68 protein-coding genes, 4 tRNA genes and 1 pseudogene (2 of these 73 only partly in view) are annotated in these 55,018 nt (G+C 30.4%); 54 read left to right on the top strand and 19 right to left on the bottom strand.

Annotated elements, in window-relative coordinates; all coding sequences use genetic code 11:
• The 8 genes from SR62_RS01920 to SR62_RS01885 form a co-directional block, all read right to left on the bottom strand.
• Positions 1 to 186, bottom strand: partial view of an NADH-quinone oxidoreductase subunit C gene (locus SR62_RS01920; RefSeq protein WP_072227233.1) — the 5' portion only. The gene continues 609 nt to the left of window position 1, outside the view; only the first 186 of its 795 coding nucleotides appear in the window; the start codon lies at positions 184 to 186; its stop codon lies beyond the left edge, outside the window.
• Positions 183 to 686 carry a NuoB/complex I 20 kDa subunit family protein gene (locus SR62_RS01915; protein WP_002824974.1) on the bottom strand — a complete coding sequence of 168 codons (504 nt, stop codon included), beginning with the start codon at positions 684 to 686 and terminating at the stop codon, positions 183 to 185. Before SR62_RS01915 ends, SR62_RS01920 begins: the two co-directional genes overlap by 4 nt.
• Positions 668 to 1,057, bottom strand: a complete 390-nt coding sequence (locus SR62_RS01910) for an NAD(P)H-quinone oxidoreductase subunit 3 (RefSeq protein ID WP_002824972.1) — start codon at positions 1,055 to 1,057, stop codon at positions 668 to 670. Before SR62_RS01910 ends, SR62_RS01915 begins: the two co-directional genes overlap by 19 nt.
• Positions 1,058 to 1,169: 112 nt before the next feature.
• A complete protein-coding gene (locus SR62_RS01905) occupies positions 1,170 to 1,835 on the bottom strand; it encodes an ATP-binding cassette domain-containing protein (RefSeq protein WP_038816634.1) in 666 nt (221 codons plus the stop codon).
• Entirely contained in the window at positions 1,828 to 2,538 is a 711-nt protein-coding gene (locus tag SR62_RS01900; protein WP_011050003.1) for an ATP-binding cassette domain-containing protein, read from the bottom strand. The genes SR62_RS01905 and SR62_RS01900 overlap by 8 nt, the downstream gene beginning before the upstream one ends.
• A complete protein-coding gene (locus tag SR62_RS01895; RefSeq protein ID WP_002858931.1) occupies positions 2,535 to 3,329 on the bottom strand; it encodes an ABC transporter permease in 795 nt (264 codons plus the stop codon). The genes SR62_RS01900 and SR62_RS01895 overlap by 4 nt, the downstream gene beginning before the upstream one ends.
• Positions 3,316 to 4,260, bottom strand: coding sequence for an ABC transporter permease (locus tag SR62_RS01890; RefSeq protein ID WP_002873028.1), 945 nt, complete (start codon positions 4,258 to 4,260; stop codon positions 3,316 to 3,318). The genes SR62_RS01895 and SR62_RS01890 overlap by 14 nt, the downstream gene beginning before the upstream one ends.
• A complete protein-coding gene (locus SR62_RS01885; RefSeq protein WP_032603997.1) occupies positions 4,260 to 5,795 on the bottom strand; it encodes an ABC transporter substrate-binding protein in 1,536 nt (511 codons plus the stop codon). Before SR62_RS01885 ends, SR62_RS01890 begins: the two co-directional genes overlap by 1 nt.
• 297 nt (positions 5,796 to 6,092) lie before the next feature.
• Between SR62_RS01885 and SR62_RS09465 the strand changes: the two genes are divergently transcribed.
• The 10 genes and pseudogenes from SR62_RS09465 (at position 6,093) to cgb (ending at position 10,984) form a co-directional block, all read left to right on the top strand.
• Positions 6,093 to 7,157: a molybdopterin-dependent oxidoreductase gene (locus SR62_RS09465; RefSeq protein WP_050552405.1), complete on the top strand. Its 1,065-nt coding sequence runs from the start codon at positions 6,093 to 6,095 to the stop codon at positions 7,155 to 7,157.
• Between the two features lie 12 nt (positions 7,158 to 7,169).
• Positions 7,170 to 7,799, top strand: a pseudogene (locus tag SR62_RS09460) (molybdopterin-dependent oxidoreductase); the annotation flags it as partial.
• Positions 7,800 to 7,821: 22 nt separating this feature from the next.
• Positions 7,822 to 8,169: a hypothetical protein gene (locus tag SR62_RS09295; RefSeq protein ID WP_050552407.1), complete on the top strand. Its 348-nt coding sequence runs from the start codon at positions 7,822 to 7,824 to the stop codon at positions 8,167 to 8,169.
• Positions 8,073 to 8,432 (top strand): molybdopterin dinucleotide binding domain-containing protein, encoded by a 360-nt coding sequence (locus SR62_RS09290; protein ID WP_230099882.1) that lies wholly within the window; start codon positions 8,073 to 8,075, stop codon positions 8,430 to 8,432. The genes SR62_RS09295 and SR62_RS09290 overlap by 97 nt, the downstream gene beginning before the upstream one ends.
• A 10-nt stretch (positions 8,433 to 8,442) precedes the next feature.
• Complete coding sequence (locus SR62_RS01875; protein ID WP_002892187.1) at positions 8,443 to 9,099, top strand: DMSO/selenate family reductase complex B subunit; 657 nt, start codon at positions 8,443 to 8,445, stop codon at positions 9,097 to 9,099.
• The gene (locus SR62_RS09125) at positions 9,086 to 9,250 is read left to right on the top strand and encodes a hypothetical protein (protein ID WP_171823040.1); all 165 of its coding nucleotides are present in this window, start codon (positions 9,086 to 9,088) and stop codon (positions 9,248 to 9,250) included. Before SR62_RS01875 ends, SR62_RS09125 begins: the two co-directional genes overlap by 14 nt.
• Positions 9,247 to 9,576: a hypothetical protein gene (locus SR62_RS09120; protein WP_187106211.1), complete on the top strand. Its 330-nt coding sequence runs from the start codon at positions 9,247 to 9,249 to the stop codon at positions 9,574 to 9,576. The genes SR62_RS09125 and SR62_RS09120 overlap by 4 nt, the downstream gene beginning before the upstream one ends.
• A complete protein-coding gene (locus SR62_RS09115) occupies positions 9,504 to 9,980 on the top strand; it encodes a DmsC/YnfH family molybdoenzyme membrane anchor subunit (protein ID WP_176692461.1) in 477 nt (158 codons plus the stop codon). The genes SR62_RS09120 and SR62_RS09115 overlap by 73 nt, the downstream gene beginning before the upstream one ends.
• 56 nt (positions 9,981 to 10,036) lie before the next feature.
• Positions 10,037 to 10,495: a molecular chaperone gene (locus SR62_RS01865; protein WP_002892190.1), complete on the top strand. Its 459-nt coding sequence runs from the start codon at positions 10,037 to 10,039 to the stop codon at positions 10,493 to 10,495.
• A 66-nt stretch (positions 10,496 to 10,561) separates the two neighbouring features.
• Positions 10,562 to 10,984: a single-domain globin Cgb gene (gene cgb / locus SR62_RS01860; RefSeq protein WP_002858935.1), complete on the top strand. Its 423-nt coding sequence runs from the start codon at positions 10,562 to 10,564 to the stop codon at positions 10,982 to 10,984.
• Positions 10,985 to 11,003: 19 nt separating this feature from the next.
• Here cgb and SR62_RS01855 read toward each other — a convergent pair whose 3' ends face one another.
• Entirely contained in the window at positions 11,004 to 12,635 is a 1,632-nt protein-coding gene (locus SR62_RS01855; RefSeq protein WP_147502236.1) for a multidrug ABC transporter permease/ATP-binding protein, read from the bottom strand.
• Positions 12,636 to 12,681: 46 nt separating this feature from the next.
• Entirely contained in the window at positions 12,682 to 13,989 is a 1,308-nt protein-coding gene (locus SR62_RS01850) for an MFS transporter (RefSeq protein ID WP_002786517.1), read from the bottom strand.
• A gap of 314 nt (positions 13,990 to 14,303) precedes the next feature.
• Here SR62_RS01850 and SR62_RS01845 point away from each other — a divergent pair, with 314 nt between their 5' ends.
• From SR62_RS01845 to hisIE, 23 genes are all read left to right on the top strand, one after another.
• Positions 14,304 to 14,519, top strand: a complete 216-nt coding sequence (locus tag SR62_RS01845) for a hypothetical protein (protein WP_002779554.1) — start codon at positions 14,304 to 14,306, stop codon at positions 14,517 to 14,519.
• Complete coding sequence (locus SR62_RS01840) at positions 14,516 to 14,950, top strand: hypothetical protein (protein WP_002779553.1); 435 nt, start codon at positions 14,516 to 14,518, stop codon at positions 14,948 to 14,950. The genes SR62_RS01845 and SR62_RS01840 overlap by 4 nt, the downstream gene beginning before the upstream one ends.
• 9 nt (positions 14,951 to 14,959) lie before the next feature.
• Positions 14,960 to 15,370: a hypothetical protein gene (locus SR62_RS09285; protein ID WP_002779552.1), complete on the top strand. Its 411-nt coding sequence runs from the start codon at positions 14,960 to 14,962 to the stop codon at positions 15,368 to 15,370.
• A gap of 74 nt (positions 15,371 to 15,444) precedes the next feature.
• Positions 15,445 to 17,214: a DUF3944 domain-containing protein gene (locus SR62_RS01830; RefSeq protein ID WP_052783426.1), complete on the top strand. Its 1,770-nt coding sequence runs from the start codon at positions 15,445 to 15,447 to the stop codon at positions 17,212 to 17,214.
• Complete coding sequence (locus SR62_RS01825) at positions 17,214 to 17,516, top strand: hypothetical protein (protein ID WP_002779550.1); 303 nt, start codon at positions 17,214 to 17,216, stop codon at positions 17,514 to 17,516. The genes SR62_RS01830 and SR62_RS01825 overlap by 1 nt, the downstream gene beginning before the upstream one ends.
• Before the next feature lies 1 nt (position 17,517).
• Positions 17,518 to 18,624 carry an HP0729 family protein gene (locus tag SR62_RS01820; protein WP_002781440.1) on the top strand — a complete coding sequence of 369 codons (1,107 nt, stop codon included), beginning with the start codon at positions 17,518 to 17,520 and terminating at the stop codon, positions 18,622 to 18,624.
• Positions 18,625 to 18,626: 2 nt separating this feature from the next.
• Positions 18,627 to 18,797 (top strand): hypothetical protein, encoded by a 171-nt coding sequence (locus tag SR62_RS09105; RefSeq protein ID WP_002789744.1) that lies wholly within the window; start codon positions 18,627 to 18,629, stop codon positions 18,795 to 18,797.
• 1 nt (position 18,798) lies between these two features.
• Positions 18,799 to 19,659: a helix-turn-helix transcriptional regulator gene (locus SR62_RS01815; protein ID WP_002779547.1), complete on the top strand. Its 861-nt coding sequence runs from the start codon at positions 18,799 to 18,801 to the stop codon at positions 19,657 to 19,659.
• A gap of 65 nt (positions 19,660 to 19,724) precedes the next feature.
• Positions 19,725 to 19,943: a translation initiation factor IF-1 gene (infA, locus tag SR62_RS01810; RefSeq protein WP_002781436.1), complete on the top strand. Its 219-nt coding sequence runs from the start codon at positions 19,725 to 19,727 to the stop codon at positions 19,941 to 19,943.
• Between the two features lie 170 nt (positions 19,944 to 20,113).
• Positions 20,114 to 20,227 carry a 50S ribosomal protein L36 gene (gene rpmJ, locus SR62_RS01805; protein ID WP_002781429.1) on the top strand — a complete coding sequence of 38 codons (114 nt, stop codon included), beginning with the start codon at positions 20,114 to 20,116 and terminating at the stop codon, positions 20,225 to 20,227.
• A gap of 2 nt (positions 20,228 to 20,229) precedes the next feature.
• A complete protein-coding gene (rpsM, locus tag SR62_RS01800; RefSeq protein ID WP_002779545.1) occupies positions 20,230 to 20,595 on the top strand; it encodes a 30S ribosomal protein S13 in 366 nt (121 codons plus the stop codon).
• Between the two features lie 9 nt (positions 20,596 to 20,604).
• Complete coding sequence (gene rpsK / locus SR62_RS01795; RefSeq protein WP_002779544.1) at positions 20,605 to 20,997, top strand: 30S ribosomal protein S11; 393 nt, start codon at positions 20,605 to 20,607, stop codon at positions 20,995 to 20,997.
• 27 nt (positions 20,998 to 21,024) lie between these two features.
• Positions 21,025 to 21,651: a 30S ribosomal protein S4 gene (gene rpsD / locus SR62_RS01790; protein ID WP_002856574.1), complete on the top strand. Its 627-nt coding sequence runs from the start codon at positions 21,025 to 21,027 to the stop codon at positions 21,649 to 21,651.
• Positions 21,652 to 21,663: 12 nt separating this feature from the next.
• Complete coding sequence (locus SR62_RS01785; RefSeq protein ID WP_002855748.1) at positions 21,664 to 22,677, top strand: DNA-directed RNA polymerase subunit alpha; 1,014 nt, start codon at positions 21,664 to 21,666, stop codon at positions 22,675 to 22,677.
• A 3-nt stretch (positions 22,678 to 22,680) separates the two neighbouring features.
• Entirely contained in the window at positions 22,681 to 23,034 is a 354-nt protein-coding gene (gene rplQ / locus SR62_RS01780) for a 50S ribosomal protein L17 (protein ID WP_002851332.1), read from the top strand.
• A 172-nt stretch (positions 23,035 to 23,206) separates the two neighbouring features.
• Positions 23,207 to 24,106, top strand: a complete 900-nt coding sequence (hisG, locus tag SR62_RS01775; protein ID WP_002858407.1) for an ATP phosphoribosyltransferase — start codon at positions 23,207 to 23,209, stop codon at positions 24,104 to 24,106.
• A gap of 7 nt (positions 24,107 to 24,113) precedes the next feature.
• A complete protein-coding gene (gene hisD / locus SR62_RS01770; RefSeq protein WP_147502235.1) occupies positions 24,114 to 25,400 on the top strand; it encodes a histidinol dehydrogenase in 1,287 nt (428 codons plus the stop codon).
• Positions 25,397 to 26,455 (top strand): bifunctional histidinol-phosphatase/imidazoleglycerol-phosphate dehydratase HisB, encoded by a 1,059-nt coding sequence (gene hisB, locus SR62_RS01765; protein ID WP_002892618.1) that lies wholly within the window; start codon positions 25,397 to 25,399, stop codon positions 26,453 to 26,455. Before hisD ends, hisB begins: the two co-directional genes overlap by 4 nt.
• The gene (gene hisH / locus SR62_RS01760; RefSeq protein WP_002892617.1) at positions 26,452 to 27,039 is read left to right on the top strand and encodes an imidazole glycerol phosphate synthase subunit HisH; all 588 of its coding nucleotides are present in this window, start codon (positions 26,452 to 26,454) and stop codon (positions 27,037 to 27,039) included. Before hisB ends, hisH begins: the two co-directional genes overlap by 4 nt.
• Entirely contained in the window at positions 27,036 to 27,767 is a 732-nt protein-coding gene (hisA, locus tag SR62_RS01755) for a 1-(5-phosphoribosyl)-5-[(5-phosphoribosylamino)methylideneamino]imidazole-4-carboxamide isomerase (protein ID WP_002892616.1), read from the top strand. The genes hisH and hisA overlap by 4 nt, the downstream gene beginning before the upstream one ends.
• A complete protein-coding gene (locus tag SR62_RS01750; protein ID WP_147502234.1) occupies positions 27,752 to 28,708 on the top strand; it encodes a COG2958 family protein in 957 nt (318 codons plus the stop codon). Before hisA ends, SR62_RS01750 begins: the two co-directional genes overlap by 16 nt.
• The gene (gene hisF, locus SR62_RS01745; protein WP_002892612.1) at positions 28,709 to 29,476 is read left to right on the top strand and encodes an imidazole glycerol phosphate synthase subunit HisF; all 768 of its coding nucleotides are present in this window, start codon (positions 28,709 to 28,711) and stop codon (positions 29,474 to 29,476) included.
• A 1-nt stretch (position 29,477) separates the two neighbouring features.
• Positions 29,478 to 30,101, top strand: a complete 624-nt coding sequence (gene hisIE, locus SR62_RS01740; protein WP_002892611.1) for a bifunctional phosphoribosyl-AMP cyclohydrolase/phosphoribosyl-ATP diphosphatase HisIE — start codon at positions 29,478 to 29,480, stop codon at positions 30,099 to 30,101.
• Positions 30,102 to 30,124: 23 nt separating this feature from the next.
• Here the strand turns inward: hisIE and SR62_RS01735 are convergent, their stop codons facing one another.
• The gene (locus SR62_RS01735) at positions 30,125 to 31,285 is read right to left on the bottom strand and encodes a tetrahydrodipicolinate N-succinyltransferase N-terminal domain-containing protein (RefSeq protein ID WP_052798318.1); all 1,161 of its coding nucleotides are present in this window, start codon (positions 31,283 to 31,285) and stop codon (positions 30,125 to 30,127) included.
• Between the two features lie 25 nt (positions 31,286 to 31,310).
• The gene (locus SR62_RS01730; RefSeq protein WP_002869767.1) at positions 31,311 to 32,417 is read right to left on the bottom strand and encodes an Mrp/NBP35 family ATP-binding protein; all 1,107 of its coding nucleotides are present in this window, start codon (positions 32,415 to 32,417) and stop codon (positions 31,311 to 31,313) included.
• A 122-nt stretch (positions 32,418 to 32,539) separates the two neighbouring features.
• On the opposite strand from SR62_RS01730, the gene SR62_RS01725 reads away from it, so the two are divergent.
• From SR62_RS01725 to prfA, 6 genes are all read left to right on the top strand, one after another.
• Entirely contained in the window at positions 32,540 to 33,655 is a 1,116-nt protein-coding gene (locus SR62_RS01725; RefSeq protein WP_002851397.1) for a bifunctional 2-C-methyl-D-erythritol 4-phosphate cytidylyltransferase/2-C-methyl-D-erythritol 2,4-cyclodiphosphate synthase, read from the top strand.
• Entirely contained in the window at positions 33,652 to 34,539 is an 888-nt protein-coding gene (locus tag SR62_RS01720; protein ID WP_044261724.1) for a response regulator, read from the top strand. Before SR62_RS01725 ends, SR62_RS01720 begins: the two co-directional genes overlap by 4 nt.
• Complete coding sequence (locus SR62_RS01715; protein WP_002868300.1) at positions 34,517 to 35,677, top strand: sulfate adenylyltransferase; 1,161 nt, start codon at positions 34,517 to 34,519, stop codon at positions 35,675 to 35,677. Before SR62_RS01720 ends, SR62_RS01715 begins: the two co-directional genes overlap by 23 nt.
• Positions 35,678 to 35,681: 4 nt before the next feature.
• On the top strand, positions 35,682 to 36,182 hold the full coding sequence (locus SR62_RS01710; RefSeq protein ID WP_002851418.1) for a phosphatidylglycerophosphatase A: 501 nt from the start codon (positions 35,682 to 35,684) through the stop codon (positions 36,180 to 36,182).
• 78 nt (positions 36,183 to 36,260) lie between these two features.
• Entirely contained in the window at positions 36,261 to 36,524 is a 264-nt protein-coding gene (rpsT, locus tag SR62_RS01705) for a 30S ribosomal protein S20 (RefSeq protein ID WP_002856547.1), read from the top strand.
• 18 nt (positions 36,525 to 36,542) lie between these two features.
• A complete protein-coding gene (gene prfA, locus SR62_RS01700; protein ID WP_002892605.1) occupies positions 36,543 to 37,610 on the top strand; it encodes a peptide chain release factor 1 in 1,068 nt (355 codons plus the stop codon).
• A gap of 13 nt (positions 37,611 to 37,623) precedes the next feature.
• On the opposite strand, the gene SR62_RS01695 is transcribed toward prfA, so the two are convergent.
• Positions 37,624 to 38,379 carry a HugZ family heme oxygenase gene (locus SR62_RS01695; RefSeq protein WP_002892604.1) on the bottom strand — a complete coding sequence of 252 codons (756 nt, stop codon included), beginning with the start codon at positions 38,377 to 38,379 and terminating at the stop codon, positions 37,624 to 37,626.
• Between the two features lie 193 nt (positions 38,380 to 38,572).
• Between SR62_RS01695 and SR62_RS01690 the strand changes: the two genes are divergently transcribed.
• From SR62_RS01690 to SR62_RS01675, 4 genes are read left to right on the top strand one after another with little or no spacing between them, the layout of a single operon-like run.
• Positions 38,573 to 40,696, top strand: a complete 2,124-nt coding sequence (locus SR62_RS01690) for a TonB-dependent receptor (protein WP_002892603.1) — start codon at positions 38,573 to 38,575, stop codon at positions 40,694 to 40,696.
• Positions 40,671 to 41,657 carry a FecCD family ABC transporter permease gene (locus SR62_RS01685; protein ID WP_002856526.1) on the top strand — a complete coding sequence of 329 codons (987 nt, stop codon included), beginning with the start codon at positions 40,671 to 40,673 and terminating at the stop codon, positions 41,655 to 41,657. The genes SR62_RS01690 and SR62_RS01685 overlap by 26 nt, the downstream gene beginning before the upstream one ends.
• Positions 41,657 to 42,433, top strand: coding sequence for an ABC transporter ATP-binding protein (locus SR62_RS01680; protein WP_002873236.1), 777 nt, complete (start codon positions 41,657 to 41,659; stop codon positions 42,431 to 42,433). The genes SR62_RS01685 and SR62_RS01680 overlap by 1 nt, the downstream gene beginning before the upstream one ends.
• The gene (locus SR62_RS01675) at positions 42,430 to 43,236 is read left to right on the top strand and encodes an ABC transporter substrate-binding protein (protein WP_070306354.1); all 807 of its coding nucleotides are present in this window, start codon (positions 42,430 to 42,432) and stop codon (positions 43,234 to 43,236) included. The genes SR62_RS01680 and SR62_RS01675 overlap by 4 nt, the downstream gene beginning before the upstream one ends.
• Here SR62_RS01675 and SR62_RS01670 read toward each other — a convergent pair.
• Positions 43,233 to 44,090 carry a radical SAM/SPASM domain-containing protein gene (locus SR62_RS01670; RefSeq protein WP_002855782.1) on the bottom strand — a complete coding sequence of 286 codons (858 nt, stop codon included), beginning with the start codon at positions 44,088 to 44,090 and terminating at the stop codon, positions 43,233 to 43,235. The genes SR62_RS01675 and SR62_RS01670 overlap by 4 nt on opposite strands.
• 165 nt (positions 44,091 to 44,255) lie before the next feature.
• On the opposite strand from SR62_RS01670, the gene SR62_RS01665 reads away from it, so the two are divergent.
• Positions 44,256 to 45,515 carry an MFS transporter gene (locus SR62_RS01665; RefSeq protein WP_002851199.1) on the top strand — a complete coding sequence of 420 codons (1,260 nt, stop codon included), beginning with the start codon at positions 44,256 to 44,258 and terminating at the stop codon, positions 45,513 to 45,515.
• Here SR62_RS01665 and mutY read toward each other — a convergent pair.
• A complete protein-coding gene (gene mutY, locus SR62_RS01660; RefSeq protein ID WP_002892600.1) occupies positions 45,501 to 46,520 on the bottom strand; it encodes an A/G-specific adenine glycosylase in 1,020 nt (339 codons plus the stop codon). The genes SR62_RS01665 and mutY overlap by 15 nt on opposite strands.
• A gap of 72 nt (positions 46,521 to 46,592) precedes the next feature.
• Between mutY and SR62_RS01655 the strand changes: the two genes are divergently transcribed.
• The 7 genes from SR62_RS01655 to SR62_RS01625 all read left to right on the top strand — a co-directional run bounded on the left by SR62_RS01655 (position 46,593) and on the right by SR62_RS01625 (position 49,507).
• On the top strand, positions 46,593 to 47,345 hold the full coding sequence (locus SR62_RS01655; protein ID WP_070312584.1) for a hypothetical protein: 753 nt from the start codon (positions 46,593 to 46,595) through the stop codon (positions 47,343 to 47,345).
• Between the two features lie 71 nt (positions 47,346 to 47,416).
• Positions 47,417 to 47,491 (top strand) — tRNA-Gly (locus SR62_RS01650).
• A gap of 9 nt (positions 47,492 to 47,500) precedes the next feature.
• Positions 47,501 to 47,589 (top strand) — tRNA-Leu (locus SR62_RS01645).
• A gap of 18 nt (positions 47,590 to 47,607) precedes the next feature.
• Positions 47,608 to 47,681: transfer RNA gene (locus tag SR62_RS01640), tRNA-Cys, on the top strand.
• Positions 47,682 to 47,702: 21 nt separating this feature from the next.
• A tRNA-Ser gene (locus SR62_RS01635) sits at positions 47,703 to 47,790 on the top strand.
• A gap of 234 nt (positions 47,791 to 48,024) precedes the next feature.
• Positions 48,025 to 49,005, top strand: a complete 981-nt coding sequence (gene ribD, locus SR62_RS01630; protein ID WP_070306352.1) for a bifunctional diaminohydroxyphosphoribosylaminopyrimidine deaminase/5-amino-6-(5-phosphoribosylamino)uracil reductase RibD — start codon at positions 48,025 to 48,027, stop codon at positions 49,003 to 49,005.
• Positions 48,986 to 49,507: a hypothetical protein gene (locus tag SR62_RS01625; RefSeq protein ID WP_002938629.1), complete on the top strand. Its 522-nt coding sequence runs from the start codon at positions 48,986 to 48,988 to the stop codon at positions 49,505 to 49,507. Before ribD ends, SR62_RS01625 begins: the two co-directional genes overlap by 20 nt.
• A 7-nt stretch (positions 49,508 to 49,514) precedes the next feature.
• Here SR62_RS01625 and SR62_RS01620 read toward each other — a convergent pair whose 3' ends face one another.
• The 4 genes from SR62_RS01620 to SR62_RS01605 form a co-directional block, all read right to left on the bottom strand.
• Complete coding sequence (locus SR62_RS01620; protein WP_002892094.1) at positions 49,515 to 50,879, bottom strand: L-serine ammonia-lyase; 1,365 nt, start codon at positions 50,877 to 50,879, stop codon at positions 49,515 to 49,517.
• A 14-nt stretch (positions 50,880 to 50,893) separates the two neighbouring features.
• Complete coding sequence (locus tag SR62_RS01615; protein WP_002856631.1) at positions 50,894 to 52,144, bottom strand: aromatic amino acid transport family protein; 1,251 nt, start codon at positions 52,142 to 52,144, stop codon at positions 50,894 to 50,896.
• A gap of 264 nt (positions 52,145 to 52,408) precedes the next feature.
• Positions 52,409 to 52,825: a PepSY-like domain-containing protein gene (locus SR62_RS01610; protein WP_002856602.1), complete on the bottom strand. Its 417-nt coding sequence runs from the start codon at positions 52,823 to 52,825 to the stop codon at positions 52,409 to 52,411.
• Positions 52,826 to 52,889: 64 nt separating this feature from the next.
• Positions 52,890 to 53,633: a DUF4261 domain-containing protein gene (locus SR62_RS01605; protein WP_002866602.1), complete on the bottom strand. Its 744-nt coding sequence runs from the start codon at positions 53,631 to 53,633 to the stop codon at positions 52,890 to 52,892.
• Positions 53,634 to 53,790: 157 nt separating this feature from the next.
• Here SR62_RS01605 and exbB point away from each other — a divergent pair, with 157 nt between their 5' ends.
• The 3 genes in view from exbB to SR62_RS01590 are tightly spaced (each overlapping or abutting the next) and all read left to right on the top strand, a layout consistent with a single transcriptional unit that may run on beyond the window.
• Complete coding sequence (gene exbB / locus SR62_RS01600) at positions 53,791 to 54,216, top strand: TonB-system energizer ExbB (RefSeq protein WP_002851166.1); 426 nt, start codon at positions 53,791 to 53,793, stop codon at positions 54,214 to 54,216.
• On the top strand, positions 54,209 to 54,598 hold the full coding sequence (exbD, locus tag SR62_RS01595) for a TonB system transport protein ExbD (protein WP_002851470.1): 390 nt from the start codon (positions 54,209 to 54,211) through the stop codon (positions 54,596 to 54,598). The genes exbB and exbD overlap by 8 nt, the downstream gene beginning before the upstream one ends.
• Positions 54,595 to 55,018, top strand: the 5' portion of a protein-coding gene (locus tag SR62_RS01590) for an energy transducer TonB (protein WP_002892093.1). The gene runs 260 nt beyond the window's last position; the window shows 424 of its 684 coding nt (coding positions 1-424); it begins with the start codon at positions 54,595 to 54,597; its stop codon lies beyond the right edge, outside the window. Before exbD ends, SR62_RS01590 begins: the two co-directional genes overlap by 4 nt.

Genomic DNA, 55,018 nt, shown 5'->3' with positions numbered 1-55,018 from the left:
TATTACCCAAAAATCAAGTTCTACAAAGGAATTTAAAATTTCTACTTGAGTTTTTAAAACTTCAAAATCCTCTTTAAAAACACTTTCATTAACATCAGATTTTACAGTGTGTGGCGCGTGATAAAATCTATCTTTGTAGTAATTTTGAGTTTGAGCATTTTTTTTATCGCTATACTTTCTCATTATACCAACCTTTTAGGTGCGATTTTACGACTTGCTTTTTCTTTGCGGATCTTTTTTTGCAAAATCATCAAAGCAAACTGAAAACTTTCGGGGCGTGGAGCACAGCCTGGCACATAAATATCTACAGGTATAATTCTATCCACTCCTTGAACAGTAGAATAAGTATTAAACATACCGCCTGTATTGGCACAACTTCCCATAGAAATCACCCATTTAGGATCAGGCATTTGATCATAAAGTCTTCTTGTAAATTCAGCATGCTTTTTACATAAAGTTCCTGCAATAATCATTACTTCACTATGGCGTGGCGAAGCTCTAAAAATCGTTCCAAATCTATCAAAATCATATCTTGAACCCCCAGCCGCCATCATCTCAATCGCACAACAGGCAAGTCCATAAGATAAAGCCCATAAAGAATTACTCCTACCCCATTGAACTAGTTTATCAACACTAGTTAAAACTACGGGTAAACCACTTGCATAATTTATTTGATGCTCTGCCATGCAAACGCTCCTTTTTTATAAGCATATAAAAATCCAACTCCTAAAAGTACGATAAAAACAAAAACTTCTAAAAGTCCAAACCAACCTAAATCTTTAAAAATCAAAGCCCAAGGAAATAAAAACACAACTTCTATATCCAAAAGTATGAAGATTAAGGCGATGATGAAAAATTGAGAGTTAATCTTGTTAGCTTGTTTAACAGGAATAGGACCACATTCATAAATTCCAAGTCCTAATTTTTTGCGATTTTTTGCGGCAAAATTATTACCGATTTTTGAAGCTAAAAAAACCAGTCCGAAAAAAATAACACTAGCAAGTACTAGCATTAAAAAAATACCAAAATAAGGATGCGAAGCATCTATATGAGACATTTATTCTCCTTTTTTAAAGCACTTTAATCACTCCACAACAAAAATTAAATTTACACTTTTCTTTATTTTACTCTAAACTTTCTATATTGAAACTTATATTAAAAAATATTTTTTAAAGTTTTAATTTTTTATGATTAAATTTATAAAAAAGATCACTTTGATGGGTTATAAATATATAAGAAATATTATTTTTTTGCTGATAGTCATATAAAAAAGTTAAAATTTCTTTAGAAGTTTTAATATCAAGTGCTGAAGTAATTTCATCTAAAATCAACAATTTAGGATTTAAAACCAAAGCACGGATAAGACCTACACGCGTGGCTTCTCCTCCACTTAACTCATAGGGTTTTTGTTTTAAAATTTGCTTTTTTAGACTAAAAAAATCAAAAAATTCTAAAATCAAGTCATCATTCTTTTGTAAATTAAAATTTTCCAAACCATCTTGTATAAGATTTTTGATTTTTTTATAAGGGTTTAAAGCCATTTTTTGATCTTGAAAGCAATACTGAATTTGCTTTCTTAAAAGTCTTTGTTTGTTTTTATCAAGCTTGTGCAAGTTAAGATTTTCATACCATACCTCACCTTCACTTGGATCTTCTAAAAAACAAAGAATTCTAGCTAATGTGCTTTTACCTGCACCACTTTTACCTAAAATTATTAAATTGTCATTTTCATTTAAAGAAAAATTGACATTATCAAAAATAATATGTCTTTCTTTTTTTAAATACCAATGCTTTTTAAGCTCATAAAACTTACTTAAATTACAAACTTTAAGCATTATAATACCTTAAAAACTCATCTAAGCTATATAAATTTGAACTATTTTTTTCTAGCATAAGAATTTCATCTGCTAAAGAATTTACCAAATTTAAATCATGAGTGATACAAACTAAGGCTGCAGTATTTTTTAATTCTTCTAAAATCGATATGATCTTTGAAGCGTTTTCTTTATCCAAAGAAGCTGTGATTTCATCACAAATTAAAATTTGGGGTTGATTTAATAATGCCAAAGCTAGGCTCACCCTTCTTGCCATACCCAAACTTAATTCATTAGCATAAGAATGCCACAAACGATCAAGATTTTCAAATCCTAATTTTTGAAAATAAGAAAAAGCGTAATCTTTTCTTTCTTTTTGTTTTAATTTTGTATGAGTTTTTAAAACAAGATGACATAAATTTCCAATATCCAAATAAGGATAAAGACTAAGCTCTGCATCTTGCAAAACAAGTGCCACCTTAGAACGAAAATTTCTAAGTTCTTCTTTGTTAAAATTAAAAATGCAAGAATTATGAAAACTTAATTCATCAAAACTTATTGTGAAATTAGAATCTAAAAGTCTTACCAAAGCTTTTCCTAACAAACTTTTACCCACTCCACTTTGTCCTAGTATCATTAAAGTTTTACCTGTTTTTATATCTAAATTAATATCCTTAAGCAATAAATTATTCTTCAAACTGATATTTAAATTTCTTACCTTCAAGATCTTATACCCCAAATTTTTTGTAAAAAATTACCCAACCATAAAAGAGGTAAAAACAACAAAAGCAAGCTTAAAAGTGGAAAAAGTATCATCCACCAAGCGCCTATAAAAACTGCTTTTGAAGACTCACTCAAAAGAGTACCTAAAGTTGGAATTTCAAATCCTAAACCCAGTCCAAAAAAACTCAAAGTAGCTTCTGTGGCTATAGCATGAACGATATTAAATATAAAAAGTGTAAAAATCAGTGTTTTTAAAGCAGGTATTAAATCTTTAAAAAAAGCTCTAAATTTAGTTCTTCCAAGCACTATATTTGCTTTGTAAAAATCTAAATTTTCAAGTCTTTTTAATTCACTTTCTATAATTCTTGCTATGAAACACCAATGAATTAAAGCGATTAAAAAAATCATCAAAAACACATCAGAAGTTATCATACTTTGAAAAAACATCATAAGTAAAAAAGCAGGCAAGGCTAAAAAAAACTCTAAAATACGCATCCAAAAAACATAAAAAAAACATCGCGCTAAAAACAAATAGCACAAAGCAAAGATAATAGACAATAAAGATCCACCAACACCTATAATCAAAGAATTTCTCAAAGCAAAAAGCAAACGAGAAAACAAATCTCTGCCTAAAAAATCAGTCCCTAAAATATAAGTAAAATTAGGAGCTTGATGCAAATTTTCTAAATGAGTACTTAAAATATCAAAAGGAGCCAAAAAAGGTGCAAACAAGGCGCATAAAAACAAAAAAATTAAAGGCGCAAGAATGATAAGAAATTTAAACAAAATCAAGCCTTCTTAATCTAGGATTTAAAATCCTAGCTACAATATCACTTAAAAATGTAAAAAATGCCGCAAGCAAAACACTAAAAAATATAAGCGCAAGCACAACAGGATAATCTTTAAAAATAATACTTTTAAAAAGTAAAGACCCAAGCCCCTCGTAAGCAAAGACACTTTCTACCACATAAGTTCCCATCATAAAACTTAAAGCACTTCCCCCAAAATAAGCCACAATAGGACTTAAAGAATATTTCAAAACTAAAAAATAAATATCTTTCTCCCTTAAAGCCCTAGCGTATAAATTTTGAATAAAAATTTGAGAAAAACTTTCATTGATAAAATTTCTAGCAATCCTTAAAAATAACGCCAAATGTGATAAAACGAGCACCAAAACAGGCAAAATCAAATGCTCTAAACGATTTAAAAAATCATCTTCAAAACCTATATCACTGCTTCCCATAACAGGCAAAATTTTCCAAAAAATTCCAAAAATCAAAACAAACAATAAAGCCAAAACAAAAGGAGGTAAAGCAAAAAAATTAAAAGCTAAAAAAGTAATAATTTTATCTATAAAACTTTCTTTATAATAATATCCCAAAAGTGCCAAAAAAACACTGAGTAAAAATAAAAGCATTAAGGCACTAAAACCCAAAATAAAAGTATTAAAAATTCTTTCTTTTATAAGCTTTAAAACACTTTCTCCGCTTAAAAAAGAAACTCCCAAATCTCCTTTTAAAGCCTTAAAAAGCCAAATTTTATACTGCTCTAGCAAAGGCTTATCAAGCCCTAAATTTTGTTCTATTCTTTGAACAAATTCTTTACTTTGTGAATTAACTCCATTAGCATAAGCTATACTGCCTTTACTAAAATAAAGTAAAACAAAACATAAAAAAGTGCTAAAAAATGCTATGAAAATACTAAAAACTAAGCGTTTTAGCACTATTTACTCCACTCATAAACATTCCAAGTAAAACCCACTCCGTGATGACCTAAAGTCCTTGTTTTGATACCTTTTAAATCTTTATTATAAACTAAAGCAAAATCAAGATAAGCTAAAAAAATAAAAGGAGGATTTTCATACAAAGCATCTATAAAATCTTTATAATATTTTTTTCTCTCTTCCAAATTTGAAGTATTTCTTGCTTTTTGCAAGGCTATATCCACTTTTTTATCATGATAATGTCCAAAATTCCAACCCTCATCATTTAAAGCACTATCTTGCGAACTTTCAAATACCCTAAAAGTGTGAAAATCAGGATCTAAAGGACTTCCCCAGCCTATTAAAAAACTATCTACTTTAGAATAATCAAAACTTCCAGCAGGTTTAGCCACCACCTTGCTTACAACTCCTATTTTTCTAAATTCGCTTTGCAAAATTCCAGCTAAACTTACCCTTAAAGGATCATTACTCATCGCCCAAATTTCAAATTCTAAAATTTTCCCTTCTTTTTCAAAATTTCCATCTTTATTTTTCTTAAAACCTGCACCTACAAGCAAATCCTCGGCTTTTTTAGGATCATATTTGTAAATTTTAAAATTCTTAGAATTTGCCCAAGAACGCTCTAAAGGGTGATTGGCTACAAAAGCATAATCATGTAAAAGATTTTTTACTATACTTTCTTTATCAACTGCGTAATTTAAGGCTTGTCTTACTTTTAAATCTTTTAAAAATTCATTATCAAAATTAAACATTAAAGCCCGATAATCAGCCGATTTTTCACGCAAAATTCCAAAATTTTCATCATTTTTAAAAATATTTAGCAAAGAAACATCGATTAAAGCTGCGTCTATCTTGCCATTTTTAAGCTGAGCACTAGCTATAGAAGGATCAAAAATGTGTTTTATAATAAGTCTTGGAGTTTTTACCTTATCAAGATAAAAATGTTCATTGGCTTTAAATTCAACATATTCACCTTTTTTCCATTTTACAAATTTATAAGGACCTGTACCTATAGGATTTTGATTAAAAGAGCTTGTGTTTAAATTCTCATTTTCAAGCAAATGTTTAGGAAGCATACCTATGCTTAAAGCATCCAAAAATGCAGGATAAGGCTTAAAAAGTGTGATTTTCACATGAGAAGGATTTAAAATTTCCACACTTTTAATGTCTTTAAAATTGACATAAATAGAAGAATTGTTTTTAGGATCTTTAAAGGCTTCTATACTAAATTTCACATCATCAGCACTAAATTTGACTCCATCATGCCATAAAACATCATCTCTTAAAAAAATATCATAAACAAGCCCGTCTTTACCAACATCCCAAGACTTAGCCAAATCAGGTTTTAAACTCATATTTTCATCAAAACGCGTAAGCCCTGAAAATACAAGATTAATCACTGCATCATGATCCTCACTATAAGCAGGATTTATCCTTGCGATTTCATTTTCAACTGCTATAATAAGTGTATCTTTTGGGATTTTTGCTTCTAAATTCGCAAACAACAACATTGCAAAAATTAAAAATCTCAACATAAAAAACCTTTTTATTTTAATAACGCACAAAATTATAAAACAAAAAAGCTCAACTCGCAAGCCTATACGGGGGATAAAGCTATATTTTAGTTATAAATTTATATTTAAATACTATTTTAATAAATTTTTATCATTATATTATTCAAATTTTTATTTTTTGAGGTTAAATTCATAAACGAAAAATTCATTATAAAACCTATATTTAGGAGTTTTAAAGTCTTAATTTTAATTGAATAAAATTATTATTTGTACTATAATCGCAATTACTTTTTTGTCACATAAATGTAAGGAGATAACATGGAACAAAATCGTAGAGATTTTTTAAAATGGAGTTCTTTGTTTGGCGGCTTAACCTTAAGTCCTATAAGTCTAAGTGCAAATTTATTAAAAACTCCACCATTGATCAGCAAATGGGCTGGATGTAATGTGAATTGCGAAACAAAATGTCCTGTAAAAGTGCATACTCAAGATGGAATTATTAAATATGTTAGTACTGATCATGAAGGTGATGATAGCTTTGATAATCGTCAAGCAAGAGCCTGTATTAGAGGGCGTAGTTCAAGATATAAAGTTTACAATGCAAATCGCTTAAAAAGAGTGGGAAAAAGAGGCGAAGGTAAATTTATGCCTATTTCTTGGGAACAAGCTTTTGATGAAATTTCTGCCAAAATGCAAGAAATTAAAGAAAAATACGGCAATGAAGCCTTTTATATAAATTATGCAACAGGAACAATAATCAATCGCTGTACACAAGGTCCATGGGCTAGACTTTTAAGTCTTTATGGTGGTTATTTAAATTATCATAATTCTTATTCTACGGCTCAAATTTCAAATGCTATGAATTTTTTCTATGGTGGATCTCCTGCTAGCGATATATACACTTTACGCTCTGCAAAATTAGCTATATTTTTTGGAGCAAATCATATTGAAACTAGAATGGGAGGTGGTGGAGTAGGCTATGCTTATCAAAAAGCCTTAGAAGAAAGTGGATGTAAAATAATTCACATTGACCCAAGATACAATGATTCTATGATAGGGCATTGCGATGAGTGGATACCTATAGCACCAGGAACCGATGCAGCTTTAATTGCTACACTAACTTATGTGATGATAAAAAAAGATTTACTTGATAGAACTTTTCTTGATAAATACACCATAGGCTTTAGCGAAAATACTCTGCCACAAGATGCAGCCAAAAACTCAAGCTATGAAAGCTATGTTTTAGGACTAAACGATGGAGTAGAAAAAACTCCTGATTGGGCTAGCAAGATTACAAAAATTCCGGCACGCCGCATAGTTCAACTTGCAAGAGAAATTGCCACCATAAAGCCTTGTTTTATAGAACAAGGTTGGGGAGTGTAAAGACATTCAAATGGAGAACAAAATGCAAGGGCGATAGCAACTCTAGCTTGTATTACAGGAAATATTGGCATAGAAGGTACAAATACAGGATGTCGAACAGGGTCAAGTAAAACATATGATATAATGGGTATGCCTTTTAAAAATCCAATAAAAGATTCCATTCCTTGTTTTTTATTTACAGACGCTATTTATCGCGGAAAAGAAATGACAGATATTAGTGATGGGGTGCGTGGCACAACACAATTAAAACAAAATATTAAATTTATTTTCAATACAGCAGGAAATTGCCTTACAAATCAGCACAGCACCATTAAAGAAGCGCATGATATTTTAAGCGATGAGAATTTGTGTGAATGTATAGTAGATATTAATGTAACTAGAACTCCATCAAATAACTACGCAGATTATATCTTACCTGATGCAACTATGCTAGAGCAAGAAGATTTTATAAGACCTAGCGCAGGATATTATAGCAATAAGCCTTATATTATTTATTGTCAAAAAGCTATCGAGCCAGTTAGTGAAGCAAAACCTATTTATGAAATGTGTCTTGAACTTGCTAAAAGACTTGGTATAGAAAAAGAATTTAGCGAAGGAAGAACACAAAAAGATTGGCTAAAAACCTTTATGAAGAAAGTATGAAAAAAACCACTTTTACCTAGTTTTGAAGAAATGTGCAAAAAAAGGACTTGTAAAATTTGAGCCTGTAAAACCTGTAGTGGCATTACAAAGTTTTATAAAAGATCCTATCAATAATCCTTTAAAAACTCCTAGCGGAAAGATAGAAATTTATAGCACAAAACTCGCACAAATGCAAAAAACTTGGAAATTAAAAGAAGGACAACAAATAGTGCCTATTCCTGTTTTTGAAAGCCAAAGAGAAGGGATTTTGGATCCATTAAAAAAAAGTATCCTTTGCAATTTTTTGGCTATCACTACAAAGGCAGAACGCATTCTAGCTTTTGGGAAATTCCACAAATTAGAGAAGCTAATCCGCAAGAAATTTGGATAAATACCATAGATGCAGAGCAAAGAAGTATCAAAACGGGCGATGTGGTGCAAGTAAGAAATGACTTAGGAATCATACAAGGCATAGCAAAAGTTACTCCAAAAATCATACCAGGTTGTGCAGTAACCCCACAAGGTGCATGGGCAAAATATGAAAATGGTATCGATATGGGAACTTGTGTAAATTCTTTGGCAAGTATAGTACCAACTGCTATTTCTAAAGGAAATGGACAACATTCTATTTTAGTTGAAATTGCAAAAGTTTAAGGAGAAAAAGATGAAATTAGAAGAAAATTCACAATTTGGTTTTATGCTAGATCAAAGCAAATGCGTAGGCTGTAGGACTTGCTCGCTTTCTTGCAAGGATTATAAAAACATGCCTGTGGGGGTTAATTTTCGCCGTGTATTTGAGACTGAAGGGGGAAATTGGACAGCTAAAGAAGATGGAAGTTTTGAGCAAAATGTTTTTGCTTACTACACTTCTATTTCTTGCAATCATTGTTCTAATCCATCTTGTCTTAAAGCTTGTCCAACTGGTGCAACAATGAAAATAAAATGGGGAATAGTAGCAATCGATGATAGTATGTGTATAGGCTGCAAAGCTTGTGCTATGGCATGTCCTTATGGCGCACCTCAATTTAACCATGAAAGTGGTCATATGAGCAAATGCGATGGGTGTTATGAGAGATTAAAAGAAGGTAAAAATCCAATTTGCGTGGACTCTTGTCCTTTTAGAGCATTAAAAGCAGGCGATATAACAAAACTGAGAGAAGAACATGGAAATTTAGCCTCTATCACACCTTTACCTGATGCTTCTATCACGCATCCGAATTTATGTATAGTGCCTGAAAAACATAGTTTGCCTTCAGGTAATAAAAGTGCGATTTTTCATCTACCTCAAAACTACCAAGGAGTTAAAAATGACATCATTTAATCACATTTTAAGCGAAATGCCTTTGGTGTTATTTACTATTTTAGCACAAGCTGTAATTGGACTTAGTTTGGTTTATGCACCTGCATTTATAAATGGTTACAAAAATTATGCAAATTTAAAGTCTTTTGGATTAGCCTTAGAATTGCAATGATGGTTGCTTTTATCCCTTCATTTTTTCATTTAAATGATATTACACACATTTTTAATGTATTAAATAGAATGGGTGTTTTTTATGCAAACAATGAGTGGTACATAGGCTGGATGAATAATGAAATTTTATTTGTATCTCTTGTGTGTGCTTTGGGTTTTTTACTTTATCTAAAAACTTCAAATTGGGTGTTTTATCTTACGCTAATATGTGGAATTTTAGGACTTTTCTTTATGAGTGGAGCTTATATGGCTCCATGCAAGAAAGTGTGCCTACTTGGGATTTTAAGATCACTTTGCTTTATTTTTTTGCTAGTGCTATATTTTTAGGCGCTATTGTTTATTATTGTTTTTTTGAAAATAGCGAACATGAAAGAAAAATGTCGTTTTTTACAGGACTTATAGGTATAGGGCTTTTAAGCACTGCTATAGTTTTGCAAACCCTACATGTAGGACAAACTTGGATTATGGGGCTTGTAAACCCTTTTGAACTTTTAGGTGGAACCTATGATTGGTTTATATCGCTTTCTTTTGCATTCTTAGGACTTGGGACTGTTACTTGGTATTTGCATAATTATTTACATGAAAAATTTAAAAGTAAATTTTTTGCTTATTTTGCCCTACTTTGTGCATTTTTAGGGGTATTTACCACCAGAATGCTATTTTATGGACTTATATGTTGGGACATTCTTAATGCAAAAATTAGCAATAGATATATTTATCAATTTTTGTAAAATCCACCTAATCATTTTTTGCTAAAAAAACTTAAAAAAGAAGAATTCTGGCAAAATTGGTTTTTAAAAATAATAGCAAATTGCAATACACCGCTTTAAAGCTTTTATCATCTTCAAACGAAGATGATAAATTAATAGCAAGTGATTTTACATCTTTGTTTTTAAGCGATGTTGATTATGTAAAAGCACCGCCTTTTGCTTCTTTTTATCTTGATGAAAATAAAGAAATTTATTCAGATAATTCTGATAAAATTAAGCAAATTTTTGTGCAAAATAACTTTTTTTCTTTTTTTAATAAAGAACCTGCAGATAGCTTGATAAATGAATTATTATTTATTAGTTTTTTAATCAAAAAACAAGATGATATAATTTTGCAAAAATTCTTAAAAGAAGAATTTTTTACTTGGTTTAACATGTGGAGTTTTGATGTTATCAATAAAGCTAAAACACATTTTTATAAAGCATTAACAATGTTAATGCAAGACTTTTTCAATCAACTAAATACAAAATTTTAACACAAGTCAATTTTTTTCTCCTTTTTAAGATATAAAATATCTCTTTTACAACAAAAAGGAGAAATTATGACAAAAGAACAAATTCAAATCATCAAAGATTGTGTGCCTATTTTGCAAAAAAATGGAGAAGATTTAACCAATGAGTTTTATAAAATAATGTTTAATGATTATCCTGAGGTAAAACCTATGTTTAATATGGAAAAACAAATTTCAGGAGAACAACCAAAAGCTTTAGCGATGGCGATTTTAATGGCAGCTAAAAATATAGAAAATTTAGAAAATATGAGAAACTTTGTTGATAAAGTTGCCATAACTCATGTTAATTTAGGGGTTAAAGAAGAGCATTATCCTATAGTTGGAGCTTGCCTTTTAAAAGCTATTAAAAATCTTTTAAATCCTGACGAAGCTACTCTTAAAGCTTGGGAAGTTGCTTATGGAAAAATTGCTGAATTTTATATCAATATAGAAAAAAAGCTCTATGATAAATAATATAAGCCCATTTTGGGCTTTAATCAAATTTTTCTACTAAATTTTTAGCTAATTCCTTTATATTCTCACCCTTTAATTCGCTGATTTCACCATTTTGAGCCAAGAAAATTCTATCAGCACTATCAAAATATGCATCATCATGTGTGATAGCAAAGATTGTTTTACCTTGCTCTTTTAGCAAAGGTAAAAGTTTTTTATAAAAAAATCTTCTAAAAACAGGATCTTGATCAGCCGCCCATTCATCAAGCACTAAAATATCCCTTTCTTCAAGCAAGGCTATAAGCATAGCTAAACGCTTTTTTTGCCCTGTAGAAAGTTTGGTTAAGGTCAGTTCATTATCTTTGACACTTGTTTTATCTTTAAGTTCTAAAAACTCCAACCAAAAAGCAATTTTTTCTTCGCTTGCAAAATTTTCTTTATTTAAGGTTTTAGTAAAAAGATGAAAATCGCTAAAAACAGCAGAAATAAGAGATCTATACTCATCTAAATTTTTATCATCTATAAGCGTATCATCAACATAAATTCCGCCTTTGCTTGGCTTAAAAAGTCCTGTCAAAAGCATACAAAAAGTGGATTTACCACTTCCATTTTTACCTATTAAAAATACCAATTCACCTTTTTTAAGTTCTATATTTACAGGATTTAAATGAAAATTTTCTTCATAAGCAAATTGAGTATTTCTAAAAGAAATTTTTTTCCATTCACTGATATAATGTGTTTTTTTAAAACCTTCTATATAATCATCTAATTCCAATTTTGCGATCTTATCCAAAGCGATTTTTGCCAAAAGCAAAGTAGGAAAAGATCCTATCATAGATACTAAAGGGGTTCGTAAAAACAAAATAGAAAGAGCTATAGTTGTAGCATCTGCAACACTTGCCCATTCAAATTTTAAAGCTAAGTAAAACTCTACACCCACTAAAGCCAAAAGAGTTACATTTGTCCAGTTGTTTGAGAGATTGTTAAAAAGATTACCTAAAGTACTATTTTTCTTTTTCAATCTTGCATTATTTTCAAATTCATCTTCATAATAAAGCTTGGCTCTATCACGATTGATCAAAAGTTCTTTATGTCCATCTAGTATATTTTGGTAATTATTTTGCAAAGCATCATCATTTTCCCTTGCCTTTCTAAAATACTGATATACTTTCATCATCAAAAAATTATTAGTAATAAAAATAACCATAATCCATACCACACACAAAGCAAAAATTTGTGGTGAAAGATAACATAAATAAACACTAGTGCATAAAATCAATATACTTGATTGTAAAAAATCAGGCAATCTTAAAAGCCCAAAAGATATATTTCTCACATCACTTCCCAAAGAAGCTAGAATTCTTGCCTTGCCCACTTTTGCAACTTTTAACAAAGGAGTATCTAAGATCTGTTTTACCACGCGTCTTTGCATCTTAAAAATGAAATTTTGACCAAAAACACTTAATCCTAACTCTACTATGGTAGAGCTAAGAAAAAATACTATAAGCAAAGCGATAAAGTATAAAATAGGAATATTTTGTGTATTTTTAAGTAAATAATCATTGATAAAGACTAGGGTTAAAACCCCTACAGCGCTTGTAATAAAAGAAAAAATCAAAAAAGAGATGAATTTAAATTTATTTTGTTTAAGCAATTCTAAAATAAAAGGCATTGATAAAAACTCCGAAAGTATAATTAAAAAAATTAATTATAGCATTTTAAGAGCGATTATCAAAATTTATTTTATCCTTTACAAGAAAAACAGCACAAATAGCCAATAAAGCTAGAAAAATCATATATATACTCATTCCATATAAAAATGGATTTTCGCCTCTAGTAGCAAGAGCATTGAGCCAAAAAATAAGCTGAGGAGTAACCCCTCCTGCGATAGCATAAGCGATATTATACGAAAAGGAAATTCCTGAAAATCTTATTTTAGCTCTAAAAACTTCACTCATTAAAATAGGAGCAAAGACATTAATCCCACCTAAAAAACAAACACTTGTATATAAAATACAGGTTAAGACAAGATTTTTAAGATCATATAAAGCATAAAAATACAAGCAAGAAAAAAATGCAAAAACTAAAGAAAAGAAAATGCAAATTTTAAACAAACCTAATTTATCCACAAGATAGCCCATAAACACTCCACCTAGTGTTATACCTAAAATTCCTAAAACTTGTAAATAACTTCCTTCAATCGCACTCAAACCCAAAATACTTGGCATAAATTTAGGCATCAGTAAGATAAGCACTACAACACAACCTGTTAAAACCCAAGTTATAAAGATAGATGCGAGCATATTTTTGAAAATATTTTTTTCTTTAAACAAATCCTTAAGTGGAAAAGCACTCAAACTCCGTTCTTTTTGCATTTGTTTAAAAATAGGAGTTTCTTGTAAAAATCTACGCAAATAAATAGAAATAATCCCAAAAATTCCACCCACAAAAAAAGCGATACGCCATGCATAAGCTGCGATTTCTTCGGTGCTAAAAAAAGCATTGATCAGTAAAAATACCATACTTCCTAGTAAAATTCCCAAAGCCATAGCCGAATTTAAACAACTCAAAGAAAAAGCCTTTTGATCTTCTTTGCAATGTTCTCTTACAAAAACCCAAGCACCAGGTAATTCTCCGCCTATAGCAATACCTTGAAAAATTCTTATAAGTATAAGTAAAAACGGTGCTAAGAAACCAAGAGTTTCATAACCAGGTATAAAAGCCAATGTAAAAGTAGGAAGCACCATAAGTAAAATACTTAACATAAACATATTTTTACGCCCAAATTTATCACCAAAATGCGCCATCACTATACCACCTAAAGGGCGCGCTAAATAACCTGCAGCAAAAGCTCCATAAGTATTTAACAAAGTCCAAAATTCACTCATATCTTTAGGAAAAAATACTTTTGCGATATATTCAGCAAAAAATACAAAGATGATAAAATCATAAAATTCTAAAGTTCCACCTAGCGACGAAAGTCCTAAAATTTTAAATTCTTTTGTACCTAGTTTTGATTTTTTCATTATTTTATACCTTAAAGAATTTTAAAAATAACCATTATACTACAAATATTTATAAAACAAACAATCCTTTTCAATTTAATTTAACTCATTTTGATGATAAAAATCATAAAAATCAGCTTAAGCAAAATTTTTAATAATTTTTCAAAAAAACGACACAAGCTGTCATAAGAATACTTTATACTTTTTTTTGAAATTAAAATCAAGGAAAAAAAATGCAAACCCGAGCTTTAAAAACCCCAAATACTTTTTACAAGACAAAAAACTATATTTTTATCTATAGTAAAAAATAACAATATTTTAGCAAGGTAAAAATGATGATTATTGTAGGGATTTTAGGACTTATCATTAGTACAGCGGTTTTGTTAACTTGTGGAGTATTTTGGGTTTTATTTGGGATTGTGTTTTGGGGAGTGATTTTAGCTTTTATGCTTTTGGATTTAAGTGGAAGTTATGGTATGGTGGCACTTTATATACTTTTTATAGTGCTTAATTTAGTTTTAATTTACAAAATCATAAGGAGAAAGAAATGAAAAAATTAGCTTTAGCTTTAGGTGGAATCGCACTAGGTGCTTGTGGTGAAAAAATCTATAAAGGCATTAAAAATACTTGGGATAAATTGATTTTTAAAGATCTCATCACACTTAGAAAAGTCATCAAGCAATACGAAGAAATAGAGCAAATTTATCCTAGTTATTTAAACGATCCTAAATTTTTAGAATTTAGAAAAACCCACAAATACGATGCAGAAGCTATTCATAATATAAAAGATCATTTATTTAGCGATCTAAAAAAAGAAAAGCTTATTCAAATAGGCACTACAATGGAAGCTTTTATGGAATATAGCGATAAATATCTTCAAGATGATATAACGGCATTAAAAATCAGCTGGAGATTTTGCGCTATAAGATTAAAATTTGATAGTGCTTTGTTGCAGTTACAAGATATAAACAAGATAGTATAAAGAGTTAAAATGCAAGAAAATTTAAAAGAAATTTACAAAGAATTTGAATTTTTAAATACTCAATTTTCAAGCTATTTTAATGATGAAGAATTTGTAAATTTTAAAAAAGGTTTTGAAGCAAAAAATGCTTTAAATTACCGTGATTTTAAAGAATTTAGACTAGAAGAAACAGATAAAGAAAGGCTTAAAGATATACAAATTTGCTTATTGGCTTATATCAACTTTTGTAGCAGTAAAGATATAAAAGAAAAAAGAGTGGAGATGATTTCTAAAACCTTTATGCCTATGTTTCTTATTTCTAGGTTGTATTTTACTTTAAAAGAAGAAAAACTAGATATACAAATTCGCAAAATACTTAAGGAAAAAGACGAGTTGGCAGAGGAAAAATCTTTATGGATTTCCAAAGTCCTACCTTTTTAAAAATTCTTAATGGAAAACATATTGATTTTTGGTAAATAAAATATTATAATTTATAAAATTTTTAAGGAGATAAAATGGCTTATAAAGTTGACAACGATTTGGAATTTTTACGAGAACTTAACGATGAATCGTTAGATAATCTAGTGTCTATCTTAATTAAAGATGAAAATGGAAAAACTAGAACAACAGAGAGTTTGACCGATAAGGATTTGTATAAAAAACATTATCCTAATCATGGTCAATATTTAGACTTGATTTTAGAGGAACTTCAAACTTTTGGTGGAAATACACTTGCAAATACAGTCAGAGGGGCTGGAATTTTCTATAAAGAAATTTTATGTGATGTCGCAGATAAATTAAAAGTTAAGTATGATAAAAGTGCAAGTATAGAAAATATAGAAAAAGCGATTTTACTTAATTCTTTTAATAAATCATTAGAGAATTTATCAGAAAGTGATTTGAAAGAAATTGCAAAAGATTTTTCTATAGATGTTAACACTTACACAATAGAGTCTATTTCTAATGCTATCGCAAAAACTAATAATCTTAAATTACTTTATCAAATTGCAATGTTAGTTGTAAATGCCATAGCAAGTAAGGTTGCAATTAATACAGCTATATTTACAACAAGTAGTTTGATAGCAGGAAGTGGCTTAGTTGGAAGTGCTGCAATTTCTGGTGTATTAGGAAGTACTGCGACATTTTTAGGTTCACGAGCTGTAGGAACTTTAGCAGGACCTATTGGAATGATAATCTCAAGTGCGTGGATGATAAACGACATTGCAGGTCCTGCTTTTAGAGTTACAGTTCCAGCAGTGATTTATGTCGCATTTTTAAGAAGACAATTTTTATACGAAAAGGAGATGATTAAACAAATGGAAGCAGAACAAAAAGAAAAAGTAAGCAATTTAAATAAAGGTAAAAAATATTCTGCGACTGAGCTTTTTAATCAAGAGCTTAATATTTTAATAGTTGGTGGCACAGGTGCAGGAAAAAGCTCTACGATAAAAGCTCTTTTTGAAACAGAAGGTTATAATCTTGATATAGAAATAAATAGTGGTGGCAAACCAGTTACACAAGAAATCAAAGAATATAAATTAGGCAATCTAACAATTTATGATAGTCCGGGATTGGGAGATTCAGGAGAAAATGATAATGAGCATATGAAAAAAATAAAAAATTTGCTCTTGGAAAAGGATAGCAAAGGAAATGCTAAGATTGATCTAGTTTTAGTAGTTGTTGCCGCCACAGTTGGTAGAGATTTAGAGTCAACCTATAAAACCATAAAAGAAGCAATTATGCCTTATATGGAAGAAAAAGAAAGGATTTTAATTGCATTAAATAAATGTGATAAAGCAGGCGCTGATGAAGACATTGAGTTTGATAAAGAAAATAATCAATTAACTCCAGAGTTAGAAGAGATTTTGGAAGAACAAGTCAAAGCAATTAAAGAAAGGATTAAAACAGATACAGGGGTTGATGTCGATGTAATATATTATGCAGCAGGTTCTACTTCAAAAAAGACAAAAATTAAAAAACCAGCATACAATCTTAATAAACTTCTAGCATATATTGTTGCTAAGGCACCATTGAAAAAGCGATTAGTTTTCTTAAAACACCAATCAAGAAATCAAGATGATTTTAAATATGGTGATAATAAAGAAAATTACACAGAAGAAATGGTAAAATCTTTTATTGAAACAATAAAAGAATATGCAAAGAATGTATCTGATTTTATAATAGAAGTAAAGAATTTTTTTACTTCAGATAAAGGCAAAGAGGTAGTGGGTGTAGTTAAGGATGTTTTTGAAGGATTTGTGTCAATCTTTGGTAAGAGAAAATAATGTTTTCTAAAATCCTTTCTGCCTTGTCTTTAGCAAATAGTTTTAAAGCTATGATTTTTAAACGCTTATCAAGTCCTGTCCAAAGTGCCTATTTGGGTTCTTTGGTGTGGGATATAATAAATATCCTTAATGGAGATCAACAAGATTCAGAAAAAATTTGTCAAATTTTAGATTTGCTTAGTGATTTTAAAAACAAGCATCCTGAAGACTTTGATAAAATTGTCGATATTTTAAAAGAGATTTTAGATGAGTATGAAAAAAATCCAAGCGAAGTTAAGAAAAATTTGAAGGAACTTTTCTAATATGCAAAATCTCTTAATTCTCTATAATCCTTACTATCAACAAGATGTTATAAAATTGCATTTAGAAATTTTATTAGACAAAGGTCAGGTAGCATTTGGTAAAATAAAATCTAAACTAAAAGAGCCACTTTCTTATGAAAGGGATGAAAATAAAATCTCACACAATCAAAAACTATCAGAAATTTACAAAAATACCTCTGCTGATAATCCTTTGCAACTTTTTTTGAGTGATTATGCAAATTTATTTGTAGCAAAAGTAGTAAAAATAAGTAAAGAAGTAGATAAAAATATCATTCCAAAATATTACCAAGAGAAAAATTTAGAAGTGGAGGATTATTTCTTAATCACAGATTTAAGAGAATTAGTAAGAGAAAATTTCACACTCATAAGAGATAAATTTTTGGCAAATTTCACAACAGAAAATAACCACACTTATGCAATTTATGGCAATAACTATTCTTATCCTTTGGTAGTCAAACAAAAAGAGGAAATTAATTATTTTTATGATGAGATAAACAAATACTACCTGAGCGTTTATAAAAATCAAGAGTATTTAAAAATGCAAGAAAATTTTATACAATTTATCTTTGGTAAAAAATTTTTTTATATGCTACATCCTGATAGTATCAATAACCTTATCCTAGCAGAGCTAGAATTGCAACAAAACTTAGAAAATCCACTTTATGACTTCACTTCAATAATAGTAAAATACTCTAAAACTATAGAATATGAAATATATGACTTTGCCAAAAAGATATTTACAAAACTCATCAAGCAAAATTCTCATCTTTCGTCCATAAGTTATAGTATACAAGGAAAAGAATTTAACTTTAAGCAGTTTTTCATTAATAAACCTAATTTAGGAACAATTAAATTTTTACTTAAAAATAGAGAAATTCAAGAGCTTTTAGACAGAGATGTAAAAGGATTTATTAATTATGAATTTAATAAAACTTTAGATGAATTTCAAACGATACGAAATCATGCAGTGCATGCAAAATCACCGACTTTAGAACAAACACTAAAAATTCGAAATTTAATTTTAGGTATAGAAAATACTAGCATTTTAAAACGCGTATTAGAGTATAAATTCAAACAAAAAGGATAAAAATGATAAGACCAAAGCCTTTTCTTAAAAAATGTCCAAAGTGTGGAAAAATGTTTTTATGTACTCCTAAGAGTGATTGCTTAAATCCAAGTGATTTTTTCTGCGATAAATGTAGCGGCAAAAAAGATACAAGCTTGATAAGTAAAATTATTTCTGTAATTAAAAAGGTTTAAAATGTCTCACGATAAACTTGCAGTGCGTTTAGCGCAAATTTTAATGCGTTTTAATAATGGAGGAAGGTTTAGCCTAGAAGAATTAGCAAGTGAATTTAATGTCGATATTAGAACCATACAAAGAGATTTAAACCAAAGGCTTTCTTTTATGCCTATTAAAAAAGAAAATGGAAAGTATTTTTTAGAATCTTTTGCACTCGGCAAACTTAGTGTTAAAGATATACAAAATTTTGCCATGTTAAGCGGGATTCAAGAACTTTATCCAAAGCTAGATGAGGATTTTATAACAGATTTGCTAAACTCTAAAGTAAATAGCATTTTTATGATAAAAAACAATGGCTTTGAAAAAGTTGATTATGAAAATTTTAAAATCATCAGTGTTGCGATTTTAAAACACAATATTTTAAATTTTAACTATAAAGAAAAAAGTCGTGAAGTCAAACCTTATAAGCTTTTAAACTATCAAGGAATTTGGTATTTAATAGCTGATGAAAAGGATAAATTAAAGCATTTTACTTTTAGCAAGATTAAAAATATTCGCAAAAATGATGAAATTTTTACCCCTAAAGAAGAATTTTTAGACCAAATTCTAAATGATAAAAATATTTGGCTAGATGATAGCAAAGAAGCTATCGTAAAGCTTGATAAAAAAGCTAAAGAGTATTTTTTTAGAAAAAATATTTTAAACAACTTTGAACTCATCGATGAAGATGAGCAAAGCTATACTCTAAAAGTATATTTTTCCTATGATGATGAGCTTCTAAATGTAGTAAAACAATGGATACCCTATATGAAGATAGAAAAACCTTTTGAACTGAAAGAAAAACTAGATAGCATTTTAAAAGACTACTTGGAAAACTAATTTCTTAATAAATTCAAATATTTTTTGCTATAATCACGGTTTTATTTTAATGAGAGGAGAAAATTTTGGCAAAAGACGATGTGATTGAAATCGATGGCACAGTGCTTGAAGCATTACCTAATGCAAATTTTAAAGTTGAACTTGACAACAAGCATGTGATTTTATGTCATATAGCAGGAAAAATGCGTATGCACTATATAAGAATCATGCCAGGGGATAAAGTTAAAGTTGAACTTACACCTTATAGCCTTGATAAAGGGCGTATCACTTTTAGATATAAATAATATAAGTTATTTAAAAGCTAATTTTAGATAAAATTAGCGTTTTTGCGACAAAATGTATCGAACTATATGAAGAGGTATTTTTAAAATTCACCACTTATTTTAAAAATAGTTGGTTATTCATAAAACCTGATGCAGTCGTAAATGAAGTGGAATTCATTTAAGGAGAACTCATGAAAGTGAGACCATCAGTTAAAAAGATGTGCGACAAGTGCAAAGTAGTTCGCCGTAAAGGCGTAGTTCGCATTATTTGCGAAAATCCAAAACATAAACAAAGACAAGGATAAACATGGCTCGTATCGCAGGTGTGGATTTACCAAAGAAAAAAAGAATTGAGTATGGACTTACCTATATTTATGGTATAGGACTTTTTACTTCAAGAAAAATCTTAGATAAAACAGGCATTTCTTATGATAAAAGAGTGCATGAACTAAGTGAAGATGAAGCAGCAGCTATCAGAAAAGAAATCCAAGAAAACTATATGGTTGAAGGGGATTTAAGAAAACAAGTTGCTATGGATATAAAAGCACTTATGGATTTAGGAAGCTTTAGAGGCTTAAGACACAGAAAAGGCTTACCAGTTCGCGGACAAAAAACAAAAACAAACGCAAGAACTAGAAAAGGTAAGAGAAAAACTGTTGGTGCAAAATCATAAGGATAAAAGATGGCAAAAAGAAAAATCGTAAAGAAAAAAGTAGTTAAAAAAAATATAGCAAAAGGTATTGTTTATATCAGTGCGACTTTTAACAATACTATGGTTACAGTAACTGATGAAATGGGAAATGCTATCGCTTGGAGTAGTGCAGGTGGTTTAGGATTTAAAGGTTCTAAAAAATCAACTCCTTATGCAGCACAACAAGCAGTAGAAGACGCTTTAAATAAAGCAAAAGAACACGGAATTAAAGAAGTAGGCATTAAAGTACAAGGACCAGGAAGCGGTAGAGAAACTGCTGTTAAGAGTGTAGGTGCTATGGAAGGAATCAAAGTAACTTTCTTAAAAGATATCACTCCATTAGCTCACAATGGTTGCAGACCGCCTAAGCGTCGTCGTGTCTAAGATATAAGAAAAATTTAGGAGAATATTATGGCAAGATATAGAGGACCAGTAGAAAAATTAGAAAGACGCTTTGGTGTTAGCTTAGCATTAAAAGGAGAAAGAAGACTAGCTGGCAAAAGTGCACTAGATAAACGCCCTTATGCACCAGGACAACACGGAGCAAGAAAAGGTAAAATTAGTGAGTATGGACTTCAATTAAGAGAAAAACAAAAAGCTAAATTTATGTATGGAGTAAGCGAAAAGCAATTCCGTCGTTTATTTGCTGAAGCAGCAAGAAGAGAAGGAAATACAGGGGTATTACTTATCCAACTTTTAGAACAAAGATTAGACAATGTAGTATATAGAATGGGTTTTGCTACAACACGTCGTTTTGCAAGACAACTTGTAACACATGGACATGTTTTAGTAAATGGTAAAAGAGTGGATATTCCTAGCTTTAGAGTAGAAGCAGGTGCTAAAATCGAAATTATCGAAAAAAGCAAAAACAATCCTCAAATTACAAGAGCTATCGAACTTACAGCACAAACTGGAATCGTTGCTTGGGTTGATGTTGAAAAAGATAAAAGATTTGGAATTTTCACAAGAAAACCTGAAAGAGAAGAAGTTGTCATTCCGGTTGAGGAAAGATTTATCGTTGAGCTTTACTCTAAGTAATAGGGGCTAAATATGAGAAATATTACAACATCTGCTTATACGCCAACAGAATTTACAATAGAAAACATTAGTGATACTGTGGCTAAAATCAGTGCTTGGCCTTTTGAGATCGGCTATGGAATCACCCTAGCCCATCCTTTACGCCGTTTACTTTACACTAGCACCATAGGATATGCTCCAACTGCGATTCATATTGATGGCGTAGCTCATGAATTTGATAGCATGCGTGGTATGCTTGAAGATGTAGCACTTTTTATCATTAATCTAAAAAAACTACGCTTTAAAATTAAAGGCGAATCAAATAAAGAAATAGTAGAATTTAGCTTTAAAGGCTCAAAAGAAATTTACGGCAAAGATCTAAATAATGATCAAGTAGAAGTAGTAAATAAAGACGCCTATCTAGCAACAATCAACGAAGATGCTGAACTCAAATTCACATTGATCGTTGAAAAAGGTATTGGCTATGTACCAAGCGAAGAAATTAAAGAGCTTATAAATGATCCTAAATTTATAGCTTTAGATGCTTTCTTTACACCTGTAAGAGAGGCAACCTATGATATTGAAAAAGTTTTATTTGAAGATAATCCTGATTATGAAAAAGTGGTTTTAACCGTAACAACTGATGGACAAATCACTCCAAATGAAGCTTTTCAAAATGCTCTAGAAGCTATGTATAAACAATTATCAGTATTTGATAAAATTACCAATGTTAGAAGTGTAATTAAAAATCAAGCAACAAGCAATGAACTAGAAAATACTAAATTATTGCAAAACATTACAGATTTAAATTTAAGTGCTAGAAGTTATAATTGTCTTGAAAAAGCAGGAGTAGTTTACATAGGTGAGCTTGCTTTGATGAGTGTAAGTGAACTTGCAGGGCTTAAAAATTTAGGTAAAAAATCTCTTGATGAAATTAAAAACATCATGGAAAGCATAGGTTTTCCTGTGGGAACTTCTAAGCTTAGCGATAATAAAGAAATACTTAAAAATAAAATCGCAGAATTAAAAGCACAAAACGAAGGATAAAGAATGAGACATAAACATGGATATAGAAAACTTGGCAGAACTTCATCTCATCGTGCTGCCTTATTAAAAAATTTAACTATAGCTTTAGTAAATAGCGGAAAAATCGAAACTACTCTACCAAAAGCTAAAGAATTAAGAGGTTATGTAGAAAGATTGATTACTAGAGCAAGACTTGGAGATTTTAACGCTCATAGAGCAGTTTTTGCTTCATTACAAGATAAAAACGCTACTAATAAATTAGTGACTGAAATTGCTCCAAAATTCAAAGATCGCAATGGTGGATATACAAGAATCATCAAAACAAGAATTCGCCGTGGTGATGCTGCTGAAATGGCTTTCATCGAATTTGTAGCTTAATCAAATCCTAGCTTTTGCTAGGATTAATACTTCAATTAAATACCTTAAAAATAAAAAGTTTTAAATAATTATTTTAAATAAAATTAAATTTATTTATTTTCTAAAACCCTTGCTAAAAATTCAACTACTTATGCTAATATAAGTTTTTAATTTTTAATTTCAAGGATATGTTATGCAAGAAAACACTCGTTTACGCATTGCGATACAAAAATCAGGTAGACTTTCAAAAGAATCCATAGAGCTTCTTTCAGAATGTGGTGTTAAAATGCATATCCATGAACAAAGCTTGATCGCTTTTTCTACAAATTTACCCATAGATATTTTACGCGTTAGAGATGATGATATCCCTGGGCTTATTTTTGATGGGGTTGTAGATTTAGGCATTATAGGGGAAAATGTTTTAGAAGAAAATGAACTTGAACGCCAGTCTTTAGGAGAAAATCCAAGCTATAAGCTTTTAAAAAAGCTAGATTTTGGATATTGCCGTCTTTCTCTTGCCTTACCTCAAGAAAATAAATTTCAAAATTTGAAAGATTTTGAAGGCTTAAGGATAGCTACTTCTTATCCACAACTTTTAAAGCGTTTTATGAAAGAAAATGGGATTAATTATAAAAATTGTACGCTTACAGGTTCTGTTGAAGTAGCCCCTAGGGCAAATTTAGCCGATGCGATTTGCGATCTTGTTTCAAGCGGGGCAACTTTACAAGCAAACAATCTTAAAGAAGTTAAAGTCATTTATGAATCTCGTGCTTGTTTGATTCAAAAAGAAAATGCTTTAAGTAAAGAAAAACAAGCCTTAGTGGATAAAATTATGTTGCGTGTAGCAGGAGTAATGCAAGCAAGAGAATCTAAATACATTATGCTTCATGCTCCAAAAGAAAAGCTTGATAAAATTCAAGCCCTACTTCCAGGAGTTGAAAGACCGACTATCTTACCTTTAGCACACGATGAAAAAAATGTAGCTTTACATATGGTAAGTAAAGAAAATCTTTTTTGGGAAACCATGGAGGCTTTAAAAGAAGAAGGTGCGAGTTCGATTTTAGTTCTGCCTATAGAAAAAATGTTAAAGTGAGTAAAAAATGCAAATTTTAGTATATGATAATTTGGATGAAAAACAAAAAGAAGAAGCGTTAAAACGCCCTGCTATAAGTGCGAAAGATGAAATTTCAAAAATAGTAAGTTCTATCATTAAAGAAGTGCAAGAAAAAGGCGATGAAGCTTTGATAGAACAAGCTTTGAAATTTGATAAGGCTGAAATTTCAAAGATTAAAATCACTCAAAAAGAAATCACTCAAGCAAGCAATCGTTTAGATAAAGATTTACAAGAAGCTATTTTAGTGGCTTATGAAAATATCAAAAAATTTCACGAAGCCCAAATCCCACATGAAATCGCTCTTGAAACTACAAAAGGCGTTAAATGTGAAGTTTTAACACGCCCTATAGAAAAAGTAGGACTTTACATACCAGGGGGTTTGGCACCTTTGTTTTCAACGGTTTTAATGCTAGCTATTCCTGCAAAAATTGCAGGTTGTGAAAAAATCGTTTTAGCAAGTCCTGCAAAAATCAATGATGCTGTGCTTTTTTGTGCTAAGCTTTGTGGCGTGGATGAAATTTATCAAATGGGCGGTGCAGGAGCTATAGCAGCTTTGGCTTACGGTACCCAAAGTGTTTTAAAGGTGGATAAAATTTTTGGCCCAGGAAATGCCTTTGTAACCGAAGCAAAACGCCAAGTAAGTAGCGATATAAACGGAGCGACTATTGATATGCAAGCAGGACCTAGTGAAGTTTTAGTAATAGCTGATGATTTGGCTAATGAAAAATTTGTAGCTAGTGATTTGCTTTCACAAGCTGAACATGGTGCAGATTCTCAAGTGATTTTGGTGTGTTTAAGTCAAGATTTTGCTAAAAAAACAAGCGATGAAGTCCAAAGTCAATTAGAATTTTTACCTCGCAAAGAACTTGCAAGCAAAAGCATTGCTAATTCACGCATTATCATAGCTAAAGATTTAAATCAAGCCTTAGAAATTTCAAATCTTTATGCCCCTGAACATTTGATCATACAAACTCAAAATCCACGAGAACTTTTAAAAGGTGTAAAACACGCAGGATCGGTATTTTTAGGAGCTTATTCCCCAGAGTCTATGGGTGATTATGCAAGTGGGACAAATCATGTTTTACCTACTTATGGACTTACTAAAACGCATTCTAGTTTAGGTTTGGCAGATTTTAGTAAAAGAATGACCGTTCAAGAATTAAGTAAAGAAGGCTTTTTAGCTTTGGGTAAAAGTGTTGAAATTTTAGCACAAAATGAGCATTTAGACGCACACAAAAATGCAGTAACTTTTCGTTTAGAGAGCTTAAAATGAGTCAAAAAATCCTTTTTATAGATAGAGACGGCACTTTAATAGAGGAGCCAAAAAGCGATTTTCAAATCGATACTCTTGAAAAATTGCGTTTTGAAAAAGATGTTATTCCTACTCTTTTAAAATTAAAAAATTTTGGATTTAAATTTGTCATGGTAAGCAATCAAGATGGTCTTGGAACGCCAAGTTTTCCAAAGGAAAATTTTGAAATCGCTCATGAAAAAATGCTTGATATTTTAAAAAGTTGCGGTATAGAATTTCAAGATATTTTTATTTGTCCGCATTTTGAAAATGAAAATTGTGCTTGTAGAAAACCTAAAACCGCTATGTTAGAAGAGTATATCAAACACGAACTTTACGATAAAGAACAAAGTTTTGTTATCGGAGATCGTGAGAGTGATATGATCTTAGCTTCAAATTTAGGCGTGCGTGGTTTAAAATACGGCGAACTTTCTTGGAAAGAAATAGAAAATGAAATTTTAAGTTCTTTTAGAAGTGCGAGTTATCAAAGAACTACTAAAGAAACAGATATAAAAGTAAAAGTGTGCTTAAATGGGGGTAAGATTAGCATTAAAACAGGCATTGATTTTTTTGATCACATGTTAGAGCAAATCGCTGTACATGGAGGTATAGGGCTTGAAATTTCTTGCAAAGGGGATTTAGAAATCGATGAGCATCATAGCGTTGAAGATGTAGCCTTAGCACTTGGAGCTTGTATCAAAAAAGCCTTAGGGGATAAAATCGGCATTGCAAGATATGGTTTTGCTTTACCTATGGATGAGTGTTTGGCAAGTTGTGCGATGGATTTTTGCAATCGTCCTCATTTAGTCTATAAAGCCAAATTTAAAAAATCTCATTTAGGGGCTTTAAGCACAGAAATGATCGAGCACTTTTTTTATTCTTTAAGCTATGCTATGGGTATAAGTTTACATTTAAAAGTTAAAGGCAAAAACGATCATCATAAAGCCGAAGGGCTTTTTAAAGCCTTTGCAAAAGCTTTGAAAATGGCAGTGAAAATAGAAAGTGAAAATTTAGCCAGCTCTAAAGGAGTGATATGAAAATCATCATCATCGATACAGCCTGTGCGAATTTAGCATCTTTGAAATTTTGTCTGGATAGATTAGGTTTTAATGCAACTATCAGTAGGGATTTAAAAGAACTTGAAAGTGCGGATAAGCTTTTTTTACCTGGAGTGGGTACCGCAAAAGAAGCGATGAAAAATTTAAAACAATTTAATCTTATTAATTTTATTAAAAATACCAAAAAACCTTTGCTTGGTATTTGTTTAGGTATGCAAATTTTAGGAAATTTTTCCGAAGAATTAAATCAAGAAACTTTAAAACTTATAGATTTTACAACCCAAAAATTTAAAGTTAAAGAAGGCTTTACTTTTCCACATATGGGATGGAATCAAGTTCATAGCTCTCATGCTTTGTTTAAAGGTTTAGAAGGGGCTTATTTTTATTTTGTGCATAGTTATTGTGTAGGACTTGGGGAATACACTATAGCAGATTGTGAGTATTCGCAAAAATTTAGCGCAAGTGTAATGAAAGATAATTTTTACGGGGTGCAATTTCACCCTGAAAGAAGCAGTGAAGCGGGGGAAATTTTAATTTCAAATTTTATTAAGGATATAGGATGACTCAAATCATACCCGCACTCGATCTTATAGATGGCGAAGTGGTGCGTCTTGTAAAAGGGGATTATGAACAAAAAAAAGTATACAAATACAATCCCTTAAAGAAATTCAAAGAATACGAAAAAGCAGGAGCGAAAGAACTTCATCTTGTAGATCTTACAGGTGCAAAAGATCCTAGCAAAAGACAACTTGCTTTGATAGAAAAATTAGCCAAAGAAGTCAGTGTCAATTTGCAAGTAGGTGGAGGTATACGCTCTAAAGCAGAAGTTAGAGCTTTGCTTGATTGTGGAGTAAAAAAAGTAGTTATAGGATCTATGGCAATTAAAGATGCGACTTTATGTCTTGAAATTTTAAAAGAATTTGGTAGTGAAGCTATAGTTTTAGCCTTAGATACGATTTTAAAAGAAGATTATGTTGTGGCTGTAAATGCTTGGCAAGAAGCAAGCGATAAAAAGCTTATGGAAGTTTTAGATTTTTATAGCAATAAAGGCTTAAAACACATACTTTGCACAGATATTTCAAAAGATGGCACCATGCAAGGAGTAAATGCAAGACTTTATAAACTTATCCATGAAATTTTTCCTCATATTTGCATTCAGGCAAGTGGTGGAGTAGCAAGCTTAAAAGACCTTGAAAACTTAAAAGGAATTTGCAGTGGGGTTATCGTAGGAAAAGCTTTATTAGACGGAGTTTTTAGTGTAGAAGAAGGGATAAGATGTCTAGCAAATTAAGTTACAAAGAACTTGCTTTAGAAATTTTAAAACAAAGCGATAAGCCTTTAAGTGCTAATGAAATTTGGCAAAAAGCTCTTAAAAAAGGCTTAGATAAAAAGCTTTCTAGTATAGGACAAACTCCAATTGCTACTTTAGGGGCTAGGATATATGTTGATATAAAAGAATTGCAACACAATTCTTTATTTATCAAAGCTTCCCAAAAACCCAGAACTTTTTGGTTAAAAGAAAGAGAAAATGAACTTTTAAAGCTTGATAATAAAAATGAAATTACCAATGAAAAACAAGAAAAAAATAAATTTCATGAAAGAGATTTACACCCCTTGCTTGTAAAATTTTTATATGAAAATTTAGATTTTAATTTAAATTGCAAAACAATTTACCACGAACAAAGCAAAAAGGGTAAGGGCGGGGAAGATAAGTGGAATTATCCTGATATTGTAGGGGTTTATTTTCCTTACGATGATTATGAAAAAGAAACCATAACACTTTTAGAAAATATCAAACAAAATAGTTATAAGCTTTTTTCTTTTGAACTTAAAATTGCTTTAAATTTTTCAAATTTAAAAGAATGTTATTTTCAAGCTGTAAGTAATTCTAGCTGGGCAAATGAAGGCTATTTGGTTGTTTTACAAGAAATTGATAGCGAAGTTTTAAGCGAGTTAAGACGCTTAAATCAAAGTTTTGGCATAGGAGTGATAAAACTTGAAAAAGATATTTCAAATTCTCAAATTTTACTTAGTGCAAAAGAAAAAGAACTTGATATTCAAACACTAAATATGCTGATTAATAAAAATCCAAATTTTAAAGAATTTATTGATGATATAAACAAACAAATTAAAGTGGGCAAAGAAGCAAAAATTCAAGCTAATTTTGATGAAATTAAAAGCGATGAAGAAATGGAAAAATATCTTAAAGAAAAATGTATTTTGGAGAAATAAATGCTTACAAAACGCATAATTGCATGTTTAGATGTCAAAGATGGCAGAGTAGTAAAAGGAACACAATTTAAAAACCATAAAGATATGGGAGATATCATAGAACTTGCTAGGTATTATTCTCAAAATGGTATTGATGAACTTGTTTTTTACGATATTGCTGCAAGCGCTAGAAAAGAACGCATATCAAGAGAATGGGTAAGTGAAGTAGCAAAAAATATCAATATTCCTTTTTGTGTTGCAGGGGGTATTAAAAGCGAAGAAGATGCGGCTGAACTTTTAGCTAATGGGGCAGATAAAATTTCTATCAATTCTCCTGCTTTAAATGATCCAAGCCTAATCACACGCCTTGCTAAAAGCTTTGGCGTGCAATGCGTAGTAGTAGGGATTGATAGTTTCAAAGATGAAAATGGAAATTTAAAAGTATTTCAATACACAGGCGATGAAAAAACAAGCAAAAATAGTGGAAAAAGCACTTTAGAATGGGTTAAAGAAGTGCAAGATCTAGGCGCAGGTGAAATTGTTTTAAATATGATGAATCAAGATGGTGTTAAAAATGGCTATGATTTAGAACAATTAGAAGCTGTATATAAAATTTGTAAAGTACCTTTGATCGCAAGTGGGGGAGCAGGAAAAATAGAGCATTTTTTAGAAGCTTTTAAACTAGGTATAGATGGGGCCTTAGCTGCTTCTGTTTTTCATCAAAAACTTATAGACATTAAAGAATTAAAAATTTATCTTAAAAATCAAGGCTTAAGTATAAGGATATAATATGCAAAATTTCAAAGAACTTAATGAAAAAATTGCTTGGCAAAAAGTGGATCATCTTTTACCTGTCATCGTCCAAGATGCAAAAACTTGTGAAGTTTTAATGCTAGGCTTTATGAATAATGAAGCCTTAGAAAAAAGCTTAGAAAGTGGCAAAGTAGTCTTTTTTTCACGCACAAAACAGCGTCTTTGGATGAAGGGTGAAAAAAGTGGAAATTTCTTAAATATCGTAGATTTAAGCTTAGATTGCGATAATGACACGCTTTTAATTTTAGCAAATCCTGTAGGGCCTACTTGTCATACGGGCGATATTTCTTGTTTTGAAAAAATTTCTAAAAATGCGGATTTTGTTTTTCTAGCCAGACTTGAAAAGCTTATTAATGCACGCAAAAATGCCGATGAAAATACTTCTTATACAGCAAAACTTTTCAAAAGTGGTACAAAACGCATCGCACAAAAAGTTGGTGAAGAAGGTGTAGAAACAGCTTTAGCAGCGACAGTAAAAGATAAAGAAGAGCTTATTTGTGAAGCAGCAGATTTAATGTATCATTTAAGTGTTTTACTTGCAGATGCAAATCTTAGTTTCTCAGATGTGATTTCAAAATTAAAAGAAAGACATAAAGCTTAAAGCTTTATGTAAATAAATTTATATCAATGCAAGGCTTCGTTAAGTTTGACTGCTTTTTTATTTAAAGCTACTATCATAGCACCACTTATAGAATCTTGACGGAAATGTAGGCCATTTAAACCTTTAAGCTCTAAGCCTTTGTAAATTTCTTTATCAAAATTAAAATAAGGATTAAGTTTAGCAAGTTCCTCGGCATCTTTAAGTAAAAATTTCGTTCCTTCTAACACCGCAATACCTGCATCAACTATACAATTATCCCCTAAAGGAATTCCTGTAACTGAATTAGCTCCTAAAAGACAAGCCTTACCTACGCTTATAGCATTGCCACTTGTTCCACTTAAAACACCTAAAATCGAAGCTCCACCACCTACATCAGAACCTTCTCCTACTATAGCACTTGAGCTAATACGCCCTTCAACCATACAAGCTCCTGTTGTGCCTGCATTAAAATTCACATAACTTGCCCCTGGCATGATGGTTGTTCCTGCTGCTAAAGATGCACCCATTCTTACTTTGGAACTTTCTAAAATTCTTGTATTATCCTCAGGGATAATATGCGCTAAAAATCTTGGGAATTTATCAACAAAATCGATTTTTGGATATTGATTGCTCATTTTTAAACGCATTTCATTTGCTCTTAAATACTCAAGCTCGATAGGCTTATCATCACTCCAAGCTACATTGCTTAAAAGTCCAAAAGCTCCATTTAAATTGATACTTCTTAAAGGTACTTTTTTAGTAGAAAGCAAATAAAGTTTTAGATAAATACTTTCTACACTTAAAGGTTCTTTATCTTCAAAAAGACAAACAAAAGCAAACTCATCGTCTTTAAATTTATCTTTGATAATCTTTAATAAATCAATATTTTGATGCCCATCTTCTTCTAAAAAAGGTTTAAAACAAGAAAGTGCAAAATCAATATCTTCTAATTTCAAAGTTTGCACAAACTCACTCGCATTAAAATCAATCTCCACGCCCCTTTGCATAAAAGCTTCAAGCATGATTGCCGCTGAGCCAAAATTTTGCTCATAGTTAATCAAAGCAAAACTTGCTTGTAAGATTTTATTTTTATTTAACTGTCCTCTATCAAGCCTTGCTATACCAAAAGCTTTAGGTTTTTTATAGCCACTTTTTTGCTCGATTTGTTTGATTAAAAGTAAAAAATCTTCTTTAGTATTAATCATTTTCTTTTCCTTATCCACTTAATTTTTAATGCGAACACGCACTTTTTCCATTCATCACAGGTTGTATAGCAGAATTATCCGCACCACCTTCATTGTTAATTTTTTCTATAAAGCTCCAAATTTTTTCAGCCGCCATTAAATAACGCTTTGAACTCACACTTTCAGGGTGATAAAAACTCACAGGCTTGCCTTCATCTCCACCTTCTCTTACTATCATTTCTATAGGAATTTGTGCTAAGACTTCACTTTTATAGGCTTTTGCCATATCCTCAGCCGTTCCTTTGCCAAAAATATCATACTCTTTACCGTTATCAGGACATAAAAATCCACTCATATTTTCAATCACACCCGCTATAGGAATGTGAAGTTTATTAAACATATCTAAAGCTCTTTTACTATCGTCTAAAGATACGGTTTGAGGCGTACTTACACAAACTCCTGCAGTAATAGGAATGCTTTGTGCAGAAGTAATTTGCGCATCGCCTGTTCCTGGAGGCATATCCAAAAACAATACATCAAGCTCAGGCCAAATTACATCAGCTAAAAGTTGCTCAATTGCTTTCATGATCATAGCTCCACGCCACATAAGGCCTTGACCCTCTTCGATCAAAACCCCCATACTCATCATATAAACACCATGAGTTAAAATAGGCTTTAATCTCTGCCCTACTACTTCAGGCTGAGTTTTGGTTTCACCTAGCATTCTTGGAATATTTGGCCCATAAATATCCGCGTCTAAAATACCTACTCTTTTTCCCATTTTAGCCATGGAAATTGCTAAATTTACTGTAGTTGTAGATTTACCCACACCACCTTTTCCACTTGAAACCATGATGAAATTTTTTACTTGTGGAGCGATATTTTTTCCACTTCTTGAATTACTTTTTTCTTCAGGAATTTTTGGAGTAATGATATTAAGTTCAATATTTTTTAAAGCCAAACTCGATAAAGCTTCAATAGTATTTTTACGAATTTCATTAGCTACTTCAGGATTTGCTGAAACGATTTCTATATCAATGAATACACCATCATCTTGAATTTTAATATCTTTTACAAAGTTAAAACTCACTATATCCTTTTCAAAACCAGGATATTTTACAGTTTTTAATTTCTCTAAAATTTGTTCTTTCATATTTTTTCCTTGTCTTTTAAAAAAATCAATTTTACTAATAAAATGATAAAATTTAGCTTTTTATAAGTGTATAATATGGTAACATTATAAAAACCAACAATATTAAAAAGAGGAATGAAAAAATGAGTGAAATGAGCCTCATTATGTTAGCAGCTGGAAATTCTACTCGTTTTAATACAAAGGTAAAAAAACAATTTTTACGACTTGGAAATGACCCTCTTTGGCTTTATGCAACAAAAAATTTAAGCTCTTTTTATCCTTTTAAAAAAATAGTTGTTACCTCTAGTAATATCACTTATATGAAAAAATTTACTAAAAACTATGAATTCATAGAAGGTGGTGATACCAGAGCAGAATCCTTAAAAAAAGCCTTAGAGCTCATAGATAGCGAATTTGTTATGGTAAGTGATGTAGCAAGGGTATTGGTGAGTAAAAATTTGTTTGATCGTTTGATTGAAAATTTAGATAAAGCAGATTGTATTACCCCTGCTTTAAAAGTTGCAGATACAACACTTTTTGACAATGAAGCCTTGCAAAGAGAAAAAATCAAACTCATTCAAACCCCGCAAATTTCTAAAACCAAATTGCTTAAAAAAGCCTTGGATCAAAACCTAGAATTTACAGATGATAGCACAGCTATAGCTGCAATGGGTGGAAAAATTTGGTTTGTTGAAGGTGAAGAAAATGCAAGAAAACTAACCTTTAAAGAAGATCTTAAAAAGCTTGATTTGCCTACACCTAGCTTTGAAATTTTTACTGGCAATGGTTTTGATGTGCATGAATTTGGAGAGAATCGCCCTTTGCTTTTAGCAGGAGTGCAAATTCATCCTACTATGGGGCTTAAAGCACACAGCGATGGAGATGTTTTAGCTCACTCTTTAACTGATGCGATTTTAGGTGCTGCAGGACTTGGAGATATAGGAGAGCTTTATCCTGATACTGATATGAAATTTAAAAATGCCAACTCCATGGAGCTTTTAAAACAGGCTTATGATAAAGTCAGAGAAATAGGTTTTGAACTCATTAATATAGACATTTGCGTCATGGCACAAAGCCCTAAACTTAAAGACTTTAAACAAGCTATGCAAAGCAATATAGCTCATACTTTAGATTTAGATGAATTTAGAATCAATGTTAAAGCCACAACAACGGAAAAATTGGGTTTTATTGGAAGAAAAGAAGGTATGGCAGTGCTTAGTAGTGTAAATTTAAAATATTTTGATTGGACAAGATTATGAAAGTTTTAATTATTGAAAATGAAATTTATCTAGCGCAAAGCATTAGCATTAAACTAAGTGATGCTGGATATAGCTGTGAAATTATCAACTCGTTTGATGAATACAATGGTGAAAAATACTATGATATTGTACTGCTTTCTACAAATACTAATAATTTTCTAAAAGCCGTAGGTCAGTTTAAATATAGTATCATTATTTTGCTTATTTCTTATATAAGTACAGATACAGTTTCAAATCCTTTGAAATTAGGTGCTAGTGATTATATTCAAAAACCCTTTATGATAGAAGAGCTGATTAGAAAAATAAAGCATTATCAGGATTTTAGAAAACTTTCAATTCTTAATAAAGCTTATCAAAGCTATATCAAATCAAGATTAGAAACAATCAAAATTCCAGAGTATAATTATAAAAAATTAAAACTTCCATTGATATTAAAATCCAACAAGCAAAGCAGTGCTGATGCTTTTGTTTTTAATTATGCAAATGAATGTGACATTACTCTTTCTTTTATTGATTTAACATCTACAAATTCAGTTGAAAAAGTTATGAAACTTCCCACAGAAAACAATCTCTTATTTTTGAGTAATTTTCAAGCATTAAAAGCAACAGAAAAGGAAAAACTCCTAGATTTTATACAAAACAAAAATGTTATTTTGCATACCAATTCAAATACAGATGATTTAAAAATAAACTGCATTAATTTAAATGATAATGAAAAAAATATCAATAGCAATGAAATTTTAACTATAGATGAGTATGTAAAATATGTTATTATAAATTACCAAAATATATTTCCTGATACTGATCTTTCAAAAAAATTAGGCATTTCACGTAAATCTTTATGGGAAAAAAGGAAGAAATATGAAATCAGCAAGAAAAAATAAAAACATTACCATAGATCAAAATGAATTTGGCATCTTGTCACTTATTAAAGAAGGTTTGCTAGGTACTTGCACTCATTTAATGAATGAAAAAGAAGTCAATGAAATCATTAAATCAGGAAAATTTAAAGGAGAAAGTTTTCCCTATCCCTTAAGCTTTGCACCAAAAAATGCTGAAGAAGCACTAAATGATATAAAATCTGGCGATAGAATCGATCTCATACTAGATGAAAAAGTAGTAGGACATATAGATTTTAAAAGCCAATTTAAAAATAATAAAAATTTTTCTGATATTTTCAGTCCTAACACTTGCTCTTTAGAAGACATGGGAACAACTTGCATAAGTGGAAAAATAGAAATTTATAATTCTCAAATTGAAAAAATAAAAGAAAATTTTCAACAAATCAAAAACAATCTTAATGCACAAAAAATTACTGCTATAGTTTCAAGTTTTGATCCTTTGCATCGTGCCCATGAAAGAATGTTTCGTTGGACTATTGATAAAGCAGATTTAGTTGTAATTTTTCTTGTAGAATCTTTTGATGTAAATGGGTTTGAATTCGAACTTAAAGAAGCATATTTGAAAAAATTTATTCAAAACTATCTTCCACCGGATAGAATTTTCATTTTTCCATTAAAAAATATTAATATTTTTCACGCTCATTTAAATCCTGGCTTAGAAAGTATTATCGCAAAAAGTCTAGGTTGTACCAAACTAGTAGTAGGACAAAATCATACAGGACTTGGAATGTTTTATGACGATAACCAACCAAAAACCATACTTGATGATTTTTCCAAGGACTATGGCATAGAAGTGATCGTTTTGCCTGAATTTGTATTTTGCGATCAATGTCGCATGATTGTTAGCACAAGATCTTGCCCTCATGGTTGTCATCACCATTTGCACTATAATTCTCAGTCTTTAAAAGATTTACTAAGAGCGGGTATCATTCCTCCAGCAATTTTCATGCGCAAGGAAGTATCTAGTGTTATTTTAACTTCTCTTTTTCCAAATAGATTAAAAAATATGCAAAAAATTTATAATGAGCTTTTTCCAACTGATGGAATTTTAGAATACAAAAATGATGAAGAATTTTATCAAAAACTTTTAGAAATTCATCAAATGTCTTATATGGTGTAATAAAATGCAAAAATTATTTTTAACTTTTTTTTATTCAGGTTCTGTAAAAAAGGCAAGTGGGACTTTTGGTACTATCGCTGCTTTAATACCTGCTTTTTTTATACTTAAATATCTCGGGATTAATACTTTGTTTTTACTAAGCATTTTAATTTTTGTTGCAAGTATTCGTGTTATAGATGATTATGAAAAAAAAACAGGAATTCACGATGACAAACACATAGTTATCGATGAGGTTGCTGGAGTTTTTCTTGCTTGTGCTATTGCAGCAAGTGTTGAAAACTCGATAGTCAATTTTATTTTGGCTTTTGTTTTATTCAGACTCTTTGACATTACAAAACCTTCTATTATTGGTAAGATAGATAAAAAAGTCAAAGGCGGACTAGGTGTAATGCTTGATGATATGTTAGCAGGATTGTTTGCTGGACTTTTAAGTGCGGTAATTTATGGATTTTTACTTAAATTTAATTTAGTTTTTTGGGATATAAATTTAAAAGACTTATTTTGAAATTTTGCTTAAATTAATTAAATTTTAAATTTTATTCTTATATAATTTAGTCTTTAATTTCAAAAAAGGAAAATATAAATGGCAAACCATAAATCTGCTGAAAAAAGAGCAAGACAAACTATTAAAAAAACAGAAAGAAATAGATTCTATAGAACAAGACTTAAAAATATAACTAAAGCCGTAAGAGAAGCTGCAGCAAATGGAGATAAAAATGCTGCTAATGAAGCTTTAAAAGTAGCTAATAAAAGCATTCATGCTATGGTAAGTCGCGGTTTCATTAAAAAACAAACTGCTTCTCGCCGTGTAAGCCGCTTAGCCCTTTTAGTAAATAAAATCGCATAATTTTCTATATAGTTTTTAATGTTAGCTAGCAAACTAGATCCTTTTTTAAAACGCTTTGAAGAGTTAAATTCTCTTCTTAGTAGTTCTGATATACTCAACGATATCAGTAAAATGACTACACTCTCTAAAGAACAAAAAAATTTAGAATCTATCGTTTTAAAAGCTAAAGAGTATTTAAAAACTTTAGACAATATAGAAGAAAATAAAGCTTTGCTAAACGATCCAGAACTTGGGGAACTTGCAAAAGAAGAACTAAAAACTTTAGAAGAATTAAAACCGAAACTTGAAGAAGAGATTAAAATTTTACTTCTTCCTAAAGATCCCAATGATGAAAGAAATATTTTTCTTGAAATTCGTGCAGGTACAGGTGGTGATGAGGCATCTTTATTTGTAGGAGATCTTGTAAAAGCTTATGCAAGATATGCTGAAAATCGCGGCTATAAACTTGAGATTGTAAGCTCTAGCGAAGGAAGTGTAGGTGGATTTAAAGAAATCATCATGCTTGTTAAAGGAACAGGAGCTTATTCAAGACTTAAATATGAAGGTGGAACGCACCGTGTTCAAAGAGTTCCTCAAACAGAATCCCAAGGACGTGTGCATACTTCTGCTATCACCGTGGCAGTAATGCCAGAAGTTGATGATATAGAAATCGAAATCAATCCAAACGATCTTAAAGTTGATGTTATGCGATCTTCAGGACATGGTGGACAAAGTGTAAATACTACTGATTCAGCTGTTCGTATCACTCATATCCCTACAGGTATAGTTGTAGTCAATCAAGATGGAAAAAGCCAACACAAAAATAAAGAAAGTGCGATGAAAGTCCTAAAAGCAAGGCTTTATGAAATGCAAGAGAGTGAAAGACTGGCAAAAGAAAGTGAAGCAAGAAAATCACAAGTAGGAAGCGGAGATAGAAGCGAACGCATTCGCACTTACAATTTTCCACAAAATCGTATCAGCGATCATAGAATAAATCTTACTTTATATCGCTTAGATGCCATTATGCAAGATGGGCTTTTTGATGAAATCATAGAACCTTTAATCACTCATCATCAAGCCCAAGCTTTACAAGAACAAAATTTATAAGATTTTATATAAATTAATACTTATGTGGGAATTTATGTGGATTTCCACTAGCACCTACATGTGCAACATTTCCATTTTCTATATCATAAGCTTGACCAAAACCTTTTACAAAGCGTCCTTTTTTAAATTCAAGCTTTACTAGATGAAAATCAAGCATCTTGCGTATAGTTTTAATGCCTCCTTCTCCTCCGGTTTGTTTTTCAAACTCATCATAAATTTGATCAAATCTTTCACCTCTCTCTAAAAAGCTTGCATTTACTCTATAGCGCAATCTTTTGCGAAGTATAACAGAAGCAGCTTTACTCTCATCCTCTAAAAACATTATTTCTATATTGTTTGGATTTACTTTGATGTTGTTAAAATGTTCACTTACTTCACTTATATAAATATAATTTCCCCATTGTGTGCTTACAAAAGGTGCATACGAGCAAACAACTTCTCCATTTGTATTTAAAGTTGCCAAAGCTACAGAATTAAAACTTAGCATAAATTCATTTAATTCTTTTTCTACGCCACTAAAATTTTGCTCGCTCTTTGCACTCATGCAAAGGGATATTATAGTATCTTTAATCGTGTTTTCATCGGCTTTTTTAGGAAATTCCACTCGTAAATTTTCTTTATCATTGTAAACAAGATCTAAGCCATTAAAATCAACACTTTTTAGAAAAACATCTTGCACTTGCTCAATACCACCAAATTTTTTACAAAGATCAACTAAATTTGATTTATGATGATCATTCATATGAGAAATAATGCTTTCAAAATTCATTTTTATCCTTTCTTGATTTTAAAATAAAATATTAAAAAAAATGGTATCAATTATCAAATTAAAAATAACTTAAAATATATAAATTATCTATTTTAACAAAAATTTATACTAAATTAAGTTAATAAAGGATAAATTTCGTTCTAAATTATTATGATATAAATTATCATTATTTATTTTATTTAAGGAGTAAAATTTGCATCCAAATAAAAAAGCTTTTAAGTTATCTTTATTTGCATTATTGCTAATAACTAATTTAAATGCACAAGAATCAAATGAAGCTATTAAATTACAAAAAGTTGTTGTTAGTGCAACAGGTTTTGAGCAAGATGCAGACTCAAATTTACGCAATGTAATCAGCATAGAAGGCAAAGATCTGCAAAATAAAGGTTATGTTTCCTTAGAACAAGCCTTAGAAAGAATTTCGGGCATTAGTTTTGTAAATTTTGGACTTGGACGCAATATAGATATGCGTGGACAAGGAGATAAATCCAATATAGCTGTAAAAGTTATGATCGATGGGCGTGCTATTAATGTTCTTGATAATTCCCATGGTATAACCCCGCTAGATAGTATCAATTTAGATAATGTAGAACGCATAGAAATCATACCTGGGGGTGGATCTGTGCTTTATGGAAGTGGTACTAGAGGGGGTGTGATTAATATCATTACAAAAAAACAAAAATCAGATGCTTTTGCTATAAATTTAAAAAGCAGTGCCTATGATCATGGTAGACTAGGTGGAAATTTAGGTATCAATGGCGCCAAACAAATAAATGAAAATTTAGCTTTTAGCTTTGATATACAAAGTTTTAACCTTGATGGATATCAAGAAGGTTATAATGAAAAAGGTTATTTTATCAACACAAAAACCTATATTAATATCAATGATAATAGCGATTTAACTTTGGGTTATAATTATTTTAAAAGCAAAAATACCAGCAGTGGCTATCTAACAAAAGCACAAGCTCAAAGCGATCCAACCCAAAAAGGCAATAGTGACAATATCACACAAATCAATCGCCCTGAAATTTCTTTGGATTATCATTACTATTTTGATGATATATGGGAATTTAACCTAGAAGCTTTTTGGCAAAATCAAAAGATCAATTATCTAAAAGATGTTTCTACAATGAGTTATGGAAGTATGAGTCTTCCTGTATATCAAAATGGAAGTGGTTTTGAAGACACACTTACAGGGATAAGTTTAAAAAACAAGCTAAATTATGCAAATAATTCTTATTTTATTTTTGGTTATGAATTTACAAACCATGATGCAAAAAGAACAAGTATTATTCATTATGATGTAAATAGCCCTAAGTTTCAAATGAGTCACACCATGACAACGCTTATGGATATGGATAAACAAAGCCATTCTATTTTCGCTCTTGATTCTCATGAATTTAACGATATTTTTAGTATTTCAGGTGGAGCAAGATATGAATATAGTCTTTATGACACAAATAGAAATTACACTAGCAATATGATTATATCAAACACTCCTAAACCAAGCACTCCAGAACTTTTTTCGACCGATGACACAAGTCATAACTTCGCGTTTGAAATCACTCCAAATTTTAAATACTCAGACACAGGAAAGCTTTATATCAAATACGAAAGAGGTTTTGTCTCTCCAAGTCCAGCACAATTTGTCAATAAGGATAAAAATTCACAAAAGTATTATTCTGCAAATTTAAATCCTGAGATCTTTGATACTTTTGAACTAGGAATTGATGATTTTTGGTGGGATTTTTACGGCTTTAATCTAACTTTATTTTACACCCTAAGCAAAGATGAAATTTCTTATCTTGGAAACCCTCATGCCACAGGTGGAGGATTTTGGCAATATTATAATATAGATCAAACTCGCCGTTTAGGAGTAGAATTAAGCCTGAGTCAAAATTTTTTAGATGATGATTTAATCCTTAGAGAAAGTCTAACTTATCTTGATGCTAAAATTTCTAAAGGTGTTAATGACGGTATGAGAATTCCTTATGTTTCAAAAATCAAAGCCACAGCTGGGATTGAATACGCTTGGAATAAAAATTTCTCAAATTTTATTGATTTAACCTATTTTTCTAGAGCAAAAGATGGTGGAATTATAGATGAAAATACAGGAAAAATGTCTAAAAATTCTTGGATAAGGGATTATTTTTTAACAGATATTGGCATGAAATATAATTATAAAAAATTACAAATTTTAGCAGGAATTCGCAATCTTTTCGATAAAAGATACTACACCTATCAAGACAGTATAAATGATCAATACCTAGTTGGAAATGGCAGAAACTACTATGTTGAATTTAAATACGCATTCTAAAATTTTAGTGATTATAGGGCTTTTGGTAGCTTATATAATCGCTTCTTTTACAGCACTTTGCTTAGGAGATGAGAATTTAAACCCAAAAGAACTTTTTTCATATATCTTTAGCCAAGATGAAATTTTAAGACAAATCATCATAGATGGACGCTTGCCACGCATTATAATGGCGATTTTAATTGGTATGCTTTTAGCTAGTAGTGGGGCTATCACTCAAAATGTATTTTCAAATCCTATAGCCGATCCTTATATCATAGGTATAGCTTCTGCGGCAACCTTTGGAGCGGTTTTGGCGTATTTGTTAAAATTGAATGATTATTATTATGGAATTTTAGGTTTTGTTTGCTCTGCCTTTTTTGCCCTAGGAGTTTTTAAAATTTCTTCTAAAGCTTCTATAGCGACTTTACTCATTATCGGCATAGCAGCTTCATCTTTTTTAGGAGCTTTTACTTCTTTTTTCACTTATCTTATAGGCGAAGATTCTTTTAAAATAGTCGCTTGGCTTATGGGAAATATAGGCAATGCTTCTTGGTTTCGTGTGGGAATTTTAATCTTGCCTTTAATTTTTTGTTTGTTTTATTTTTACGCTCATAAAAACGAATTAAACATACTTTTAAGCGGAGATGATGAAGCTAGAAATCTAGGGGTAAATGCTCAAAAATTAAAGATAAATTTACTCATTGTCTCATCTTTGGCTGTATCTTTTGCGGTTGCTTTTAGCGGACTTATAGGCTTTGTTGGACTCATCATTCCTCATACTATAAGACTTTTGCTTAAAAATTATGATAATGCCTTAGTTATCCCTTTATGTACAGCATTTGGAGGATTATTTTTACTTATTTGTGATACTTTAGCAAGAACTCTTTTAGCCCCTGTACAAATTCCGATTGGAATTTTAACTGCATTTTTTGGAGCTCCTATTTTTTTATACTTAGCTTTAAGTGCTAGGAGATTTTTATAATGCTAAAAATACAAGATTTAAGCTTTGCTTATCACCAAAAAGATTTACTAAAAAACATTCATTTAGAACTTAAAAATCAGGCTTTTATAGGAATTTTAGGGCCAAATGGCTCAGGTAAAAGCACTCTTTTAAAACTTATACTTAAAAATTTAAGTCCAAATAAAGGAGAGATAAGTCTTTTTAACACAAATATCAAGGATTTTTCTCTTAAAGAATTTGCCAAAATTTGCGGCTTTGTGCCTCAAAAATCAGAATTAAACACCCCTTTAAAAGTCATCGATGTGCTTTTAATGAGCAAATATGCGAATTTAAAACACGCTTTTAGTTCTTATTCTAAAGAAGATATTTTAGAAATTCAAGAATTTGCTAAGGATTTAAGACTTGAAAATTTTCTAGAAAGAAGCATACTTTCTTTAAGTGGGGGTGAATTTCAAAGAATGCTTTTAGCAAGAGCTTTGCTTAAAAAGCCAAAAATTCTTTTTTTAGATGAACCCACTTCAGCCCTTGATTTAAACTATGCTATAGAGCTTTTAAGTCTTTGCGAAAAACTAGTTAAAGAAAAAAATATTGCCATTGTTGCTATCTTGCATGATTTAAATTTAGCTTCTATGTTTTGTGATAAAATCCTTTTTTTAAAAGAAGGGGAAATAAAGTATTTTGGAACGATCAAAGAGCTTTTTACTCAAGAAATTTTAAAAGAAATTTATGATTTAAACTGCGAGATTATTTATAAAAATTCTAAACCTTATATTTTAGCTTTAAAGGAGAAAAAATGAAAAAAATTTTAATTATTATGAGTTTGTTTTTAATCACACTAAATGCAAAAGAACGCCTTGTAGTGCTTGATCCTGCAAGCATAGAAACCCTTTTTATGCTTAAGGCTGAAGATCAAATCGTAGGCATTGCCACTTTACAACACTCAAATATCTATCCCAAAGATCAAACCTCAAAACTTACAAGCGTAGGCACTTTTTCAAATCCTTCGCTTGAAAAAATAGTAACATTAAAACCAAGTTTGGTGATTTTAAGCTCTTATTCTTTAAATTTAGAAGAAGGACTTAAAAATTTTGGTATCAAAAGTATCAATTTAAAAGCCGAGCGTTTAGAAGATATAACAAAAAATATCACAACCTTAGGCCAAATCACCAAAAAAGAAAAAGAAGCAGAGCTTTTAAAACAAGAATTTACCCAAAATTTAAAAAAATTAAGCGATAAACCCCTAAATAAAAGTGTGATTTATCTTTATTCTAGCAACCCTTTAATGGCCTTTAATGACAATTCTTTAATAGCTGATATTTTAAGACTTATAGGGATTAAAAATTTAAGTCCGCAAAGTCAAATTTCAAGACCTGTTATATCAGCAGAATATATACTGAAACAAAATCCAGACATACTCATTCTTGGAATTAATGCTAAAAACAACCTTTTAGATACAAATGCTTTATTGAAAAATACCAAAGCAGTTAAAACAGGAAGTATTTATTTTAACAAAGATACACATATATTATTACGTCTTAGTCCTAAGATAATAGATAGAATTCAAGAATTTAAAACAAAGCTAGAAAATAACAATTTTTAATCACCCAATCTTGCTTTAAAAAATTCGCAAGTTTGACAAAGTTTTTCTATGCGTTTATCTTCTTCAAAAGCTTTTTTCATCATCTTTATACGCGGTGATTTAAAAAGCTTATCAAAGTTATTTTCAAAAACATTTCCTAAGTTAATATCTGCTTTAGTATCCAAACAGCAAGGCACCAAACTTCCATCACTTAAAATCCCAATTTGCTCTTTTAAAGCATGACATTTTCCTTTTTTATAAAGGGGTTCATCTTTTAAATTTGGCCATTTAAAAAGTTTATTTTGATGAAGCAAAATATGTCTTTGCAAGCGATTTTTACTTAAGTTTGTATCAATCTTAACTTCAAATTCTTTGGCTAAAAACTCATAAATTTTTAAATTTGACTTAGGTGCTTTAAAATTAGCATCTAAATTCCAAAGTCTTAGATTGATAAAAGAAAGGCTTTTTTGCTCTAAATGCTTTTTGCAAAGTTCTAAAATAGGCTTAAAATACTGTTCTAAAGAAATTTTGCTTTGACTTAAAAAAGACATTAAAGAAATATTGATTTGATGGATATTCTCATACCCTAACAATAAAGCTTGATTTTTAGAATTTAAATAAAAGCCACTTGTAGTGATTTCAAGCTTCATAGCTTCACTTTTTGCGATTTTTAGATAATTTTCCAAATTAGGTAAAAGCAAAGGATCGCCCAAAAGATGAAAGGTAAAAAGCTCAGCCTTATTAGAAATTTCATGAGCTAAGTTTTGAAATTTTTCTTCACTCATTACCCCGCGAATTCCTTTTCGAGAAGGACAAAAATCGCATTTTAAACCACAAATATCACTTAATTCTATATATATTTTTTTAAATTTCATTATATTTCCTAGAGTAAACATTTTACCAAAATTTATGAAATTTATTAAAATATGTAACATTTTTATCGATATTTTTATCTTTTTTATTTCTCTTCTTTATTTTTAAATATATTAAACAAAAATCACACTATACTTAAATAAAAATCTAAAATTAAGGAAGGGTTTATGCAAGAGCTTACTCGCACGAAAAAAATTCGCTCTATTATTGCTGCAAGTAGCGGAAATTTAGTAGAGTGGTTTGACTTTTATATCTACGCTTTTACAGCAACTTATTTTGCTCATACTTTTTCAACTTCAGATAATCCTGTTATCCAGCAAATCAATGCCTTTGGGGTTTTTGCAGCAGGGTTTTTTATGCGTCCTATAGGCTCTTGGCTTTTTGGCTCTTTAGCTGATAAAGTAGGTCGTAAAAAATCTATGGTTATATCAGTGGTTTTAATGGCTTTGGGCTCTTTTATGATAGCAGCCTTGCCAAGCAAAGATACAGTGGGAGATCTTGCTATTATCTTACTTTTAATAGCAAGACTCATTCAAGGTCTTAGTGTAGGCGGGGAGTATGGCATAGCAGCTACTTATCTTTCAGAACTTGCTACAGAAGGAAAACGCGGTTTTTACTCATCTTTTCAGTATGTAACCCTAATAGGCGGTCAACTTTTGGCCGTTGCAAGCATTAGTATAATGTTTTTATTTTTTAGCATTGATGATATGAAAGATTATGCTTGGAGAATACTTTTTGTAATAGGCGGAATTTTAGCACTAGGCTCGCTTTTTGTAAGAAAAATGATGAATGAAAGTGCTACAAAACTTCACCAGCATGAAGATCGTGGTACTTTAAAAGCATTATGCAAATCTTGGAAACCTTTTTTAATGGTGCTTGGGGTTACTTCTGGAGGTTCTTTAGCTTTTTATACTATTACAACTTATACTAAAACTTTTATGGAAAATACGGGTATGGATAAAATGCTTGTTAATAATCTTTTCTTAGGTGCTTTATTTATACTAATGATCATTCAACCTCTTTTTGGATATATAGGAGATAAAATAGGTCACAAACGATCTTTAATTGTATTTTGTATTTTGGCATTGGTAGGAATTTATCCTATTTTTTCACTTATAGCCAATAACGCACAAAATAATCCTTCTTTGACATTTATGTTGGTGGTATTATTGTTTGTTATTTTAAGTTTTTATACTTCAGTTGCTGGGATTTTTAAAGCAAAACTTTTTCCTGAACATGTAAGAGCTTTAGGGACAGGTTTGGGTTATGCTATTTCAAATGCTGTTTTTGGAGGATCTGCTCCTTGGGTTGCTTTACAATTTAAAAATGCAGGTATAGAAAATGGCTTTTTTATATATATAGCTATTTTTACAATCATCATGCTTATAGCTACTTTATGTTTGCCTAAAAAATCAGAGCTTAATTAATTTTAACGCTTTTAAAGAAAGTGCCGAAAGTGCGGTACTTTCTAACTCTTTTAAGGTTTTAAATTCATAATTTTTATTTTCATTGTTTAAAATTTGATGATAAACCTTGATATTAAGTTTATACTTAGTATAGCTGTGCTTAAACTCCCCTACAAAACCCATATCTTTAGAAAGTTTATACTCTCCTTCTTTAAAAAAAGGAAAATTATACATACCCTTATAAAGCTTATCTTGGCTTTGCCCTATGGCAAATTTTTTATTAAATTCAAACAAAAAAAGATTTAAATTTACACTCTCATAAAGTATTTTTTTAGCTCTTGGATAAAGCTCTGTATGAAATTTGCCTTGACAAAAATCATACAAAGGACAAATCCCACACTTTGCATTTTTACTCACACAAACCAAAGCCCCTATATCAAGCAAGGCTTGGTTATGATCAAAAGCATGATTTAAATTTAAAAGCTCTTTAGCTCTTTTTTCAAGTTCTTTCATGCTAGGATTTTCTAAAGCAAAAAGACGAGAAAGCACACGGCGTATATTGCCATCAACAAAAGAAACCTTTTGATCATAACCAAAACAAGCTATAGCTCCTGCTGTATAAACTCCTATGCCGCTTAATTTTTTTAGATCCTCAACTTCTTTGGGTAATTTAGCTTCAAACTTATCCACACATTCTAAGGCTGCCTTTTTTAAATTTCTAGCACGAGTGTAATAACCAAGTCCTTGCCAAGCCTTTAAAAGCTCATCTTCATTAGCATTAGCCAAACTTTCTAAAGTAGGAAATTTTTGCAAAAAGGGGAAATAAAACCTTTCCAAAACTGATTTAACTTGAGTTTGCTGAAGCATAATTTCACTGATATAAACCCCATAAGCTCTATCAATATGCTTTAAAATTTCATCACAATTTTGACTTTGTAAATTACGCCAAGGTAAAGTTTTGCGTCCATTTTTTTCATACCAAAGAAGTAAATTTTCTTGTAGTTTTTCAAGCTCTTTTTTTTGCATAAATGAGAGTATAACAAAAAAATTTAAAATTTTTTGCTAAAATTAGCTCAAATTAAATTATTAAGGATATCCATGTTAGCTTTTTTTAAAGGTTTAGGCGTAGGTTTTTTATGTTTATTGCTTTTTGTTGCAGGAGTAGTTTTTAATGTAGAATTTTTAAGCAAAAAAGACTCTAATCATGATTTATATTTTTCAAGAAATATAGAAGTAAGCAATACGCTAAAACCCGATATTTTATATGCAAATATTAATTTTTGGGCAAATGAAAATTTAAGCTCAAAAATCACATTAGACAATAGCGAAAAAGCTGAAATCGCAAATACTTTCAATCAAATTTTAGAACGCTCAAAAAAAGAAAATTTTTGTAGCGGAGGAAGTTTTTCTTTAGAGCCTAATTTTTCCTATAAAGATGGTATACAAACTCCAAAAGGTCAAAGATTTGATGCAAATTTAGAATGTGAATTTAAAGAAAATCAACTTGCAGATTTTAACAAGCTTTTAAATGACATCAATTCTATCATAGCTAAAAATAATTTCATCAGCGTTTCAACACCAGCCATACAAACAAAATTTTCAAAAGATACACTAAACAACAACAAAGAAAATCTCTACAAAGAGCTTTTAAAAACATCATACGAATATGAAAAAACTTACTCTTTAGATCTTAATAAAACTTGTGTATTGAAAAATTTACAAGTAAATACAAATGCCAATATCGCACCTAGAATGTTAAATGCAAAATCTGACAATATAGAACTTTCATCTCCAATTATCAGTGAAAAAGAACAAATTTTAAGTGCAAAAGCTTTATTTATTTGCAAATAACTTAAGGCAAAATAAACTCCTTTTAAGTTTATTTTGCTATAATTTTATCTTCAATTCTTTCAGAAATTTATGCGGGAATAGCTCAGGGGTAGAGCACAACCTTGCCAAGGTTGGGGTCGCGAGTTCGAATCTCGTTTCCCGCTCCATAATCACCCGCCCGGGTGGTGGAATTGGTAGACACAAGGGACTTAAAATCCCTCGGAATTTTTCTTCCGTGCCGGTTCAAGTCCGGCCTCGGGCACCACTTTTTCAACATTATCAGGGCGACATAGCCAAGCGGTAAGGCATGGGCCTGCAAAGCCTTGATCTCCGGTTCGAATCCGGATGTCGCCTCCAAAAGGCAAAACTTTACTTTATCGGGAGATGGCTGAGTGGTCGAAAGCGGCGGTCTTGAAAACCGTTGAGGGTCACACCTCCAGGGGTTCGAATCCCTTTCTCCCGGCCACCAAAACTTTCTAGTTTATCAAGCTTATATCATTCCTGAAATTATAAAGGATACTACAAATGAAAAATAATACTTCGGTCTTACTATTTTTGTTATATCCTAAAAAACTTAGAAAAACTATGGCTAATATAATTAAAAATAAGAAATACAAATGGAAAATTTAGAATTTGTTATCTTAAAACAAAAATATAAAATTTTAAAAATATGTCAAATTTTAAAATACAAGGTAGGTAAATGAAAGAATTTTATATGAATTTAGCCTTAAATGAGGCTTGGAAATATCAGTTTTTAACCTATCCAAATCCGGCTGTAGGCTGTGTAATCTTAGATAAAAATGGAAAAATTTTAGCCATAAAAGCTCATGAAAAAGCTGGATTAGCTCATGCGGAACTTAATGCCATAGCTCATGCTTTTAAAAGCTTAAGACCTGAAATTTCATTGCCCAAAGAAGCAAACGCCTTGCATGAGTTTATTTGCAAAAACCATCAAGGTGTATTTAAAGATAGCATAGCTTTTGTCACACTTGAGCCTTGCTCTCATCAAGGAAAAACGCCTCCTTGTGCAAAACTCTTTAGCGAGCTAGGTTTTAAAAAAATTTTCATCAGCGTTAAAGATGAAAATAAAATCGCAAGTGGTGGGGCTGAATTTTTAAAAAAACAAGGCATAGAGATTGAATTTGACATACTTAAAGAAGAAGGAAAAAAACTTTTAAAACCTTTTTTAAAATGGCAAAAAGGGCAATTTAAACTTTTTAAATTAGCCCTTTCTATGAATGGCTCGCCTTTTGGCAAAATCGTAAGCAATGAGCTAAGTCGCACTTATGCACATAAAATTAGAGCGGTGATTGATTTGCTTGTAGTCGGTGGAGAAACCATAAGAAAAGATCATCCTATACTAGATGCTAGGCTTTGCAAAGCAAAAGCGCCTAATCTTTGTATCTTAAGCCGTCAAAATATAGATAATTTTGATAAAAATATCCCTTTATTTAAAGTTCCAAACCGCCAAATTTATACCCAAATTCCAAGTGAAGCTAAATTTTTAATGTATGAGGGTGGAGAAAATTTTCTCAAAACCTTTAAAGATGAAATAGATATGTTTTTGATTTTCCAAAGTTCAAGTTTAAATGATGAAAAAAATGTTACAATACCTTTAAATTTCAAGCCACTTTATAGGAATTTTTTAGGGAGTGATACTTATGGCATTTATGAACTTTAGTGGATTTTTTTATGCGAGAAATGATTTAAGATTATTTAAAATAGAAAAGAAAAATGAATTAAAATCCTTTTTTTACAAAGACTACACTTTATCAAGCTACAAAGATAATTTAAATTTAAACAATGAAATCTTTTTTTATCAAAGTTTAAAAGAAGGCTTATTTAAAGAAAATGATGAAATTTTAATTTCAAATTTGGGTAAAAAGATCATACTTTTTAGAAATTTCACTCAAAATTGCGATAATTTTAATGAAGCAAAATTAAAACAAATATTGCTTTTATTTTTTTTATTATTAGCGAGCATATTTTTTGCAAGTTTGGCTATGATTAATGAATTTGGAGCCATAGATCTTGTTTTTTTAATGATTTGCTTATTGCTTTTAGTGATGGGAGCAATCAATCTTGGCTTGCTTTTTAAGCAAATTCGTATTCTTAAAAGTTTTTCCAAAGAAGAAATGAAAGAATTTTTAAGTCAAAGAATGAAAAAATACACTAAAGTGTAAAAACACTTTAGCATACTGTTTTTAAATTTGTAGCAAGACCACCTAAAGAAGTTTCTTTGTATTTATAATTCATATCTTTTCCTGTTTCATACATGGTTTCTATAACCTCATCAAGGCTTACCATAGGAGTAGATTTGCGTGTCATTGCCATTCTAGCAGCACTTATAGCCTTAATAGCTCCAAAGGCATTTCTTTCTATGCAAGGAATTTGCACAAGTCCTGCAACTGGATCGCAAGTTAAACCTAGATGATGTTCCATTGCCATTTCAGCAGCGTTGCATGCTTTAAAAGCATTAGCCCCTAAAACTGTTGCCATAGCCGCAGCTGCCATCGAACTAGCACTACCAATTTCTGCTTGACAGCCTGCTTCTGCTCCGCTAATGCTTGCATTTTTCTTATAAAAAGAACCTATAAGCATTGCTGTTAATAAAAACTCTATAGCCTTTTCATCGCTAAAACCTATAGTATGATTTTTAAGATAAAGCATAACAGCAGGGATAACAGCACATGCTCCATTTGTTGGCGCGGTTACAACTTTTGCTCCGCTAGCATTTTCTTCAGCAATCGCAATAGCATATAAAGAAATAAAATCTATAATGCCCATAGGATCAGCTGTCATCGCCACTCTTTCTTTAAGTCCTTTGGCTCTACGCTTTAAATGAAGTTTTCCAGGCAAATAATCTTCATTTGGATGCGTACCATTATAATACACTTCTTGCATTACTTCCCAAATTTCAAGACAATAAGCACGAATTTCCTCTTTAGTGTGAAATTGCAATTCATAACGATAAGAAAGCTCTGCTAAATCCCAATCTCTTTTATCGCAAAGCTCTAAAGCTTCTTTTGCATTGTTAAGCTCTATATCTAGTTTTTTCTTTTTATTTTGGTTGGAATTTTTACCTTTTTTTTCTAATTCCGCAGCTGTTAAAACAAAGCCTCCACCTACAGAATAATAAGTTTCCTCATCAACTAACCCACCTTTACAATCATAAGCTTTAATTTTCATACCATTCTCATGTAAAGGTAAAAAATCTTTAGAGAATATCAAATCTTTTTCATAATTAAAACTAAGTTTTTTCTCGCCACAAAAATCAATTTGAGCATTTTCAATAGCATTTTTATTTACTTCATCTTGTATTGCCGCACTTAAATTTTTAGCTTCTAAGCCATTTAACCCCCAAATCACAGCCTTATCACTCAAGTGTCCTTTGCCTGTTAACGACAAAGAACCATAAAGAGTAACCTCAACTCTATCAATTTCATCAAGCTTTTTAGCAACTTTTTTACAAAATAAATTTCCAGCAAGCATAGGCCCTAAAGTATGAGAAGAAGAAGGACCAACACCTATTTTAAAAATGCTTAAATTACTCATTTTTTATCCTTAATTTATAAAAGATCATGAATTGCAGCAGAAATTGCAACTATCCCCATTACCAAAATAAAAAGATCTAAAAATTTATTACGAAATCTTGCCAAAATATCAAAACGATAAATACAATAAAGTGGCATTAAGAAAAGCAAAATAGCCAAAACAGGACCACCAATAGCCTCGATAATTCCTATAACACTTGGATTTTTATACGCAACAAGCCAAGCGATAGCAAAGGTAATGATCGCTGTTAAAGTTTGAGCGAATTTACCTTGAATTTTACCATTACTTGCTTTATATAAAATGCCATTTAAGCCTTCTTGAGAACCAAGATAATGTCCCAAGAAACTTTTACTAATAGCCACAAGTGCAACAATAGGCCCAACATAAGCTAGTAAAGAAACTTCAGGAAATTTATTTGCTATAAAAGTAAGAATATTGATATTTTGATCTTTTGCTGATGCAAAATCTTCTGGTGTAAAGGTTAAAGCACAAGAAAAAACAAAAAACATTACAACAAAAACCATAAGAATAATTGCCAAAGAAATAATTTTTCTAGCGCGAGGTTCAGCATAATCACCATATTCTTTTTTACAATAACAAGCAAGTGAAGAAATAATAGGAGAGTGATTAAAACTAAATACCATCACAGGAATAACAAGCCATAAAGTAACCCAAAAATTACTTGTTGAAATTACGGAAAAATCAACATTTGTAAATAATGATGAATTCCATTGTGGAATTAAAAGCAATGAAAAAATAAATAAAAATATAATAAAAGGAAAAACAAGAAAACTCATTGCTTTTGTTACAACATTTTCACCAAGAATAGAAATCAAAACCAAAACTCCAACAATTAAAAAACTCACCCACCAACGAGCAGCATGAGTAAGATCTGCATTGAAATTAAACTGATTGATTAAGAACTCAAGCAAAGTTGTTGTAAGATTAGCACTATAAACCAATAAAATAGGTAAAATAGCAAAAAAATACAAAAGTGTAATTAAAAATCCACCACCTTTGCCAAAATAACTTTCTGCAACAAAAGTAATATCATCTTTTGGATTAGAACTTGAAAGCACAAAGCGACATAAATTTCTATGAGCTAAGTAAGTCATAGGAAAAGCTAAAACAAGTATAACTAACAAAGGTATCAATCCACCAAGCCCAGCACTAATAGGTAACAAAAGTACGCCGGCTCCAATAGCTGTTCCAAAAAGAGATAAAACCCACCTTGTATCGTGACTAGTCCATTTAGGAGTATTCATTATTCTTCCTTAAATTTAAGATTACATCTTTTTTATTTTAGCAAAATATTTATAAATAATTATTTTTTAAAAAAAATATTTTAAATCTTATGTAACATTTTGTAAATTTAATTTTATAAAAAAACAATCACTCACTTGTATCAATAAAGTATTATTTTAAAACTAAATATATTTTGGGTTTTGCAATCAAAAAAGAAAAAATTTGGAAGACTATGCTTCCAAATTTTTGCATCAAATTTTCTAAGGGAGTTAAATTTTCAAAAATTAATCTAATTTTTGACCTAGGACATTTCCTTGCATATCCGTATAAACTTTCATGTTATTATTAAACTTAAATTTATAACCATTAATTTCTTTATCTATTTCAAGAATTTGAGCATTTGGTTGAGTTGCACTTACTTTTTTCATAACACTAGGTAAAATAGTATGTGGTAAAGCCTTGTATTTTCCATCAACTTCTTTCCAATCTCCATTGATCATAAAATCAATTTCAGTTCCATCATTTAAAATTACATCATAAGAATCTATATCTTTTTTCACCAAACCAATTTGAGCGGTTTTAAAATTTTTAGAAATAAATTCTTTGGCATTATTTGGAAGTTCGCTAGCAGGAACAACCATATCTTTAGCTAAAAGCACCGTAGCACCCAACAAAGCAAGTAAAGTTAATTTTGCTTTCATAGTTTCTCCTTTTTTGTCTTGGTTGGCGAAAGTTTAACTCAAAACTGTGAAGTGAATGTGAAACTTAAAAAATAATTTTCAAGCTTTCATTCTCAACACTTATACCTTGACTTTTTATAAATTTTATTTCTTTTCCATCTTCAAATTTTAAAATATCTTTATCTTTTAGATTAATATCATAAGTTAAAATATGCAAAACAATATCATAAATACAAAAGAAAAGTTCTTTTTCTTCTATGTTTAAATCACAAACTTCAAGTTCTAATTTATCAAAATTTCTAAGCCCATAAGTATAAGCATTAACTCCATTTTCACTAGGATAAACACTAACATATATCCAATTATATACCGGCAAGCGATTATCATCTAACATTTTTGCATTTTCTATATAAAAACTGGGCTCTAAAACAACTGCACCTGTATAAAAACCTAAAGCATGTTTATTATCCAAACATAAAGCTGCAATTTTCGTAAACATTTTAGCTTGTTCTAATTTGCTTTGATCTTGACTTAGCACCGCTATAAGAAGATGAGCTTTATGTTTTTTAGTTTGCTCTAAGGCATCTTTCCACATAAAATTAAAATTTGCATAGTATTCTGCTTCGTGATTAGGTATAGGATTTTTAATCAAATTTAGAGTAATCAACATATTTTCATATGAAAAAATCACTCCCTCTTTGGTAAAATTTTCATCAGCTATTTTTATATTAAATTTATCTTCTAAAATGCTTTTTAACTCCGAAAAATTAAAATCAACTTCATCAAGAAGAACAAAAGAGGTAAAATTGTGATTTAAATCTATAGTCATGTTAAACCCTATTAAATTTTTATAAATTATAACCTAATAAAAATAAAAACTATAAACAAGAATTTCTTAAAAATTATGATAATTGATATTAATTATAAATTTATTTTTTATATAGTATAATTTTTTAAAATTTATAAGTATATTTTTGGAGAAAAATGTGGAATTTCTAAAAGATTACATCGATTTAATTATCTTTTTAATTCTAGGAATTATGGCATTTATAGCTTTTTGGTGTGTCGTAGAAAGAATGCTATTTTTTAGAAAAATTAACTTTAAAAATTATGAGAATCAAGAGCAATTTGATGATGCGATTAGTGAAAATTTAACCACTATATATATCATCTATTCCAATGCTCCTTATATAGGACTTTTAGGCACTGTAATAGGCATCATGGTTACATTTTACGAAATGGGCTTGGCGGGTAATATAGATGTCAAATCTATAGTCGTGGGACTTTCTTTAGCTCTTAAAGCTACAGCCTTAGGACTTTTGGTTGCTATTCCTGCTTTAATGGCTTATAATGCCTTACTTAGAAAAGTTTCCCTCTTAAGCAATGCTTATAAGGCAAATAAAAATGCTTAAACTACCAAAAAATGAAGGTTTAAATATAGTTCCATTTATAGACATTATGCTTGTTTTGCTTGCTATAGTGCTTAGTATTTCAACCTTTATTGCGCATGGAAAAATTCAAATCTCACTTCCTTCAAGTGAAAATGCTACCAATATAAGCAATAATGAAAAAAAACTTCTTATAACCATAGACGAAAAAAATACTTTTTATTTAAATGATAAATTAGCTGATTTAAATGAAGTTCAAAATGCTATTTTTTCACTTGATAAAAAAACCATAGTAGAACTAAAAAGCGATAAAAATGCTAAATTTGAAAGCTTTGTAAAAATTATAGATTTTTTAAAAGCCAAAGAACATGAAAATTTTCAGATTCTTACTGAGAAAAACAAATGAAAACTTTATTTTTAAATCATAAATACCAAGCTTCTTATATAACTTTTATAGTCTTTATACCTTTACTTTTTGTCATTTTTCACTCAAATGACTTTTTTAAAATGGAAATTAAAAATGAAGATTCTTTTTCTTTAGCAATAAAACAATTTACCCAAACTAATCCAACAAATGAGACTAAACCAACAGAATCCATTATAGAACCCATCAAACCAAAACCTCAGCCAAAAGTTATTAAAAAAACTCCTGAAAAAATTCAAAAAAAGATAAAAAAAACACCTCCACACCCAATACCAAATAAAACCCCAATAGCACCAACTCAAGAAGTTAAAACTTTTACAAAAACAACTGATACAAATGTCAAACCTAAAATCACCCAATTAACACAAGGAAAAGATAATCACCCTGTATTAAAAGAAATTC

The sequence above is a fragment of the Campylobacter sp. 2014D-0258 genome, from assembly GCF_008000495.1.
Classification (GTDB): Bacteria; Campylobacterota; Campylobacteria; order Campylobacterales; family Campylobacteraceae; genus Campylobacter_D; species Campylobacter_D jejuni.
This window is presented reverse-complemented; position numbering and strand designations above follow the sequence as displayed.

What these genes read in the sequence shown, in the direction of transcription:
- SR62_RS01915 (WP_002824974.1), bottom strand. Translation starts at nt 686, where the DNA reads ATGGCAGAGCATCAAATAAATTATGCAAGTGGTTTACCCGTAGTTTTA.
- SR62_RS01910 (WP_002824972.1), bottom strand. Translation starts at nt 1,057, where the DNA reads ATGTCTCATATAGATGCTTCGCATCCTTATTTTGGTATTTTTTTAATG.
- SR62_RS01905 (WP_038816634.1), bottom strand. Translation starts at nt 1,835, where the DNA reads ATGCTTAAAGTTTGTAATTTAAGTAAGTTTTATGAGCTTAAAAAGCAT.
- SR62_RS01885 (WP_032603997.1), bottom strand. Translation starts at nt 5,795, where the DNA reads ATGTTGAGATTTTTAATTTTTGCAATGTTGTTGTTTGCGAATTTAGAA.
- SR62_RS09465 (WP_050552405.1), top strand. Translation starts at nt 6,093, where the DNA reads ATGGAACAAAATCGTAGAGATTTTTTAAAATGGAGTTCTTTGTTTGGC.
- SR62_RS01875 (WP_002892187.1), top strand. Translation starts at nt 8,443, where the DNA reads ATGAAATTAGAAGAAAATTCACAATTTGGTTTTATGCTAGATCAAAGC.
- SR62_RS09125 (WP_171823040.1), top strand. Translation starts at nt 9,086, where the DNA reads ATGACATCATTTAATCACATTTTAAGCGAAATGCCTTTGGTGTTATTT.
- SR62_RS09120 (WP_187106211.1), top strand. Translation starts at nt 9,247, where the DNA reads ATGATGGTTGCTTTTATCCCTTCATTTTTTCATTTAAATGATATTACA.
- SR62_RS09115 (WP_176692461.1), top strand. Translation starts at nt 9,504, where the DNA reads ATGCAAGAAAGTGTGCCTACTTGGGATTTTAAGATCACTTTGCTTTAT.
- cgb (WP_002858935.1), top strand. Translation starts at nt 10,562, where the DNA reads ATGACAAAAGAACAAATTCAAATCATCAAAGATTGTGTGCCTATTTTG.
- SR62_RS01855 (WP_147502236.1), bottom strand. Translation starts at nt 12,635, where the DNA reads ATGCCTTTTATTTTAGAATTGCTTAAACAAAATAAATTTAAATTCATC.
- SR62_RS01850 (WP_002786517.1), bottom strand. Translation starts at nt 13,989, where the DNA reads ATGAAAAAATCAAAACTAGGTACAAAAGAATTTAAAATTTTAGGACTT.
- SR62_RS01845 (WP_002779554.1), top strand. Translation starts at nt 14,304, where the DNA reads ATGATTATTGTAGGGATTTTAGGACTTATCATTAGTACAGCGGTTTTG.
- SR62_RS01840 (WP_002779553.1), top strand. Translation starts at nt 14,516, where the DNA reads ATGAAAAAATTAGCTTTAGCTTTAGGTGGAATCGCACTAGGTGCTTGT.
- SR62_RS09285 (WP_002779552.1), top strand. Translation starts at nt 14,960, where the DNA reads ATGCAAGAAAATTTAAAAGAAATTTACAAAGAATTTGAATTTTTAAAT.
- SR62_RS01830 (WP_052783426.1), top strand. Translation starts at nt 15,445, where the DNA reads ATGGCTTATAAAGTTGACAACGATTTGGAATTTTTACGAGAACTTAAC.
- SR62_RS01825 (WP_002779550.1), top strand. Translation starts at nt 17,214, where the DNA reads ATGTTTTCTAAAATCCTTTCTGCCTTGTCTTTAGCAAATAGTTTTAAA.
- SR62_RS01820 (WP_002781440.1), top strand. Translation starts at nt 17,518, where the DNA reads ATGCAAAATCTCTTAATTCTCTATAATCCTTACTATCAACAAGATGTT.
- SR62_RS09105 (WP_002789744.1), top strand. Translation starts at nt 18,627, where the DNA reads ATGATAAGACCAAAGCCTTTTCTTAAAAAATGTCCAAAGTGTGGAAAA.
- SR62_RS01815 (WP_002779547.1), top strand. Translation starts at nt 18,799, where the DNA reads ATGTCTCACGATAAACTTGCAGTGCGTTTAGCGCAAATTTTAATGCGT.
- rpmJ (WP_002781429.1), top strand. Translation starts at nt 20,114, where the DNA reads ATGAAAGTGAGACCATCAGTTAAAAAGATGTGCGACAAGTGCAAAGTA.
- rpsM (WP_002779545.1), top strand. Translation starts at nt 20,230, where the DNA reads ATGGCTCGTATCGCAGGTGTGGATTTACCAAAGAAAAAAAGAATTGAG.
- rpsK (WP_002779544.1), top strand. Translation starts at nt 20,605, where the DNA reads ATGGCAAAAAGAAAAATCGTAAAGAAAAAAGTAGTTAAAAAAAATATA.
- rpsD (WP_002856574.1), top strand. Translation starts at nt 21,025, where the DNA reads ATGGCAAGATATAGAGGACCAGTAGAAAAATTAGAAAGACGCTTTGGT.
- SR62_RS01785 (WP_002855748.1), top strand. Translation starts at nt 21,664, where the DNA reads ATGAGAAATATTACAACATCTGCTTATACGCCAACAGAATTTACAATA.
- rplQ (WP_002851332.1), top strand. Translation starts at nt 22,681, where the DNA reads ATGAGACATAAACATGGATATAGAAAACTTGGCAGAACTTCATCTCAT.
- hisG (WP_002858407.1), top strand. Translation starts at nt 23,207, where the DNA reads ATGCAAGAAAACACTCGTTTACGCATTGCGATACAAAAATCAGGTAGA.
- hisD (WP_147502235.1), top strand. Translation starts at nt 24,114, where the DNA reads ATGCAAATTTTAGTATATGATAATTTGGATGAAAAACAAAAAGAAGAA.
- hisB (WP_002892618.1), top strand. Translation starts at nt 25,397, where the DNA reads ATGAGTCAAAAAATCCTTTTTATAGATAGAGACGGCACTTTAATAGAG.
- hisH (WP_002892617.1), top strand. Translation starts at nt 26,452, where the DNA reads ATGAAAATCATCATCATCGATACAGCCTGTGCGAATTTAGCATCTTTG.
- hisA (WP_002892616.1), top strand. Translation starts at nt 27,036, where the DNA reads ATGACTCAAATCATACCCGCACTCGATCTTATAGATGGCGAAGTGGTG.
- SR62_RS01750 (WP_147502234.1), top strand. Translation starts at nt 27,752, where the DNA reads ATGTCTAGCAAATTAAGTTACAAAGAACTTGCTTTAGAAATTTTAAAA.
- hisF (WP_002892612.1), top strand. Translation starts at nt 28,709, where the DNA reads ATGCTTACAAAACGCATAATTGCATGTTTAGATGTCAAAGATGGCAGA.
- hisIE (WP_002892611.1), top strand. Translation starts at nt 29,478, where the DNA reads ATGCAAAATTTCAAAGAACTTAATGAAAAAATTGCTTGGCAAAAAGTG.
- SR62_RS01735 (WP_052798318.1), bottom strand. Translation starts at nt 31,285, where the DNA reads ATGATTAATACTAAAGAAGATTTTTTACTTTTAATCAAACAAATCGAG.
- SR62_RS01730 (WP_002869767.1), bottom strand. Translation starts at nt 32,417, where the DNA reads ATGAAAGAACAAATTTTAGAGAAATTAAAAACTGTAAAATATCCTGGT.
- SR62_RS01725 (WP_002851397.1), top strand. Translation starts at nt 32,540, where the DNA reads ATGAGTGAAATGAGCCTCATTATGTTAGCAGCTGGAAATTCTACTCGT.
- SR62_RS01720 (WP_044261724.1), top strand. Translation starts at nt 33,652, where the DNA reads ATGAAAGTTTTAATTATTGAAAATGAAATTTATCTAGCGCAAAGCATT.
- SR62_RS01715 (WP_002868300.1), top strand. Translation starts at nt 34,517, where the DNA reads ATGAAATCAGCAAGAAAAAATAAAAACATTACCATAGATCAAAATGAA.
- SR62_RS01710 (WP_002851418.1), top strand. Translation starts at nt 35,682, where the DNA reads ATGCAAAAATTATTTTTAACTTTTTTTTATTCAGGTTCTGTAAAAAAG.
- rpsT (WP_002856547.1), top strand. Translation starts at nt 36,261, where the DNA reads ATGGCAAACCATAAATCTGCTGAAAAAAGAGCAAGACAAACTATTAAA.
- prfA (WP_002892605.1), top strand. Translation starts at nt 36,543, where the DNA reads ATGTTAGCTAGCAAACTAGATCCTTTTTTAAAACGCTTTGAAGAGTTA.
- SR62_RS01695 (WP_002892604.1), bottom strand. Translation starts at nt 38,379, where the DNA reads ATGAATTTTGAAAGCATTATTTCTCATATGAATGATCATCATAAATCA.
- SR62_RS01685 (WP_002856526.1), top strand. Translation starts at nt 40,671, where the DNA reads ATGTTGAATTTAAATACGCATTCTAAAATTTTAGTGATTATAGGGCTT.
- SR62_RS01680 (WP_002873236.1), top strand. Translation starts at nt 41,657, where the DNA reads ATGCTAAAAATACAAGATTTAAGCTTTGCTTATCACCAAAAAGATTTA.
- SR62_RS01675 (WP_070306354.1), top strand. Translation starts at nt 42,430, where the DNA reads ATGAAAAAAATTTTAATTATTATGAGTTTGTTTTTAATCACACTAAAT.
- SR62_RS01670 (WP_002855782.1), bottom strand. Translation starts at nt 44,090, where the DNA reads ATGAAATTTAAAAAAATATATATAGAATTAAGTGATATTTGTGGTTTA.
- SR62_RS01665 (WP_002851199.1), top strand. Translation starts at nt 44,256, where the DNA reads ATGCAAGAGCTTACTCGCACGAAAAAAATTCGCTCTATTATTGCTGCA.
- mutY (WP_002892600.1), bottom strand. Translation starts at nt 46,520, where the DNA reads ATGCAAAAAAAAGAGCTTGAAAAACTACAAGAAAATTTACTTCTTTGG.
- SR62_RS01655 (WP_070312584.1), top strand. Translation starts at nt 46,593, where the DNA reads ATGTTAGCTTTTTTTAAAGGTTTAGGCGTAGGTTTTTTATGTTTATTG.
- ribD (WP_070306352.1), top strand. Translation starts at nt 48,025, where the DNA reads ATGAAAGAATTTTATATGAATTTAGCCTTAAATGAGGCTTGGAAATAT.
- SR62_RS01625 (WP_002938629.1), top strand. Translation starts at nt 48,986, where the DNA reads ATGGCATTTATGAACTTTAGTGGATTTTTTTATGCGAGAAATGATTTA.
- SR62_RS01620 (WP_002892094.1), bottom strand. Translation starts at nt 50,879, where the DNA reads ATGAGTAATTTAAGCATTTTTAAAATAGGTGTTGGTCCTTCTTCTTCT.
- SR62_RS01615 (WP_002856631.1), bottom strand. Translation starts at nt 52,144, where the DNA reads ATGAATACTCCTAAATGGACTAGTCACGATACAAGGTGGGTTTTATCT.
- SR62_RS01610 (WP_002856602.1), bottom strand. Translation starts at nt 52,825, where the DNA reads ATGAAAGCAAAATTAACTTTACTTGCTTTGTTGGGTGCTACGGTGCTT.
- SR62_RS01605 (WP_002866602.1), bottom strand. Translation starts at nt 53,633, where the DNA reads ATGACTATAGATTTAAATCACAATTTTACCTCTTTTGTTCTTCTTGAT.
- exbD (WP_002851470.1), top strand. Translation starts at nt 54,209, where the DNA reads ATGCTTAAACTACCAAAAAATGAAGGTTTAAATATAGTTCCATTTATA.